Origin of the sequence: Ramlibacter sp. GCM10027632 (genome assembly GCF_042675325.1) — a bacterium.
Lineage (GTDB): Bacteria > Pseudomonadota > Gammaproteobacteria > Burkholderiales > Burkholderiaceae_C > Ramlibacter.
This window is the reverse complement of the sequence record NZ_JBHTGW010000016.1, coordinates 1-49641: the sequence shown is the minus strand read 5'-3', so window position 1 is coordinate 49641 and position 49641 is coordinate 1. Positions and strand designations below refer to the sequence as shown.

Below are 49641 nucleotides of genomic sequence, written 5' to 3'. Positions count from 1 at the left end.
GGGATTTTCATTTGCCGCCTAGCTGCATTTCTGCGGCGTATCGCTGCAAACCTGCCGCCGTTGCTGCCAGGCTTCGAGCGTATTCGTCCATCGCTGCAAGGTATCTGGCACATTCACCGGCGATTGAGGCAAAGGGGCCATTAGCTCCGCTGGCGGTGCCGGAATCCTCAGAGGCTCGACTTGCGGCGGCTTCGAAGTCGCGCAGCCGGTCAGACAGAGCGCGAGACAGAGCCACATTGCGGGCCTTTTGCTTTTGCAGTTCACGGTCTAGGGCCTCCACTTTTGCCGATAGGGTTTGCTCACGCTTGCGGGCCTCTTCGCTGGCTTTCAGCGCCTGCGCCGCTTGCTCGGCCAGGACAGCAGCGCCCCCCATGCGGTACACCTTCCAATGGCTTGCCATCAGCGCCACAAGGACAACCAGGGCGGCGACGGAGTAGGCGAATCGGCTCATGCTTCCCCCTTGCAAACTCGGCGCTCTGCCTCGCGCCGCTTGACCAGGCCAGGCAGCACCTTGCCGCCCGCACGATTCCACATCAGGAAGGCATCGCAGCCGCCCGCGTAGTCGCCCGCCTTCCAGCGCTTAACCACCGTAGAGCCGCAAAATGCGCCGGTCCCGATGTTGAAGGCCAGGGACACCGCCGCATCCCATTCGCGCTGTGCGAGGGGCACATCGGCCAGGCACCGACGAATCCCGGCCTCATGCTCCGCAACGTCATCACCCAGGCGGATCAAGGCGCGTTCAACAGTCGTCTTGTCGCCGCGCTTGACGCCAGAGGTAGACCCGAAGCCGATCGTTTGAACGCCGATGCCATCGTCGTAAGCCTCTGCACGAAAGCCCTCATGCACGGCCAGGCCGATCAAGGCAGAGGCCGACAGCGTGAGCGCCGCGACCGATCCCCGATTAATCGTCATACCGGCCTCGCGGCACCTTGCGGCCTAGCCAACGCTGCACCGTGCGGGTTTCGTAGATGCGGATGCAAAACCAAAAGATCGAAAGCAGGGTCGCAATGTGCGGGAGGATTTGCAGGAGTCCCGCGAGAGCCGTCCCAATGCTTACGGAGTCCATGACCGCCTTTGTTCCGTTACTCAAGTTGTCGAACCACTCTTTAAAGTGCGTCATGGTGAAAATGAAAAAGCCCGCACTAGGCGGGCTGTTGCAGGACTACAGGCCAGGATGGCGCTGCTAACGAACGCTCATCGGGCGCTACCGCGATATGTCTGCGGCAGTTGTAGACGCCGCTTTTCCGCGCAATACGCTGCGCGGCAATGATTCCTCTGCGCCCCTAGCGTGAGAACGAAGAAAAGCGCATCAATGACAGGCCGGAAGACCTGGCCGAAGATGCGCCCCTCTTGCTCGACGCGCCAGGCCGCAGAGGACAGGGTTTCATCCGGGAAGCCTGCGCCAAGCGTGACCACCACATAAGCCAACTGGTCAAGAGCAATCAGCAGGTTTAGGAAACGCTGGCCCAGGCTCATTACTGCAATGCCCCGGACAGGATGGCAGTGCGCCGCTCGGCAGTGACCAGGCCCTGCGCCACCAGATAGGAAAGCGCGTCTTGCGTCGATTGCAGGCCCAGGTCAACGTGGGTCAGGCGAGGGTCATCAACAATGTCGAAGAAATCATCAATGACCGGATCAGTAGCCCGCTCCAGTTTGATTGCCACGCGCTCTTGCGGAGTGAATAGCAATTTGAACTCGACCGGGGACACCTTCGCAAAGACAGGCGCAGCCGGAGGCTCGACCACAGGCGCGACAGGCGCGGGCTTCACAAGCTGGCCGTTAACCCAGCCGTCGCCGTTCTCGGCATCGTCGGGCACCTCAGTAGCGTAGTAAGCAGCAATGTCCGGGTGATAAAGCTCCGCAGGGTTGCCGGGGGCAATGTCGCGGATACGGTCGTTTTCAATCCATGCGAGTTTCATTTAGTAGCCCTCCGTCCACAGCAGAATAACGAGTCCACTTCCGCCAGGCCCGCTTGTGGAACCCGAGTAGGAAGGGGTGACACCACCACCGCCACCGCCGTAGCCACCTGCGCCGCCGCTGGAGCCAAGGGCCGATCCGCCACCGCCACCACCCACTCCGCCAGCGCCGCCAACGCCAGGGGCGGAGTTGCTGCCCGCGCCACCGCCGCCAGCGCCTGCGCCGCCATTGCCTGCGGCAGTAGCGCCGCCGGTGCAGTAGCAACCACCACCACCGCCGCCTGGAGCCCCTGATCCTGCGGAATAGCTACCCTGTGAAGCGCCGCCGCCACCGCCACCACTCAGAACAGACGGGTCAATAAAAACATCAGCAAGACTAAAACCCACAGTTGCAGAAGTTGACCCGTTACCGGCGGGTGCGGTCGAGGAACCCAGGCCACCGAAACCAAGGATTCCGTTTCCGCCGTTGCCCCCAGTTCCAGGCGCTGCCGCGCCGTTTTGAACGGTTGCGCCGCTGGCTGCGGTACCGCCGCCTCCCGTAACGCACTTGCCTGAGTTGATGTTGGTCGAGGCACCGCCTGGGTATCCGAATCCACCTCCACCCGTGTAGCCTCCGTCATTCGTGGTCGAGCTGGTGCAACTTCCGCCATGGCCGCTAGCCCATCCGCCGCCGCCAGTGATTTGCTGCCCAATGCCCGCCGCAGTCACTGCAACGTCGCCGCCATTGCCTCCAGCACCCGCAGGGCTGCCGGAAGCTCCGCCGCCAGTCACCATATAGCTGCCGTTGGAAGATCCGCTCTTGTTGCCACCGCGCCCGCCGGAATAGGACGTCGGATTTCGCAGGCTAGCCGAAACAGTCCCAGCGCCTCCCGCGCCGCCATTAAACGTCGAATTAGATGCTGCCGCCGAAGCGCCCCCGCCGCCGCCCGTCGCAGTAATCAGGGAGCCAATAGAAGAAGTACCGCCAGCATTACCCGCCGAAGCTGAGGAGACAGCCGCGCCGCCAGCGCCCACGGTAATTGTGGGCAGTAGCTGCCCAGGCACCACATCAATCGTCCCGGCAGCAAAGCCGCCCCCGCCGCCGCCAGTTGCGATTCCGCTTCCGTGATACGCGCCAGACCCGCCAGCGCCAACAACAATTGCGCGAATCTGAAAGACGTTTTGCGGGACTACGAAGTCGTTATAGGTTCCGGGCGTCGAGTAGACGCGGCGATTTGTCCATCGCGGAGGCTCAACGCGAGTCGGAGCGCTCGGAGGCAGCGGGTAGCCGTAAGCACCTTTATTCATCAGAAGTCACCCCCGAAAGCCGTCACGTTGAAAGTCTCCGCGTTATTCGTAGCAGCCCGCAGCGAGTAGCCAGTGGGGAGAATGATCGGGAGAACCTGGCTCATGCTGTTTGCGTTAAGCAGAGCCTCCCAGGCGGGAAGGGTTGCGCTCGGAGTGATAGCCACCACAGGAACCTCCGTCAGCAGATAGGCAGTGGTCCCGTTGTGAATGAACAGGCGCACCATGCCCGCAGTCGTCGTGCCGGTCGCCTTGAGGTCGATTGCATCAATACGCGAACCATTAGCGCCAGCCGTAAAGACCGTGCCAATCGTGCCGGTGCCATCGCGGGCAGTGTTCGCCGTGCTGATTTGCCCAATGCCGCATTTAGGCGTTGCGGCGTATGCCGGAGTAGAAGCCATTAGCTGTTTTCCTTTCGTTTAGACGATACCAAGAGCCAGCACCGGAAGATGGTTGCTGGGAGTGGTCAGGGCGGCGATTGCTTGCGCGATGTTTTGCGGACTCATGCCACGCAATGCGGTTTGAGAACCGGCCTCCATTTCGGCCTGCGAGGCTTGCGGGATTTCTTCAATTGCACCGCTGCCCGCCGTATTGCGGCCTAGCAGCTTGCCGGACCCCATCGTCAGGCCGGATCCGGTCGCAGGGCCTGCCGTAGCGCCACCGAAGCCGATGGCGACCCAGGCATCGGGCGAGGCGTCAACATCGGGGATTAGCGTCAGACCAGCAGGAACAGAAATCGACTTGCTGGCCGTGCCATCGTCGAAAACATCGGTGCCACCGCATACGACAGTGACGCCATTTGCATCGCTGGTCGTCTTCTTCACACCCACCACATAGGGCTTAGTCAGCGGGCCGAGGACAGGAAGATTGATCGTGATTGCGCCCGCCGAGGTATCGCAGGCAATCAGCTTGCCGGAAGTGGCCTGCGACACCGTGTAGGGGCTGGCTGCGGCGTTAATGAACACCACATCCGAATAACCCAGGCCAGCGACCGCAGCCGCAGCGGCGGCGGCGCTGCTAGCCGCTGCCGATTGGCTGGCGGCTGCATTCGATTCGCTTGTCGCTGCGGCATTCTTGCTAGCCAGGGCGGCGGCGGCGCTAGCTTCGGCCTCGCCTGCCTTCGTCGTGGCAATGCCTGCCTGAGTCGTGGCAATGCCCGCTTGCGTGGTCGCAGTACCCGCCTGAGTCGTAGCCGTTGCGGCCTGAGTCGTAGCCGTCGCCGCGTCAGTGTTCGCGCCAGCGGCGAGTGCATTCGCCTCAGTGACGAAGCCGTCAAGCGCAGCAACCAGGGCGAAGGCCTTCGTATTGAATTGCTCTTGCGTGTCGGTCGGCTGCGGCGCGGTAGGTAGCGTCGAAATGGTCACGTTAGTCCTTCAATTTCGAGGGTGCAATCTGCATATGTGGGATAACTTATAAGAATGTCGAAGCTCTTGTAAAAGCCGAACACCACAGCGGCCTCAAACTGTCCAGAGCCAATCCACAGGCAAGGCACAGCCCGGACCTCTGCAAGGTAGTTTTGAAGGTCGTCAACCTGCAAAGACTCCAACAGCAATTCAAACGAAGCCCTCTTAGCGAAGGCCCGGACAACCAGGGTCGTATCTCCGAAGTCGTTTGTTTGTCGGCGCGAGTAGTCCTGAATGCCGACCCGTGCCCCAGACCTCAACGTCAGGCCGAATCGCTGTTCCTGGCCGAAGACAATCACGCCGATTGCAAGCGCCGAGTTACCCACAAGATCAATCACAAGATCGGCATTCGGGTAGCTCGGAAGACCCGACACCACGAACTGAGTCCGGGCGCGTTTCTGCCCGAAGAACCAGGCCCACCAGGTACTCACCAAAGGTGCGCGGGTGAAGTCTTGGGTCTTGTCGAAGACGGTCCCGTAAACCGGGTCGATCAGACGGACACGCATCGACGTTGCATTGCTCACATTCAGCGCCGCGACGGTATTAATCGCCTGACCAGGCCGAAGCGTGTAACTAATGCTGTTCGCATTGGTCGTCTGAGTGCTGTTGCTGGTATCGAGTACCCGCCAGCGATTCGTGGGGCCGACCTCGATCCACCAGGCCGCAGCCGTTACCGGGTCGTGATTGAGGTTCGAAGCCTGGAGCGATTCGTAGACCTTATGGGTAGAGGTCAGGATGACCCGATCCCCTACCCCATAGGTCGCCGCGTTGCTCCAGGCCGCATAGTCCGTTTCCGGGACGTTGGACGAAACCAGCATGGCATCCGTCACCTGCACCGGGCGAACGATTAGAAGCGCGTCATTGTTCATGCAGTCACCACCCGGACTTCGGGCATACCGTCACCATCCCACCGCTCTAGCAGGCGCGTCATACGCGCTTGCAGTTCGGCCATTGCTCGGGCTTGCGCCCGGTTCTCTTCGCGCAGCCCGCGCACCTCGCCCGCGACCTCCTGGCCGCCATACAGCAGCGATGCCGTTTGGCTTGCGCTGTAGATGCGCGAGGGGCCGGTAACCTCAAGCTCCGGGCCGTTCTCGCCAACGATTCGCGCACCGCCAGCATGGAAACCGCCCGTTGCATAGCCTGGAGGCGTCCGCTGTTCGGCCTGGCCGTATAGCTGGAAATGCAGCGCGGCGAATTCGTCGGGCGAGAGGTTGACAGTCGAAGCTAGGTTCGGGTCCGTGAAGCGGTTTGCATATGCCTGCGCCACATCCGGGTAACGCTCGAAGTAGCTCTGTTTGTTCGCCACCGCCGCCGCCGCCGAACTCTCATTGCTCACTGCGAACTTGAGATTGCGAACTGCGTCCTCGACGGACAGGACGCTGTTATCAATCCCGCGCAGTGCGTCAAGCTGGCTTTGAGCCGTGGCAAGGACGTTATCAAGCGTAGTCAGTTGCTGCTCTGCCAAGGCAAGCTGAGAATTCGCGCTGTCCAGTTGATCGCCGGTCAGAAGCTGCAATTCCTCAAGGCTTCCAGCGAGGCGAAGCTGATCGCGGCGCATCTCAAGCGAACTGCCGTAGGCGTCCGCAGTCAGGCCGGATCGGGCCGCAGCGATGGCCTGCGATAGCTGCTCTTGTTCGGGCAGATAACCGGTCGTGCGGGCCGTGGCGATAGCCTGGTCAATGAAGGCGCGACCAGCGGCAGCAGTCATCCCGGCACCAGCAACGCCGCGAAGCTCTGCAATCTGTTGCTTCAACAGATCGAAGATGCTGGTAATGGTCTTGACGTTTTCGGCGGCGACCTCGCGGGCCGACTCTGCTAGCTTCTTCTGCGCGTCAACCGACCTCTTGAGCGTTTCGAAGGCCGCATCGGTCGCGGTCTTCGCTTGCTCTAGCAGTTGCTCGGGGGTCGGGCCGTATTGCGCCGCGATCCAAGACATTGCGCCAGTGGCCGAAGACTTCGCCGCAGTCTCGGCAGCAACAGCAGCAGCCCTAGCTGCTTCGTCTACCGAATCAGTCACCGAAGCGAACGCGGAAGACAGGCGAAGCAGCGAGGCCACAAGTTCCTCGTTGCCATCGGCCATCGCCGCCTCGACCTGTGCGCGATACGCCAGGCGATCCGCAGGCAGCGCCAGGCCCAGCGATTCGAATTCCTTCGTCAGTCGCTGCGTGACAAGCGCGGTCTTCTCCGTTTCGCTATAGAACGAGTCGTAATAGGTCGTCAGGCTGCTAGCCAGCGCCTCAAGACCACCGGCCAGGTCGATTAGGTTGCTAGTGGCATCGAAAGACCACTTAGCCATTTCCGCGAACGGCAGATCGGCAACAGCAGCCCGAAGCTGCCCCACCGCCGAGACTTGCGCCTCGATGCCGACCAGGAGCGCGGTCGTAGCTTCGTCGGTCAGGGATTCAACATCGACGCCCGCCAGCTTGTCCGAAATCGCCTTCGGGATGTCAGTCGCAGCCTGGAGCGCCTGCAAGGTCGCTTGCTTAAGGTCGGTCGTGAAGTTGGCAAAGGCAGTCTGAGAATCCGGGCTTTGGGTGCTGGTGGACTCAAAAAACGTCCCGTCATAGTTGCTGCCGGAACCGTCTTCGCCAAACTTCGCGCCGGTCGTCAGGGTGCCGCCCGCCAGGACGCCGCCGCGCCCCTTGCCGGAGGACTCTAGACCCGCCTGGAAGCCCGCAATTGCGGAGGTGCTACCCATGTCGGCCAACAGCCGATTAATGCCCAGGACGGTCCCGCTAATGGCCTGCTCGACCTGGCTACCGGCAATCTCGCCGCCGGAGGGACCACGGACAAACGAGGTCGTGCCGGACCCGTCAGCACGGTAGTAGCCGCCCGCCCGCGTTTCGCCCTTCGTCGCCTTTGAAATCGCCGCGATTGCGACGACTGCGGCAACGTATGGCACCGCCGCCGCGATAGAAGACCCAAGGCTAGCCGCCGTCGCCGTGCCAGCGGTAGCCGTGCCGCCAGCCTGCGCCGCAGCGATAGCCGCCGCCTGCGAAGACCCAGCGCCCAGGCCCAGCGAAGTGCCTAGCGCCGCATTGCCAGCCGCTTGACCCAGCAAAGCGCTAACACCCGACCCAACAGCGCCCGCGTAGCCGGTCGTCGCCAGGGTATACAGGTTGTTGAGGCTGGATGCGGTATTGAGCGATCCGAGTAGGCCGCCATTTGCCCCAGCGCCGGTAATGCCCATTGCGTTTGTGAGCGATCCGGCGATGGGCGAGACAATGGCCTGAATGACGGGCCGAAGCACCATCGTTCGGAACATATTCACCAGGGTCTTGCGGAAGTTCTCCGCAAAGCCGTTGCCGTTCTCAAAGCCGCGCATTAGCGCATCGGTCAAGGACTGCTCAATCGTCTGCGCGGTCTTTGCCCACTGTTCCTGTGCGTCCTTCGCGGCGTCAATGATCGCCTCTTTTGCCGCCCCCTCGCGGGTCAGTCCCGCCATCTTTCGCAGCTTGGCCGCGTAGGCTTCCGCATCGCTGGCGGCTTGCTTGTATGCCTCGCTGAATTCTCCGGCGTAGGCCGAGGCGTTACGCAGATTGGATGCGTATTCCTCCTGCGAGGCTGCGGCAACTTCCAACTTTGCGGCGGCAAGCTCTGCGGCAGCTTGCTTGCTCAAGCCCAGCGCCGCAATTTCCTCCTGCCGCTTTTCGATTTGCTTATCAATATCTGCGGCTTCTTTGGCGCGCTCCTGATACCACTTTTCCAGTGACTTCGCTGCCTCTTCTGCCGCCTTCGCCTGAACCTTCGCCGCCTCCGCGTCATTGCGGCGCATCTCCTTAACCATCGGCTGCTGCTCGATCAGCACGCCGACTAGCTCGATATATCGCTCCTCGGTCAGGTTGCCCGCTGCACGCATCGCTTGCAGGCGGGTCAGTTGCTCCATGTAATCCGCATTGACGCCACCCAGCTTCGCCATAAGGCGCTGCTCATGGTCAATGCCTGCGGTTCGGGTCTTCTGCGCGGCCTCGCGCACAGCCGAAACTCGCTTCTCAATCTCGGCCTGGTCGGCACCAGCGGCAGCGCCAGCGGCGCGAATCTTTGCAATTTCGGATTCGAGTTTTTCCTGTTTGGTCAGGTATTTCTCGCTATCTTTCATCCATTCAATTCGGGCCTTTTGCTGGTCGTTGTATGCCTCCTGCGCCTTCGCGCCTTCCTTCATTGCTTGAAGGACGCGCTCCAGATAGGCAACCTCGTTTTGCGCGGCGGTTTTGATTTGCTCACGCTCTGCCGCCGAAATGCCGAACGCCCATTTCTTATCCGGGGATTGCAGTTCAGCCAGGCGCGCTCGGGCAGCGGAAAGCCGCTCCTCGCCGGTTTCCTGCCGCCCAACGTTGAGCATCTTGTCCCATGCCCACTTGGCGGCATCGCCTACGCCCTTCCACGACTTTTCGAGGAAGCCGAGATTGGCCGAGGCGTTATTAATGACGGGTTGAAGCGCGTCCGCGTAAGCCTGTTGCGCCATCGCCGCCGCTTCGGACTTGCGCCCCACCTCTTCAAGCGACTTGATTTGCTCGTACTGTGCGGCGGTCAGGAAATTCAGGGACTCATTGAGGCGCAGGACCGCCCGCGCAGGCTCATTCCCAAGCTCTTTAAATGCCTTGACGGTTTCGGAAACGGGCGTTCCCACGAACCGCTCCATGTCAATCGCGGTCTTTGCGAACTTCTGAATGGATTCGCCAGCGACAGCGCCCGTTCGCGCAATCTCCGATAGAGCCGCAGCCGCAGCGCCCCGAGTGAAGCCCTCCGAACTGAGGGATTTCGACATTTCGGCAAGTTGGCCCGCCGTCACGCCGATGGAATTCCCAGACGCCACCATCGCCTGATCCAATGCGGCGAATTCACGCCGCCCGCGCTCATACGCGAAGAACAGGCCCGCAGCCGCTGCCGCCGCCACAGTAAAGGGATTGACCAGGCCCGCGATATAGCCGCCCATTGCGCGGGCCGCGTTACCCACACCGCCGAATGCGTCCTTCAACTGCCCGCCCTGTTGCAGTAGCACAGTCATAGGAGCCTGGCCCGCTTGCAGGGAAGTCACAATGTCCGTGAACTGCGCGGGCACCTGGCGCATTGCGGCGGCAGTCTGCGCGGCGGAAACCTGAATCTTTCCCAGGCCATTAGCAGCCGCAACCGATGCAGCGGCGGCGCGAGCCTCAAGCTCCCGCAGCTTGGCTAGGTCTTGCTCAAATTTGGCCGAGTCCAGACCTTGCGCTGCAATCTTGAATTCGAGTTTCTGGCTTGCGGACTTGCCCAGCAGTTCAAGCTGAGTCGTCGCCCGCTTAATCGAAGCCGTGATCTTCGCTTCGGCGCTGGTGATCTTGCGCTCGGAAACGCCGAAGCCTTCGCCCACGCCCTCGGCGGCGCGGGCTGCGCGATCCCCTTCGGACTTGACGCTCTGCGCCATCCTCCCGGCGGCTTGCTCGACGCGAGTAAGACCTTGCTCGGCCTTCGTCGTGTCGAACGAAACTTCGCCCTGAATCTTCAAATCAGACATGGAGGATTCCAAAAGGAAGACCCGCCGAAGCGGGCCGGTTAGTCTTTCTCGTTCATGGCCGACAGAGCCGAACGCTCCATCGCCTGAATGTCATCGAACAACATTTCCCAATGCTGTTCATCGGTGGCCGCTCGATCTAGCAGCGGGTAGACCGCCGAGTAATCAAGCCCGGTCGGCCCGCCCATGCCAATGCGCCATTGCGTCTGCAAGCGGGCAAAGAGAATGAAGGAAGGCCAGTTCTCGGGCCACACCTCGACGCCGCTTGATTCCTCTAGCGCAACGATCCCGGCCAGGAACGGATTTCCCGCCGCCTTTTCGTGATCGTTGCGCGTGTAGAGCGCATCGGCGGCCCTGGTCAGTTTCCCAGGCGGCCCTCAGTGATAGCGACCCGATAGGCCTCGATGATTTGCAGCGCAGCGCCGGGAAGCTCATCGCACAGTTGCGCGACGTTGGCGCGGGAAAAGTCTTCGTCAAGATTCCAGCCGTCCGCAATCTTGAGGATGTAGTCCGCATTGCTGTCGCGGGTCTTCGAAAGGGCATCCTCAAGCGAGAACTTGACCTCTTCGTCAGACTGCCCGGTTTGCTTGACGCCCGCCGAGTTCATCAGTTCATCAACGAACGCGCCGAATTCGGTTCGGGTGCGGTAGATGAACGAAACTTCAATGCCGCCCTTGCCACCTTCGGGGAGGTCAACGGTAATGCTGCGCTTGAAGTTCTTCGGGCGCTTGCCCAGGACGATTTTTGCCATGTGTTTCCTTAGCGAGGGATTGAAAAATGCCCTTGCCCGCCCGGCCTTCCCTCGCTAAAGAGAAGAACCGGGCGAGTAGGTGCAGGGGTGCCGATTAGGCGTAGGAGATAGAGCGACCCAGGACGGTCATGGCGGCTTGCACGGTGTTGACCTGGTTGTTATTCAGGCTCGGCACCTCGGAAACGCTCATGTAGCCGTAACCGTAGGTCGTAGAGCCGCCGCCCAGCACCTGCTTGAAGGCCACCTTCGACAGGGTGCGCGAAATGTCCACCATCGTCTGATAGTTGGCATTGCTGGCGTCATGGGCCAGGGACAGGGTGATCGAGGTAGCGTTAAAGCCGGTCGGGATGCGAAGGGCGTTGCGCTTCGCCAGCGGGGCCACATCGGTAAAACGGGCATCGCCGCCGCTAGACGAAATGGTCAGCACCTGCGGGATGGAAGTCCAGCCCGACAGCTTCTGAGCCGTACCGGTGCCAGTGCCAGCGGGGAAGAAGCTGGTATTCGTGGTGTTCAGGCCAAGAATCTTGAAGCTGTTGGCGTCGATAACTTCGATCTTGAAGACGCTATCGGTAGCGTCTTCCCAGCCGGAGGTAAGCAGGATTTCGTCGCCGGTCGTGTAGCCGTGCGCGGTGCTGGTGGCAACTGCCGGATTGGCGTTAGTGATCGCGGAGATGGTCTTAGCGGAGGCGAAAGTATTGGAGAAATACTGAACGCTACCCTCGGGGAATGCGTATGCCATTTAGGGCCTTTCTTGGGACGAAAAAAAACCGCATCGCTGCGGCTGGTCACGCCCACTAGGGGCAACAAAAAAGCCGCCTGGTTGCCCGAAGCGGCTTTGCTAGGTCGGCTTTCGCCGGGTCGGTTATCTGGTTGCCCAGATGCTGAATCGTTGGACAGAGCCGTACAGGCCCGCGTCCTCTTCGTAGGTCGATTGAGGCTCCCCCTCGGGGGTCGCCACGAATGCCGAAGAAGCGCAAAGCGCATCCTCGATTTGTCGAATCAAGGTCAGAGCCTCAAGGCGCGTCGATGCCCAGGCGTTGACCTGCAGAAGCGTGTTTCGCTTGTCGGCGGCGCTGTTATCGAGGAATCGCGCCGCCTTGCCACCCAGGCCCTGCCAGGTCACGTAAGGCGCTGCGGTGCCGCTCGGGGCCACATCGGGATAAGTGCGCGGGCAAATGCCTTGCAGCAGCGTTGCGAGGTCCGATTCCATCATTTCGCAAGCTCCGCAAATTTCGTCTTCATAGCGTCAGTGACCTGGCCGCGAGTCTCCGCGATGGCGCGACCGATGAACGAATGCGCCGTTGCCTTGCTGGTGCCGAACTCGACCATCCCGCCGTAAGGGGCCTTCTGCGGATTCCACGAAATGTGATATTCCGCATACGCGGCCGAACTCTTCGACCGCGCATAGGCTTGATAGATGCTTCGGCGCAGCGTGCCAGGCGCGAATGGGCCGTATTTGCGACCGCCTCGACCGTAGAACCAATGCGCGTTGCCCTCGGACACAGGCGCTAGCGCCCTCGCCCGCTCATACAGCACCTGTGCGCCCGCCTGTGCGACCGGACGCGCCATTTCCTCAAGCTCTCGCTTCTTTTGCTCGATGGCCTGGCCGAATGCCGCCGTGTCAATGCGAATCAACGCACCACCTCGCAAACGAGATCGAGCGCCTTGCGGTCTTGCTCCAGCACCGCCTTGATTTCGTAGACGGTCGCGCCCTCGACCACGCGCATAGCCTCAGTCACGCCAGGACGGTAGCGAATGCGAATGCTTGCCTTGATCGCCGCAATCTCTGCGCCGCCTCGGATCGCCTCTGCGCCGGTCGTGTGGCGCACATTCGCCCACACCTCGGCAACGGTCGCCCACGATTTGACAACCTGGCCGAGTGCATCGCGGGTTTCGCCAAGCTGTTGCAGCAGGACGCGACGATCAAGAGAGCCGCCGCGCATCAGATACCCATTTCCACGCGGTAAGGCTGCAACAGGTATTGCGAACCCATCGGCAGCGATGCAGCGACAGCATTCGAAACCACCACGTCCTCGCGGTTCTCGTACAGGTGGCCGAGAGTCAGCAGGATTGCGGCCCGGATCGAGTCATTAATCACGATGCCGGAGCGCGTCATGCGGGCGCTGGTTGCCGCCTTGGCAAGCTCATAGAGCGCCGCCGCAGCCGCTAGGTCTTGCTCGACCTGGCTGCCAAGCAATTTCGCCGCAGCGATTGCCGCGTCATAGGTCGCGGTCGCGGTAGCCAGCGCGTCGGCCACGCCAGCAACAGCGGCGCTCAGTGCGTCCGCGTCGGCGTAGACGTTGCGATTGAGGTACTGCACAGCGGCAGACTCCGCAGCGCCGACCCACAGCGGCAGGATTGCGTCTTCCGCGCTCCCGTCGATGCGAAGGTGCAGCTTCGCCGTGGTCAGATCAACCAGCATTGCGCTTGCGGCTCACGCGCTGCACAGCGGCGGGCGCTTCGGCGGCTTCGGGCGCGTCCTGGCCGTCGCCTTCGGCCTCGACCGGCTCGACCGGCGCGGACTGGGTGGCAGGCACCACGTATTCGGCCACGCCGACCTCGTTAACAAGGTGTTCGGCCAGGTCGTCCGGGCAAGTGAACAGATCGCCAGGCGCGAAACCGCCGAACGCCGAATTAGCGCCGAACTTCGTGAATTTGATTCGTTTAGGCATATGTGACTCCGTTAAAGGGGGCCACCGAAGTGACCCCCTTTGGCTGAGTGCCTACTTAAGCAGCGGGCGGGGTCAGGTCACCACCGCGAATAGCGGCAGGAACTTCGCTGGTCAGAGCAAGACGACGCTCGGCGCGGAGCGTAATCAGGTTCTTCGTGAAGTTGTCCGAATCGGATTCGGACATTTGCACCACCACGCCCTCGCGGTTGTAGATGTTGCCGTGCTGGCGGAACGAACCCACAGCGAAGGTGTCGGCGGTCATGCCGACAGACTTCACCACCGGCACACCGAACAGCAGAGGCATACCGGGGACGCTGTAGTCCACGCGAACGGCGTTAGCGGACGAAGCAGTCAGCAGTTCGGTTTCGATGGTGGCCCAATCGGCGGGGTTCAGGACGATGCCGTCCGGCTCATAGCCAGCGACTTCCAGATCGCCGATAGCCTTGCGGATCAGGACCAGCTTTGCCAGGACGGAACCCAGAGCGCCCGACAGGTAGCCGTGGGCGGTGTAGTTACCGGCCTTCATGAAACCGGCGATGTTCGGGGCCGAACCGTCACCAGAGACAAGCTGAGTCTCGACCTTGCGCTGCACACCGTAGCGCATACGGGCATCGACATACGCGGCAAGGGCGGCGTTATCCATAGCCAGTTGGCGCGAAATCTTGATCCAGTGGGCAACGGTCGAAACCGGCTGGTTCACCAGGGACCAAGTAAGGGCGGATTCGGCCTTAGCAGCACCTTCCGCAGCCTCGGCGGCGTTATTGGTGAAGCTGGCTTCCTTCGTGAACTCGATTGCGTTGCTGGTCGTCGGGATGGACGCATACAGCGATTCAATGGTCAGGCGAGGGGCAGCGCCAGGCACAACGCCGGGGCGACGGTCGGGGGCCACGTTGGCATCGGAGCCGGTCAGGGTGTTTTTGACCTCGATACGGACCTTTTGCTGTTCGCCACGGGCGAAGGCTTCGAAGCCAGCGGACTTGACCAGTTGATCGCCCCAGCCATCAGCCTTGGCCTCGCCTTCGGGACGCAGTGCGCCCTTTTGCTCCAGGCTGGTCAGGCGGTCGGCCAGTTCGCGCTGCGCGGTGCCGATGTTGTCAAGCGCCGTCTTCGTGTCGCTGGTCACTTTGCCCAGGGTCTTCAGTTCGCCATCGGCCTTTTCAGACATGGCGGTCAGGTTCGCCTCGACCTTTTCGAGCGATTTCATGATGACTTCGATAGTCATGGTCTTCCTTTCAGAAATGAAAAAGCCGCCCGAAGGCGGCGCGTTTTGCGGGATGTGCGCTTAGACGGAGAGCGAAGCCAAACGCGCCAGGCGTTGAGCAACTTCTTCCATCGCTTTCGCGTCGGGCGTCTGACCGGGTTCCCCCTCGGAAAAGACCACCTTTGCGCGGGCAACCAGCGCGATAGCCGCCCCTTTACTTACGCCGCCTGCATCCCGCAGGAAACGCTCGAAATCGCGGACAGTCTCGATTTCTGCAATCGCTGCCTCTAGGTCTTCGGACTTGACGCTTGCCAGGTCAATACGGGCCGCACCGTCCGCAGGGAAGACCACCGGGGAGACTTCCATCAGATTCGACCAGCGGCGAATGACGCGACCGCTATCGGTTTCTTCGTAGTCGCCTTTTTTCAACAGGCCACCAATCGAAAGACCGTCAAGGGTGCCGTGAGTCATCGCGGCGCGAACATCAGCCGACAGCGCCAGGCCGGGAGTGAGTTCGCCCTCGACATACAGGCCGTGGTCGTCTTCCTTCGCCACGGTCCATTTGCCGATCGGCATATCCCAGGCGTGGTTAAAGAACATCTTCGGCTTGCCGAACTTTTTCAGGCTGTACTCGAAAGCGCCCTTAACGATGGTGTCCCCGTAGGAGTCCACGCCACCGAACACAGAGGCATAACCGGCAAATTTGCCCGTGTCGCCTTCCATCTTGAGCGAAACGTCATGGATAGCCAGTGTCTTTTTGACCAGCATATTCCCCCCTTACTGATTGCTCTGCGCGGGCGCTGCGCCCGATGCAGTCATGCCGAGTTTCTTAAGCGGCAGTAGGTTAGATTGCGCCGTCAGGTCGTCCGCGCCATCAATGCGCGGAAGGTTCTCCAACTGGCGGCATTCATTGCGCGTGGCAATGCCGTTTTGGACTAGCTTCGAATACAGATCGGCGCGGGCCGTGGCATTGCCACGCAGCAGCGCGTCGATACTGAATTCGGCGCTCATGGTTGCGCGTTGGCGCGGGGTCATCACACGTTTACGAACCGCCTGCTCGATGCTGACCAGCATCGGGCGAATCGTGAACTTGTGGAAACCGTCGATGATTTGCTCGACGCCGCTGCCCCAGGTCGTGACGTTGGAGTGATAGACCATGACCGGGGGCACATCAAACCACCGGCAAATCTGCTCGACGCCGAAGCGGCGCGTTTCTAGCAATTGCTGATCCTGCGGCGACAGGCTCAATTGCTGGTATTTCATATTGGCCTCAAGCACAGCCAGGCGCGAAGTGCTGCCGGACTCAAGGCTCCCGTAATTGGCGCGGATCGCGTCACGCTGCGCGGGCGTTAGCACCTTGTCAATCATCAGCACGCCCGTAGGCTTACCCGCGTTGCCGAACACCTTCGACGCCGCGCCCTGCGCCTTCGCCTGTTCATCGGTCGTAGCCCGCATGAATTCCAGCTTTGCGAGGCCCACCGTGCCATTGCCCAGGTTCTTTAGGTGCAGGACGTTTTCCTCGGCCAGGACCGCGATGTCTCCATCAATTCGGTACTGATAGACCATCGACCCATCGGCCAGGACAAACGGGGTCACCTGGTCAGCAGGCATCGGCCACAGCGCCACCGCCTCGCCATTCAGCCGCTCGATTCGCGCATAGGCATTGCCGCGCAAATCGTGGTTCATGACCATAGCCCGCCAGAATTCGAACGGGGTCATGCGGGCATTAGGCGATTCGTGCAGCAGCCCATAGAGCCGCGAATCACGCGCTAGCGTCTTCTCGCCGTTGCGCTGTTCGTAAACGTGATACGGCAGCGAGGCAATCGTGGTCGCTCGGCGGTCGATGCAAGCCCAAACCGCATCAATTTGCAGCGCACCGTCCGCGCCAATGCTGGCCGTTCCTTCGGTCAGGGCATGGGACGGGAAAGGCGACTGCTCCCCGGATTTCTCGGCCAGGGCACCGCCCCAGCCAATCCACCGGCTAAAGGTTTGCAGAAGAGTCGCCATTGTTTGCGGTTAGAAAATTAGAGGGTTGCTCAATACGTCATCGACGCGCATTACAGGCTCGGGGTTGAGCGATAGCAGTTGCATCGCATTGAATGCCGCCATCAGCGGATCAATCTTTGCGAAGCCACTAGCCGCCTTCGTGATCGAAACAGCGTTCCCCACAGGGACCACCTTCGCATTGCTCACGCACCACGCCATCATTGCGCGGGCACCGTGAACAAGAGTGCGATTCGCTAGACGCCGCTCGACGCTCTTAATCGCGCCTTGCAGCTTCCAGCCTTGCGAAATGCCTACGATGGACTCATAAGCCACCGGGCCGGGTTCCTCTTCGGTCCCCACCAGGGCATCCAAGATGCCGCCCAGGCCATGCTGGTCAACGCCGACGCGGTGCAGCAGTCCCGACCGCTCCACCGTCGCCACGATGCCGACCAGCTCGTCTATGTCGTCGCCTGGCCGCTTGACGATGCTTAGATCGCCCGCCGCTTCGAAGTCGCGCAAGAGCGTTGCAATGTCCTTGCGGCGCTCCAATACGATTTCATGCGCCCAGGCTTTGCCCCAATGGAGCCAGCGCCCGGAATCGCGCTCTCGACCGACCACAGCCAGGCCCAAAAGGTCATCTAAGCCGCCGCCGTCGATGCCGACCTCGACTACATCGCTTCGCTCTAGAAGCGCCTCTAGCGTCAGGCCAGGCTCACCGGCAGATTCCCAGAAGTCCGCACCGGTCCAGCGGTCAGAGCGCAAATTTAGGCCGACCTCGACGTTAGCGTGCTTCGCCATGAACCCACGGAAGGTGTCCCCTCCCGCAAGCTGCGCCTTCGTGTACTCGCGTTCTAGGAACGCCCGATCAACGGAGAACCCGATATTCGGGTTCACCATCGCCATGTTTTCCAGCTTCAAGCAATCGCCGTTAGCAATCATCTCGGGCGGGTGTTCGAAGATGATCGGCAGAAACGCCGGGTCTACGATCTTCCCGTCGCGCACATTGCGGGCGTAATCGAGTTTCTGCTTGAACACTCCAGCCGGAGGCTCGTCCGATTGAGTCGTCAACCAGATAACGAAGCCCTCGGGCCGCGATGCAAGACCGCCCAGCGCCTCGCGGAACATATTTTCCGCCGCAGGCATCTTCCCGAACAGGTGAAGCTCATCGACCAGGGTGCCAACCGATTTCTTGCCGCCGACCGTGTTTTGATCGGCTGCAAGCACCTTCAAGACCGCCCCGCTCTCTCGGTTCGTGATGGTCTTTACGTGAGATTGAACGTGCATCAGAGCCGATAGCTCTTCGTCCACCCTCTCACTGCACATATCCCGCGCTGGTGCGAATGCGTTATTCGCAACCTCGACGGTCGGAGCCAGTACGGAGAACTCCGCAGACTGCCGCCAGTTCAGGATTAGCGCAGTCATCATGATCCCTGCGGCAATCGTGCTCTTCGAATTTTTCTTAGGCAAGCAAATAAACCATTCGGTAATCAGTCTGCGGCCCGACTGTTCATCGTAGGAGCCGAAGATTGAAGCAACCAAATCGAATACCCAAGGGGCGCACGATTCGCCAAATGTCGGAGAGCCTGGCGCATCGACGATACGCAATTGCGTAAAGATTGACAGCGCCGCTTCCGCTTGTGCCGGAAAGATCGGCGGCGGAATGATTGATCGACCAGCCTTCAGCCGCTCGGCCCAATCCAAGCAAGCAGTTGATGCTGGTGCGGTCATAGAAGAGTAGTAATCGAATCGCCCTTTGCGATGTTTTCTGAGGCCCACATGGGGCGCAAATTCGCCATTGCCCAGCAGGCCCGGAAATCATCGGACCCGATGCTGTCAGCCTTGAAGTGAGAAACCGGGATGATGTGATCTAGGTGAATCTCACCAGACATGAATTTTTCCCAGGTCATCCCGCGAGTGAACTGCCGCTCAATGTGCGACTTCAACTCGCTAAGGCTGTAGCCCAGAATTTCTTCCGTAGACTGCCGCGCTTTCGATCCGCCGCCAGCCTTTAGCATCGTGTAGATGCGCGAAGAAATCCGCGTTTTCAGGCTGTACCAGGGCAACGTCCTGCGCCACCTTGCCACTTTCTCCCGGTTAATCTGCTTCGACCGCTCGGGGTTTGCCGCCACCCATGCCCTAACATCGTCAGTAGAGCGATAGCCCGCAGCGCGATATGCCTCGTTGTACTGGCGAATCTTGTCCTTGTTCGCATCGCGCCAGGCTTTTTGTCTCGCCTGCTGATCGGGCCTAGCCCTTCGCTCTGCGTCCTTCGCTTTCTTGCAGGGCCTGCAATGCGTATACAACCCGAATTTCCCCATCTTGTGCGGCGGGAAATTCTCAAGGTTCGCGGCAAGCGCCTGGTTGCAACCCTTGCACACACGCAAGGGCGTAGAATCTTCGTTAGCTGTCATTCGAACTCTTTCTTCGTTTGATGGTTAGAAAGCCTCGTCGTCTGCCAGGACTTCGGGGCTTTCGCTTTTCTAAGCCGCTACTTGTTACTAACGACAAGTTTTGGCGGCGCAGAGGGAGCAAACCGGCCAGAAGATGCCTTCTTCGCCGCGTCTTGCTTCTGCGCCTTCTTTCCAGCCTCTGCGGCTCCGCGTAGCAGCGCCTTCGCTGCATCAACTCGCAGCTTTGCGTCCGCGCCGCCGTCATTCATTACGGCCTTGAGGAAGTCGGCGGGATCGTCGTAGCCATCAGACAGGCCCAGGAACTCCGGTTCCTTCTTAGGACGCCCAGCGCCAGGCCGCGCACCGCCACTATTGGCCCGCGCACCTCCGCTGTTAGCTCGGGCACCGCCGCTGTTCGGTCTTGCCCCTCCGCTTCGTCCTTTCACTCCTGCCATTTGCTGCTGCCGATTTCTTACCGGCCCGGTTTTTTGTCCGCATGGGAAACAGGCGGGTTCAGGGCCGCTTGACTCGGAGACTTGCGACCCGCCCTACCCCCTCGCCTCTTCCCGCTGCTTCGCGCTGTTGTGGTGGTGGCTGCATAGCGCCTGCCAGTTGGACCGACGCCAGAAAAGCGCCTGGTCGCCCCTGTGCGGCTCGATGTGGTCAACCACGTTTGCCGCCCCCACCCTTCCCTGTGCCTTGCACATCACACAAAGGGGATGCTCGGCCAGGTACTGAGCGCGGGCCTTCTGCCACTTGTAGCCGTAGCCTCGCTGCGTACTAGTCATGCCGCTGGTTCTCCAGCTTCCCGCTTGCATCGTTTCTGCGACTCGCTGCGTATTGAGCAAGCCGACCCTCGGCGCAAGCGTTGGAATCTTTGGCATGGTGTAGGGTGGCCCGGCGTAGCTCCCCGGAGACAGATCGAATCGAGGTGATGGAGCTAGCCGAGGCCGAAAAAGAAAAGCCGCCAGGTCTTTTGAACCTAGCGGCTTAAGGAGACAAGCAATCACAACAACCCGTAACCTTCAAAGACGCTGCCGCCTCCGCATGGATCGTTAGCCTTATGCGTCTTCGCTTGCTACGGGGCCGATTATGCGAATGCCGTTCGATTCGTCAAAACCGGCCCGTACTACAGATTAGACGCTGCGGTTAATCAGCATCAGCCGCCCGGTTAGAAGCACATGGAGCAAGGCATCAGCGGTCAGGCCCAGGCGCTTACGAATCTGAATCGGGCCATTGCGATGCACGTAAGCCCAGCGCAGCACCTCGCGCTGAATCATCGGAAGCTCACGGACTGCCCGCTCGATCTTCATGGCGTCGATGGCGTCAATGTCGGTCTTCGGCTCGGGCTGGTGCCATTGGCGGCTGTTGCTCTTGCCAAGCCTCCAGATCGGCGCTTGCGTGGGTGCCCAGCGCACAGCCACATATCGCGCCCAATTGGTCAGGCGCTCATGGACTGCCACCTGTTCGGCGGGGACGTAGTGGTAATCGGCGAAGTCCCGCTTCATGCCTTCCCCCAGATTTCCAGAAGCTCCAGAGAGAACGCCAGGAAGAAGCCAATAGCTAGCTTCGTCATCAGCGCAGCCAGGACGAACGGGGACATAACGACAACCCCTAGCGTCCGAATGATCTTTCCAAGCACCTTCACTGCATCCCCTCCATTGCTTTTCGAATCTGTTCGCGCAGCCAGGCCGCGCCGCCGTTTTTCTTGACCCACTCCCGCTGTTCGGGCGGAAGGCGAAACGAGGTAGGCCGCTCCCCGTATTGCTTCGCCTTTTGCTTCTGCGGCTTCGGGATCGAAACCGGCTCCTGCGTCAGGACTTGCAGCCAGGTCATTCCTCGGCCCCCTCGATCTTGTTAATGCAGACTTGGATGTAATTGGCCGCGTCTAGCAGTTCTTCCTGTAGGTGGGTCAGCCAATCGACCATGAAGAGGTCGGGCCTCTCCAGGGTCGTGCCGTACTTGAGGATTCCCGCCTGCGACCGCGACAGCAGTTTCTGCCGCACCTGTTCGACTACCGGGTCCGTCATCGCATCAGCCCCGCAAACGGGTTGCTCCCGCCAAGCTCTCGCCAACGCTGGCCGACGCGGATTTCGCGCAATGTCTCAAGGGCCACGCCGTATTCAGCCGCTAGCGCCTTGTTCGTCTTTTCAGAGGCCCGAATCTCGCGGACCTGTTCCATAGTCACCTTGCCGAACTTGGCCCGCATGATTGCGGCGGTCTTGGCGGTGCGGACAGCCAGGGAGGTGCCGGAGCTAGCCAGGCGCACGATTCGCGCATGGTGATCGGTCGGGGTGCGTTGGACGATGTGGTCCGGGCAAATGCACCGCTCATTTCCGCAGGAGGTGCCGAAGAAGATTCGGCCAGGCCGACGCTTACCCAGCGACTCCATGACCAGGGCGCGGACGGAAACGTAATCGTTGCCTCGCCAAATCCTCGGGGCGTTGCTGCGGAATTGACCCTGCCAGATCATGCAATCGCCGTCTTCTTTTGCCTGCGCCATCAGCGCCTCGAAACTGTATTTGTCCATCCCTTACACCCCCACGATTCGAACGTCATGCGGCCTGGTCTTGCCGCTCAGAATTTCCAGAATCCGCCGCTCTGTCAGCCGATGAACCCGGTACATGGTCCGGGCGGGCAGCAAGTCCAGAAGCTCGGAGTAGTCGGCCAGGACGGATCGAACCGCTTGGATGCCCTCCCCGTCTAAGCGAATCACGCCGGTAGCCCCGAATCGCTCACCAGCGCGGGCCATTGCCCCCACCGCGTCATCCAGCAGGCCGGATGCGTCCTCCGCGATGCCTTCCCGCACTACGGTTTCCATCAGATTCACGGCATCGGCCACCACTCGCCAATCGTCTTCGGTCGGTCGCTCCGCTTTCTCCAGCGCGGCGAGGCCCTGGTACATCCGGGTTAGCTGGTGGCGGCGAAAGCCTGCGGGCAGCGGTTCGGTCGGGCTAGCCGTGATTTCGGTTAGCAGCGTGTAGCGGGTGCGTTGTGTCTTGTGTTTCCTCATGCCATCAGCTTTCGATACGTTTCATTGATTGCCTTGATTGCGTCCATTCGCGCCAGGCTCCAGCGGTCGCGGGTGCCATGCCAACCCTTCGGGCCTCGATGGCAGGGGAAGCACAGGGGCACGGAGGCGAACCAGGCTCCCTGTTCGAATTCGTGAACCTCGCTGCCCTCTTCGCTACCGCACACCACACAGGGCAGCGATGCGACTCGCGCTACGTGCTGTTTCTCGGAAGCGGTTTGCTTCGGCTTGTTCTTGCTCCACATGGTCAGTTCACCTCTCGCAGGGCCAGGTCATAAAAGGTCACGCCAAGCTCGGAGGCCGCGAAAGCCTCGACCTGATCGCAGAATTCGGAGAACTCGCGGGTACTCAGTGCGGCGCTGCTCTTGCCGATAACCTGGCCGTTCGGCAGTTGCTCGACGCCGATAAATTGGCGCTTGAATTGCTCATGCCAAACCTCGGCAGAGAACATCCGGCCACCGACCACCGCCTGCGCCGCGATTTGCGCCAGGACGCCGCCGCCCCAATACCGGGCGTTTTGCTTCTTCGTGCGCTTCTGGCGGGCCACGGTCAGCACCCAGCGACCGCCGCCCTGCATGACGCCCTTTAGGAAGGGAAACAGGCGCTCTTGAATCACAAGCCAGGCTTGCGCCCGGTTGTGAAGCTCCAGGGTCAGGGACTCGCTCATGCGGCCCTCACGCTGTAAAGGCCATACAGGCGGGCCAGCTTGTCGCGCATTGCGTCCATTGCTGCCGTCCAATGCACATCGGCAAAGCCGCCCTGGCTTGTGACCAGCGCCCGCCACGGCTGGCGGTTGCGGCGGTAGAAGACGATTGGCTCGACGCCGTGAATCGCTGCCTGTTTGACAGCCTGGCTCCACCACGCATTGCGGCGCAGCACCTCCACGCGCTTGCACTCGACGGCGTAGCCAGGAATGCAAAGAATGTCGCCCGTCGTCTTCTTTGCCGGGTCGGTATTGCGCTTGACCTCGACGCCCAGCGCGTCGGCCAGGAGCGCCGAAAGCTCGCGCTCCGCAGCCGCTCCCTTGCGGTTGCCGTTAATGGTCACTCGCCCGCCTCCACCGGCACGGAGCCGAGTAGCTTCGCCTCGACTTGCGCCAGGACTCCAGCATTCAGGAGCCAGCCATACAGGCGCTGTGCGACTAGATCGGTAACGCTCAGAGCGTTAGCGGGCAGAGGCTCGGCGTGTTCAATTTCCACTAGGAGGGTCGTCTTGTTTTTCATGCTTCATCGCCGCAATCAGCGCGGCATCCATTCCTGAATAAAGTTCGGTCTTTGCTAGCTCTTGCGCCCTGTGCCAGGCATGGGCGCGGAATCCGGGGATGCGGGCCATTCGGACTAGGTGGGCCAGCATTTCGGCGTAGTGATCGGTCAATCGACCTCCCACAACCGGCGGTAGTCGGGCGGGGCCTCGGGGTCGTAGTCGCCGGTTAGCTCCAGCGCCTTTAGGACTTCGGCCTCGTCTATGTCTGCCCCTTTGCGGCGGCGATTCAGCAGGCGAACCGCGTCCGCATAGGACATAACTGGAGAGCGCCAAACAGTTGCCGGGTTGCTCATGCGGCCTGCCTGTACTCAAGCGCCAGGGCCTTGACCGCTACAAAGCTGATAGCAGCCTTGCCGCCGCCGCCGCCCTGGTAAACGAGGCGGGCCTTGGCGGTATCGCCAACCACGGCAGGGGCCGGGGCCGGGAGTCCGCGCTTCTCGTATTCCGCATCGGCAGAGCGGTCGCCCGGAAGCCTTTTCGGGTACTCAAAAGTCCCCCGGCCCGCATAGGCGCGATACGACTCGCAGAAGCGGTGCTGGAGGTAGGACAGTTCATCCACCGGCCAGCGGCACACCTTCGGCCAGCCGCCCAGGTCTTCAATCACGGCATGGATTGCCGGGTCATCGAAGACCACATCGGAATACGCGCCGACGCTGCCCATTGCGCTATGGGCCTTGCCCCAGGCCAGCATGGCGCGGTCGGTCGCGGTGCCCGCAAGCTGGCGCACCACATCGGCAGGCTTCGGCGCGAACTGGCCGCGCTCGGGGTCCATCGCGTGAGCCGTGATTGCCTTCGCAACCTGTTCGAAGGCGAACGGTTCGCAGGCTTGCCACCAAACCGACAGCGCGAAGGGCGATGCGTCTTTGCCGTAGAACGCCAGGGCGTCAGTCAGCAAACGGGCGAATTGAGCCTTTTCTTGAGGGGACACTATGCGACCCCTTCACTAGCCAGCCATTCCGCCGCCACGGCCCGATTTCGGGCCTCCACGGCCCCCTGGCGATTGACAGGCTTTGCCGCCGCCGCGCCCTTCGGGGCAAAAAGCCCTTGCCAGCCGTTAGCGATGGACTGCCGAACCGCCTCGGCCTGGCCCGCGCCAAACTCAAGCATTGCCTCTTGCGCTGCCGCCATCGAAGCGGGCTTAAGCGGCTTCTTGATTTGCTTGCGGTACGCCACCCATTGCTCCCAGGCCTCAACGTCGAGGCCAAGGGGGTAAGGGGGTATAGAACCGTTAGGTTCTATCTCTTCTCTTCTCTTCTCTTCTCTGCGGTTACGCGTTACGTCACTCGTTACGTCACGCGTTGCGTTACGCGTTACGTCACTCTCCGTAACGGATTCGCAGGAGGTTTGCGCCTCGGATTCGGCCTTCGCTTTTTGGCGTTCGCGGTACTCGCGTTGACGCTCTGCGGCGGTCTTTGCCCCAATGGAGCGGGCCTCTCCGCTGGTGTTGTATTCGGCGAAATTCGGGAGGGTTACGGACCCCTCTTCGGGGTCATAAATGGCCCAGCCGACAGCCTCCATTGCCTCGCCAAAACCGGGAATGCCGGTCATGTCATCGAGGTTTGAGAGGTCCGCGTGGTGGAAAACTCCGTCCTTCGTGTGCTCGTTTGCGGCACCCCATATAACGAGGAGTGACGCGACCGTAACGGAGCGCGTAACGCTCCGCGTAACGATGTCACGTAACGCACCGTTGAATCCCGTAGTCAGGACTCGCCCGACTTTGGGGTCGTCCTCAAGGATTCGGGCAATCTGCGTTACCCGTGGATTTGTCAGGAGCGAAGTCCGCATCTTGATCCAATCACCTGCCATTACGCGGCCTCGGCCTCGGCAATGTGATAGGCCTTGACGCGCTTTCCGTTCGGCAGATCGACCCAGCGATCCACCACGGGAAGGCCACGGCGGCGGAATTCGCCGCAGCGCTGCGACAGGGACAGGCACCCGGCTTGCTGCAAAGCCTCAAGCGGCGTCAGCCAGGAGGCCCGCAACAGTTCAATCAGGCGGTCTTGCATCGTCATGCGTCGATCCCCCGCGTCTTGAATTTCTTGTGATCCTCGGCACCAGCGCGAACCGGCCAGGCGCTCGGCACGTAGGCGGCGCGGCTGCTTGAATTGGTGATGCGCTGGGGAATGTCGAAGGCCACGCGCTCGGGCGTGAAGTGAGCGCCCTGTCCGCCCGCGCTCAGAGGGCCGAGAAGCAATTTCTTTTCGCTCATGCCATCCCCCGCTTGCGGAAGGGGACAACCTGGCCGCTGCCCGACACCGGGGGCAGGGTCTTAATCAGGCGCGTAACAAGCGCCTCCATCAGAAGCTGGTGCGCGGCCTGGTCAATCGTCACGCCGCGCTCTATGGCGATGGCGGCGACTAATGAATGCTCTTGGGTCGTCATTTCGATTTGCTCCACTTGTGATTCCGGTTACTCAAAAGTCCCTGAGCCGTGGACCGATGACGAAGGCGTCCCGGTCCTTTTTCGGTTACTTGTTAGTCAGTTGTTTTTCGAAAGGGCGGATAGCAAGATCGGACTCATGCAGCACCTCACGCGCCCTCTCAAGCAGCAACTCCCGAACGAGGACGGCTTTCTGCGAACCGGTCGCATCGCAAAGCCGGTCGAGGAGGTCCAACTCAATCAAGCTGAGACTCAGCTTGACCGTGTGTTTTCTGAGGTAGGCGGGGTCGGAGTACATGGCTTGTCTTCCTTTGCTTCCGGGTGGTTGTGGTTAGGCCGGCTCTGCGGCGGCTTCGTGCTTGTGGTCGTCGCCCCAATCGAATGCGGGGCAGAGGCGGGAGCGGGGGATGCCGGAGAGGCGCTCGATTGCCACGGCATGAGCGGAGGGCACGTAGCCCGCCCGCTTCCAGCCGCTAAGGGCCTGCTTGGAAATGCCCAGCGAATCAATCACCACTTGACGCCCACCGCAGGCGGTGAACACCGTTTCCATGAATTCGTTTGTCATGCCGAGTATTGTCTAGGTTGACTAACGGCGCGTCAACCCAGGCAATACAAACAAAACGTAATGAAGGCCTAACGGCTTATGCTGAATCCATGAACTTCGGCCAAAGACTCAAGACGCTACGCAAGGCAAAAGGCCTGACCCTGGAGCGCCTCGGCAAGGCTCTAGGTCCCGGCGGGGAGGATGTGAGCAAGCAAGCCGTGTCGAACTGGGAGAGTGGCCGCTACGTGCCGACGCTCGACCTAGTGCCCGAAATCTGCGCCCGCCTCGGCTGCTCGGCGGACTACCTGCTCATGGGGCGCGAAATGGCGGTGAATTTGTCGCCCGATGTAACAAGGGTCGCGCTCCTGGCGGAACAGCTTTCGCCGGAGATACGCGCAAAAATGCTGCCGATGTGGGAAGAAATGGTTGCGATGTTCAAATCGCAGACCGTCCCCAATCCGCGCACTAATAACAGCAATTCCAAGAAGACGCAAGCAGGAAATTAGCTATTTCGTTGCGCTACAGTAACCCTAATGACGCACCACAGAGGGGCGTCCCTTGGGGCTTACTGTGATTGACTTAGAGTTAGTGCGGGCCGTGAACGAGTTACGGGCCGCCGTCCTGTCTGGCCGCGTGACGCGGCTTGTAGCCGTTACCGATGACGGCGCGATTCTCACCGGTCGCTATGCGACCGACCACCAGGCCGCAAGCTCGGCCCTCATGGCTGCGGCTGTCAATCTGAGGCTTGGCAACGGCACCGCCAGCCGCTCCGAGAACCTGGTCATCCCCCTGCAGGCGAATTCGCGGCTTACCGTCGCCAGCGCCCGCGATTAGCGCCCCCAGCGGGGCCGCGCAACTCCCTTTCGGGATACCCGCCGCCCCTCGTTGCCGGTACGCAACTTTATAACCGCCGTATTGCCCGGCGATACATCTAATTACGATTCCGTCTAAAGCAAAGTACATTCGGGCTGTACTTGACGGTCAATCTCGGCAATACTTCTGCCTATCGGTTCACGGTGAACCGGCAGGAGTGAAGATTGTTCGAAGTCGAGTTACAGCGGGACGCGGATCGCGTTAGCGACCTCTGTGCCGCAGCATCCCGCGCCCATAACGCCCTGGCCGAATCGAAGGCCCGCACCAGCGTTGCAGTCGCAGCAATCAAAGCGATTCGCTACATCGCCCCCCGCGATGTGTGCCACCTGATCGAGGCCCTTCGCAGCCAGGTCGCAGCCGCATTGCACGGCAGCGAAGCCGATGCCGCCATCGAATGCCTCATGGATGCCCATTGCATCGCAGAGCGCCAGGCCGAAGCGGAGGCCGCGTAATGCAGACCCGCACCTACCCCCGCAATTCCGTTCTCGCGTTCCCGCGAACCGTCGAATACGCCGCAGCCGTCGAGCGCCCCTATGACCCCGAGGACCGGCTTGTCATGGTCGCTTGCCTGGTCGCAGCCGTCTTCCTGATTGGCGTCCTCGCCATTTGGGGCTAACCCGATTTCACCCGCGCCCGCTCCGCTGCGGGCCGCATCACTCACCCTCGCTAGAGAGACTCAATGAGCAACCTAATCGTTAGCCAGGCCGCGAAGCTCGGCGCTCTGTTCGGAATGGATTCGGAGGGGCAGGAGCTTGTCTCCGTTCTCAAGGCCACCGCGTTTAAGGGCCAGGTCACGGACGCGCAAATGGCGTCCCTGCTTGTCGTCGCCACCCAATACAAACTGAATCCGTGGACGAAGGAAATCTACGCATTCCCCGATAAGAACGGCGGCATCGTGCCCGTTGTCGGCGTCGATGGATGGGCGCGAATCATCAATGAGCACCCGGCATTCGACGGGATGGATTTCGAGCAAGACGCCGAAAGCTGTACTTGCATCATCTACCGCAAGGACCGATCGCACCCGATCAAGGTCACCGAATGGCTAGACGAATGCAAGCGCGGGACGCAGCCCTGGCAGTCTCACCCGCGCCGGATGCTTCGCCACAAGGCAATGATTCAATGCGCCCGCCTCGCATTCGGCTATGCAGGCATCTTCGATCAGGACGAAGCCGAGCGCATCGCGGACGCGGGTAAGACCATCGACGCGCAGACCGGCGAAATCATCACCTTCGACACTGGCGCAGCCCTGCGCGAAGTCGAAGAGGCGCAGACGCTAGACGACTTGCAGCGCGTGTGGAAGGCGCGAGGCGCGGACGCCGTGACCGCGAAAGACACATCAGGCCACGCAGCACTGAAGGCCGCAGTCCTGGCCCGCAAGACCGCCCTCGAAAAGGCCGCTGTCACGGATGCCGAGGTGGTGGGATGACCACTACGGTAGTTCAAGGCTCCCCGGAGTGGTTCGAAGCGCGTCTAGGCCGAGTCACGGCTTCGCGTGTGGCCGATGTGATCGCCAAGACGAAGACCGGCTACAGCACCAGCCGCGAAAACTACATGGTCGAACTGGCGCTAGAGCGCCTGACCGGCCAGCGCCAGGAGTTCTATACGAATGACGCGATGCGCTGGGGCACCGACACCGAACCCCTCGCCAGGGCCGCATACGAGGCCCATACGGGCGCGATTGTCGAAGAGGTGGGGCTGATCCCCCACCCCACTATCGAAATGGCTGGCGCGTCCCCGGATGGCCTGGTCGGGCGCGACGGGCAAATCGAAATCAAGTGCCCGAACAGCGCGACCCACCTTAAGACCCTTCGCAGCAAGTCTCCGGATTCGAAGTACGTCACTCAAATGCAGTGGCAGCTAGCTTGCACGGGCCGCGCCTGGTGCGACTTCGTTTCCTTCGATCCGCGTATGCCTGCGGGCTTACAGCTTTTCGTGACGCGCATCGAGCGCGACCCGAAGACCATCGCCCAGCTAGAGGGCGAAGTGATTTCCTTCCTTGAAGAAGTTGCGGCGACCGTCCTGCAACTCATGACCATCAAAGAGGCAGCATGACCGAACAGCACACCGAAGCGCAGCGCCTGGCGGCGCTCATGGACGCGATGGACTACGACGACACCAGGCAAGCCGCCGCCGAACTTCGCCGCCTGGAATTCGAACTGTCCGTCACGGAAATGGCGCGTGGGATTCTCATGACGGCGCTTGTTGCACAGGCCCGCGATGTGCAGGCGCTCGATTCCCTGGTGGCCGACCTCTCGGCGGTGCTGCGCCTGTACGCAGACGCGAACAGTTGGACAGAAGACGCAAACGGAGTCCTTCGCGTGTGGCTTGAGCCTGGCAGCGAGACGCCGGAGCAATACAACGGCTTCGAATTCGCCCGAACCGCCCTGGCCGCGTCGGAGGCCCACGCATGAAGGCCCTCTTCTATGCCGCCGTCTTCGTCGTCTTCTTCTTCCTCGGCGTGTGCGTCAAGGTGTGGCAGTGCGGCGAACTGTTCCCCCAGGCCGACACCCTGGCCTGTGTCTTGTGGAAGTGACGCCGCCATGACCGACCAAAAAAACAGGACAACAAGCAAAGCGAGATATGAATGAGTTGGCTCTTTTCGCGGGCGCTGGCGGTGGAATTCTTGGGGGTCACCTCCTTGGATGGCGAACCGTCTGCGCCGTCGAGTGGGAACCCTACGCAGCTAGCGTTCTTGTCGCACGGCAAAACGACGGCCTTCTCCCGCCTTTCCCGATTTGGGATGACGTGCAAACCTTTGACGGAAAACCGTGGCGAGGAATTGTTGACGTCGTATCGGGCGGCTTTCCCTGCCAGGACATTTCCATCGCAGGAAAAGGCGCAGGACTCGATGGAGAGCGAAGCGGCATGTGGAAGCACATGGCGCGGGTGGTTGGCGAAGTACGACCCCGATACGTCTTCGTGGAAAACAGCCCAATGCTCATTCATCGAGGACTCGACCGAGTCCTTGGAGACCTGGCCGCGCTCGGGTATGACGCGAAATGGACTGTTATGGGAGCTGCCGACGTTGGAGCGCCGCACCAGCGCGACAGGCTCTGGGTTGTGGCCCACGCCCACAGTGTGCGGCAACTACAACCGCAAGGGAGCCAGCAAGACCAGCGGGGACGGTCTGGCGACTGCTGTGATGAAACGCATGTGGCCGACTCCCAACGCGGGATCGTCCAGGTGGGGCGGGAGTATGCAGGAATGGGGCGGCTCAAAGAATTGGGTTCGCAAGGAATTGCCGGAGATGGCTACTGGTCCGCTGAACCCGATGTGGGTCGAATGGCTGATGGGATTCCCGCTCGGCTGGACCGACTTAAAGCCCTTGGAAACGGCCAGGTTCCCTTGTGTGCTGCCACAGCATTCGAACTGCTTGCCGCTTGAGGAGGCCGCATTGACGCCATCAACGCCCTGCGCGAACAACTAAAGGAAAAGCAATGACGATTTGGATTGTCCGCAAGCACCCGCCGTATCCGTTCGACGCCAGATACGCAACCGAGGCATTCACCATTCACAGCACCCACCCGACCCGCGCCGCCGCGCAAGTCGAGGCGCATCGCAAGATGCAGTGCAAGCCGAAATATTTCTACAGCGTTGGACGGGTTCAACTTCGGGAGGCCAAGCAATGACCATCACCCGAGAGCAAATCGTCGCGTGGGCGAGGGAGGCGGGTTTTGATTTCAAAGATCGCGCAGAGCCTCGCCTTGAAGCATTCGCCGCCCTCATCGAGCAGGCTGTTCGCCAGGACGAGAACAAGCAGTGTGCGTACAGAGCAGGCATTGCGCTGCTTGGCGCTGATCGAGGTCTTGCTAATCGTGTCAATCAAGCCATCCGCGCACGAGGAGAGAAGCAATGAGCCGAGAAGCGATGCAGATGGCGCTGGAGGCGCTGGAGCGTGTTACGGCAGTGTGCCGTCTTGAAGCGGATGACGACTACTGCGAAGGCGCATGGGATTTGCACAACAAGGCCATCACCGCCCTGCGCGAGGCGCTGGAGCAGCCGCCCTGCAAGACCGGGGCGCAGTGTGTCGGCAACAAGTGCCAGCGATGCGAGGCGGTGCAGCAATCGGACAACGGCGGCAAGACCGGATGGCCTCCTGGCCTGTTGCAAGACGACGACCGCAAGCTATCGAAGTGGCTTGCCAGCAAGCCCGATGCGCGTAAGTGCGTTCGGGAGGCGCTGCCCGAGCAGGCGCAGATACAGGTCGGGTGCGAAGGCGAGGACGGATTTCTTCGCATTCACCCTGAGTCTGAGTTTTGCGATGTGTGCAAGCCAGCCGAGCCGCAGCCGGTGGCTGTCCATCAGTTCCGCAAACAGCATTGCGCTGATTGGTACGACGGCCACCCAGACCACGAAGACGGCAGAGGGCCTTACGAAGTCCGGACCCTCTACACCTACCCGCAGCGCCGGGAGTGGCAGGGGCTGACTGCGGAAGAAATTGGCAATGAAGCCAAAGACATTTACGGAAGTTCGCACTGGGACGACATCAAATTCGCCCGCGCCATCGAGGCCGCGCTTCGGGAGCGCAACGAATGAGCCGCGCCCTGGTTGTGCTTCTGGTCTTCGTCGCGGTCTTCTCGCTGACATTCCTTGCGACCGATTTGCCCCAGGAACAGCGAGGGACTTCGTTTGTCTTCGCGCTGGCCTGGAGCCTGATTCTGTCCCTGGTCATTTGGGATGACCTATGACCCAGGAGCCGAACAACCTGGCCGCGACGGTATTCGTATTCCGCAACCAGGCCGGGGAAATCCGCTGCACCTACGCCGAAGCGTTCTATTGCGTCGATGGGCGCGACGGCTGGCAGCACATCGCCACGCTAGAGCCGAGGCTTTGGATTCAGGCGCATTACGCGACCGTCGAGAAAGCCGAGCAAGCAAAGCCGAAGCGGCCTAGCGAATTCACGGACGAACAGATCGACCCCGACCACATGGATTTATTCGACGTAAGCAACATCTTGGAAGGGATGGCATGAGCATTATTCTTTCGAGCGACGAAATCCACGCCCTTACCGGCTACAAAGTTGCGTCGAAGCAATTGCAGGCGCTTCAAAAGATGGGCTTCTACCGCGCCCGCGTTTCGCCTATTGGCAATGTCGTCCTAGAGCGAGAGCATTACCAGGCGGTCGCGGCTGGCTATCAACCTGCGGCGGCGAATTCTGCGGCATACAGGCCGCGAGTGAGGGGCTAATGAAAAAGGACCGGGAGCTTCCCCCTGGCGTCTTCCTGCGAGGGCGCTGGTACTGCCGCGCCAAGAGGGAAGGTAAAAAAATCGTGTGGATCAAGCTAACGCAGGCCCGCGACGGGCTGGCGGTGCTTTACGCGAAGATGGCCGAGCTACACAAGGACGGAGCCGGTAACGACCGAATCCCGGCGCTTGCGGCTCACTGGCTGCGCGAAATCAGCACGACCCACAAGCCGAAGACCCAGGCGAATGACAAATGGGTCATGGCAGCGATTAGCGAAGCGTTCGCGGAATTTCGAGCCTGCCAGGTCACGCCGCCTGACGTTGTGACCTGGCTAAAGCGATACCGCGAGAAGCCGCGCACCCATAACGAAATGCGGGCGGGGATGCGAGAGCTAATGCGATTCGCAGAAGCCGAGGGCTATCGTGATGCAGGGACGAATCCGGTTGACAGCGTGAAGACCGCCAAAGTCCAGAAGCGGGACCGCTACCCCACGGATAGCGAGATTCGCCGTATCAAGGCCGCAGCCTGCCGGGGCGCGGATGGCAAGAGAACCCGCATGGGGACCACGCTTGCCGGGTTGATCGACCTGGCCTACCTGACCGGCCAGCGCATCGGGGACTTGCTGGAATTGCGCTGGTCGAAAAAGGCCGCGACCGAGGACGGCCAGGTCATCGCCCCTTTCGTCGCAGAGGATGGGCTTTACTTCAAGCCGTCGAAGACCTCCGGCAGCACGGGCGCGAAGGTCCGCATTGAATGGACGCCGCGCCTACAGGCAACGATTGAGCGATTCCGCAGCATCGGGAGGCGGAATCTAACCTTCGTTGTGACCAATCAGGAGGCCCAGCGGTACGACTACGAAGCGTTCAAGTCCGCATGGGCGCGGGCGCTGGAGCGGTCGGGGGTGAAGGACTTGCATTTCCACGACCTACGCGCAAAAGCCCTGACCGACACGGACGCGGAGGGGGGCATCAAAGCGGCTCAGACGATGGGCGCTCACTCGACCCAGACGCAGACCGCCAGCTACATTCGGCACCGCAAAGCGCAGAGCGCGAAGGCCACGAAATGACCCGGCGTGTTTACAAGAATGCCGTTTGTTTACAAGGGCGAGGAATCAATCGGAACCGGCAAGCCTCCGTAAGTTGCTGATTCCATTGTGTTTTCTGGTCGGAGCGGAGGGATTCGAACCCCCGACCCTCTGGTCCCAAACCAGATGCGCTACCAGACTGCGCTACGCTCCGAAGCGGCCGATTCTACCGGGCGCCCCCTGCACACCCGCAACATGAAACTCAAGATCCTCGTCGGCACGACCGGCGGTACCGCCGAGGGCGTCGCCCAGGCCATCGCCCTGGACTGCGCCGACCTCCTGCCCGCCATCGAAGTCCAGCGCATGGACGGCCTGGACACCGCCACCTTCGACGACACCGAGGCCCTGTACCTCGTGTGCACCGCCACCCACGGCTCGGGCGACGTGCCGGACAACGCCTGGGGCCTGTATGACGCGCTGGACAGCCAGCCGAAGTTCCTGGGCCATGTCCGTTACGGCATCGTCGCCCTCGGCGACAGCAGCTACGACACCTTCTGCCAGGGCGGCGAACGCTTCGACGAGCGCCTGCAGGGGCTGGGCGCCCGGCGCGTGGGCGAGGTGCTGCGCCTCGATGCCTGCGCCGACACCCTGCCCGAGGCCGAGGCCGTGGCCTGGGCGCGCGACTGGCTTCAGCGCCTGGTGTAGATCTGGTCGAAGGTGGCGCCGTCGGCGAAGTGCTCCTTCGCCGCCTGCGCCCAGCCGCCGAAGGCCTGGTCGATGGTGAACAGGTTCAGCTTGGGAAACTGCTTGGCGTACTTGGCCTGCGCCTTGGCCGAGACCGGCCGGTAGAAGTGCTTGCCGATGATGTCCTGGCCTTCCTCCGAGTACAGGTACTCCAGGTAAGCCTGGGCCACGGAGCGCGTGCCCTTCTTGTCGACGTTCTTGTCCACCAGCGTCACGGCCGGCTCGGCCAGGATGCTGGCCGAGGGGTAGACCACGTCGACCTTGCTGCCGAACTCCTTTTCCAGCAGGTAGGCCTCGTTCTCCCACGAGATGAAGACATCGCCGATGTTGCGCTGCGCGAAGCTGATCGACGAGCCGCGCGCGCCGGTATCGAGCACCGGCACGTTCTCGTACAGCTTCGTGACGAACTCCCGGGCCTTGGCCGGCGAGCCGTACTTGCGCCGGGCGAACTCCCACGCGGCCAGGTAGTTCCAGCGCGCGCCGCCCGAGGTCTTGGGGTTGGGCGTGACCACCTTGATCCCGGGCTTGACCAGGTCGTCCCAGTCCCTGATGCCCTTGGGGTTGCCCTGGCGCACCACCAGCACGATGGTCGACTGGTAGGGCGCGGCGTTGTGCGGCAGGCGCTTCTGCCAGTCCTTCGGCACCAGGTGGCCCTGGGTGTGCAGGGCGTCGGTGTCCCAGCCCAAGGCCAGCGTGGCGACGTCGGCCTCGAGCCCGTCGATGATGGAGCGGGCCTGCTTGCCCGAGCCGCCGTGCGACTGGCGCACGCTCACGTCCTGGCCAGACTTGGCCTTCCAGTACTTCGCGAACGCGGCGTTGTACTCGACATAGAACTCGCGCGTCGGGTCGTACGAGACATTGAGCAGGGTCACGGCCTGCGCGTGCGCCGGCAGGGACAAGGCCGACGCGAGGGCGGCGGCCAGGGGAATCTTGATAAAGTCGCGGCGTTTGTGCATGGCGGCGAATTCTCGGGAGACGCCGCCGCAACTGGAACCAATAAGATTTCAGTTGCATATCCGAATAAGCAAATCAGGAGGCGCCATGCCCCGTACCGTCAATTGCATCAAGCTCGGCCACGAAGCCGAGGGCCTCGACTTCCCCCCCTACCCTGGTGAACTCGGCAAGCGCATCTTTGAGAGCGTGAGCAAGGAAGCCTGGGCCGGCTGGCTGAAGCACCAGACCATGCTGGTGAACGAGAACCGCCTGAACCTCGCCGACCAGCGCGCCCGCGAGTACCTCAAGCGCCAGATGGAGAACCACTTCTTCGGTTCCGGCGCCGACCAGGCCGCCGGCTACGTGCCTCCCACGGCCTGAGGCCCGCGGGCCACGCCCGCCTCATCCCCCGATGGCATCCGCCGCCCCCCTCGAGCACGCCTGGACCGGGCGGGCCCAGTGGCGCCTGCTCGAAACCGGCTGGCGCCACGGGCAGGGCTTCCTCGCGGCCTGGCAGGCCTGGCGCGATGACCCGCAGCGGCCCGGGCTGCTGCATGTCGCCTGCGCCCTGCCCTGCCCGCCACGGGCCGAGGCGATGGTGGCCCAGGCGCCCGGGCCGCTGCGGGCGCTCGCAGCCGAACTCGCGGCCCACTGGTGGGGCCTGCTGCCGGGCCTGCACCGCCTCTCCCTCGAGGGCGGGCGGGTCCTGCTCACCCTGCATGTCGGGCCTGCCGGCGATGCGTTGCGCGAGCTGGCCTTCGCCGCCGACGCCATCGCCCTGGACGAGGCCGTCGGCCACGACCGCGCGCTGCTCAAGGCCCTCGCGCGCCTGAGCCGCCCCGGCACCACGCTCGCCGCCGCCCGCGCCGACGACACCCTGCGCGCCGACCTGCGCACCTGCGGCTTCCGCATCGACACCGACGCGCCCGGCGCCCTGCGCGCCACCTACGCCCCCGGCTGGACGCCCAAGACCCGCCACGCCAGCCCGCCCGCGCCGTCCGAGGCGCTGGTGGTCGGCGCCGGCCTCGCGGGCGCCGCCGCGGCCGCCTCGCTGGCCCGGCGCGGCTGGCGCGTCACCGTCCTCGACGCCGCGCCCGCGCCGGCCAGTGGCGCCTCCGGCCTGCCAGCAGGCCTGATGGCCCCGCACCTCACGCCCGACGACAACCTGCTCTCGCGCCTCGCCCGCAGCGGCATCCGCCTCACCCAGGCCCAGGCCCGCGCCCGGCTGCGCGAAGGCACGGACTGGCAGGGCGGCGGCACCCTGGAGCACCGGCTCAAGGCCAAGGCCGCTGAGCGCCACGGCCTCGCGGCCGAGGGCTTCGCCGCCGACTGGAGCCGCCCGGCCAGCCCGGACCAGCGCGCGGCCGCCGGACTGCCCCCGGACGCGCCGGCCGTGTGGCACCCGCCGGGCGGCTGGATCAAGCCCGCCGCCCTGGTGCGCGCCTGGCTGGACGACCCCGCCATCACTTGGCGGGGCGGGGCCCGCGTGGAGCGCCTGGAGCGCCGCGACGGCCTGTGGCACGCCCTCGACGCCGCCGGCCGCACGCTCCACGCCGCGCCGCTGGCCGTGGTCGCGGCCGCCCTGGGCTCCGCGGCCCTGGCCGGCGACCGGCTGTGGCTGCACCCGGTGCGCGGGCAGGTCTCGCTCGGCCCGCGCGAAGGCCTGGACGCCCTGCCCGCCTTCCCCCTCAACGGCAACGGCCACCTCCTGCCCGACGTGCCGCTGGAAACCGTGCCCGGCGGGCGCGCCTGGATGTCCGGCGCCACCTACGGCCGCGGCGAGACCGACACCCGCGAGCGCCCCGCCGACCACGCCGCGAACCTGGCGCGGCTGGAGACCCTGGTGCCTGGCACCGCAGCGGCCCTGGCGCCCGCCTTCGCCCGCGGCGAGGTCAGCGGCTGGTGCGGCGTACGCTGCGCCAGCACCGACCGGCGCCCCCTGGTCGGCCCGCTGGAGGACGGCCTGTGGGTCTCCACCGCCATGGGCTCGCGCGGCCTGACCTTCGCCGCCCTGTGCGGCGAACTGCTCGCCGCCCGCCTGCATGGCGAGCCGCTGCCCCTGGCCGCCTCGCTGGCCGGCGCCCTCGACGCAGGCCGCCAGATGCGCCGGACGCCCTTATCCGGACCTGCCTGAAAAACCGCCGGAAACCCGCGCCGATCCTCGCGAATATGCTTATCCGCATAAGGCGAGCAAAAAAAATTAGTTTGGATCCATAAGGGGCACCGCTACAGTCCCGCCCCTATGTACAAGTACACCGAGTTCGACCGCCAGTTCGTCCACGCGCGTGCCGCCCAGTACCGCGACCAGCTGGAACGCAACCTCCAAGGCCAACTGAGCGACGACGAGTTCCGTCCGCTGCGCCTGCAAAACGGCTGGTACATCCAGCGCTTCGCGCCCATGCTGCGCATCGCCGTGCCCTATGGCGAAATCTCCAGCCCCCAGCTGCGCGCGCTCGCCAAGATCGCCCGCGACTACGACCAGCCCAGCGCCGAGCTCCTCGCCGAGGCCCGCGCCCGCCAGGACGCCCTGGGCCCGGTGGCCCTGCGCAATGGCAGCTCGGTGCACTCGCGCATGGTCACCGGCTGCGGCCACTTCACCACCCGCCAGAACGTCCAGTTCAACTGGATCCCCCTGGACAAGAGCGCCGACGTGATGGACCTGCTCGCCAGCGTCGACATGCACGGCATCCAGACCAGCGGCAACTGCATCCGCAACATCACCACCGACGAACTCGCCGGCATCGCGCCCGACGAGATCGTCGACCCGCGCCCCTACTGCGAAGTCCTGCGCCAGTGGAGCACGCTGCACCCCGAGTTCGCCTTCCTGCCCCGCAAGTTCAAGATCGCCGTCTCCGGCGCCAGCGAAGACCGCGCCGCCACCTACTGGCATGACGTCGGCCTGCACCTGGTGAAGAACGAGGCCGGCGAGATCGGCTTCCGCGTGCTGGTGGGTGGCGGCATGGGCCGCACCCCCATCACCGCCACCGTGATCCGCGAGTACCTGCCCTGGAACCAGGTCGTGAACTACCTGGAGGCCGTGGTCCGCGTCTACAACCGCTGGGGCCGCCGCGACAACCTGTACAAGGCCCGCATCAAGATCCTGGTGAAGGCCGAGGGCCAGCGCTACATCGACGAGGTCGAGGCCGAGTACAAGGCCATCGTCGAGGTCGACGGCGCGCCGCACACCATTCCCCAGGCCGAACTCGATCGCGTGGCCGCCTGCTTCGTCGCGCCGCAGCTGCCCCCCGCCACGGCCACCGAACTGCCCGTCACCGACACCGCCCCGGCCTACCAGCGCTGGCTGCAGCAGAACGTCGTCGCGCACAAGAACCCCGCGCTGCGCGCCGTCACGCTGTCCTTCAAGCGCGTGGGCCAGGCCCCCGGCGATGCCACCGGCGACCAGCTGGCGCTCGCCGCCGACCTGGTGGACCGCTTCTCCGCCGGCGAGGCCCGCGTGACCCACGAGCAGAACCTGCTGCTGCCCTGGGTGCGCGTCGAAGACCTGCCCGCGCTGTGGGAGGCCGCGCGCAAGGCCGGCCTGGCCACCGCCAACATCGGCCTGCTGACCGACATGATCGCCTGCCCCGGCGGCGACTTCTGCGCGCTGGCCAACGCCCGCTCGCTGCCCATCGCCGAGGCCATCACCGAGCGCTACCAGGACCTGGACGAACTGCACGACATCGGCGAGATCGACCTGCACATCTCCGGCTGCATCAACAGCTGCGGCCACCACCACAGCGGCCACATCGGGATCCTGGGCGTCGACAAGGACGGCAAGGAGTGGTACCAGGTCACCCTGGGCGGCTCCGACGGCTCCCTCGCCTCGGGCGACGCCCAGGCCGGCAAGGTCGTGGGTCCGTCCTTCTCCGCCTCGGAAGTGCCGGACGTGATCGAGGCCGTCCTCGACACCTACCGCCGCGAGCGCCAGCACGCCGGCGACCAGTACGAAACCTTCATCCAGACCCTGCGCCGCGTGGGCCTCGAGCCGTTCAAGGCCGCCGCCAACGCCGCCCGCACCACCGTCAAGGAAGTGGCGTAATGCAATTCACGCTCCAGCTCCTGTCCGCCGAGGCCCATGCCGCCGAGGCCGCCGCCGCCAACGTCCTGGTCCTGGCCAATGATGCCGACCCGCTCGAGCCCTCGCTCGAAGGCATCACCCGCATCGACCTGAACTTCCCCAAGTTCACCGACGGTCGCGCCTACAGCCAGGCCTTCCTGCTGCGCCGCCGCCGCGGCTTCACCGGCGAGATCCGCGCCACCGGCGACGTGCTGGTCGACCAGCTCGTGCAGATGCAGCGCACCGGCTTCTCCAGCGCCGTCCTGCGCGCCGACCAGGACGCCGGCTTCGCCCAGCGCCAGTTCGACCGCTACCCCCGCTACTACCAGGGCGACGCGGTGGCCGTGCAGCCGCTGTTCAAGGAAGCGGCCTGAATGGGCGCCATCGACCTGAACGCGCGCCCCAGCGCCGACTTCGAGGCCAAGCTGGCCGAGACGAAGGCCCTGCTGCAGCGCGCCGCCACCGAGTACGCCCCGATCACCCAGGCCTCCAGCCTCGGCGCCGAGGACGTGGTGGTCACGCACCTGATCAACGCGCTGGGCCTGGACATCGAGGTCTTCGTGCTCGACACCGGCGCCCTGCATGCCGAGACGCTGGCCCTGCTGGAGCGCACGCAGGCCACCTCCAGGGCTCCTGTCAAGGTGTACCGCCCGGTGCAGGAGGCGGTGGTCCAGTTCGTCGATCGCGAAGGCAAGGACGCCATGTACCGCAGCATCGAGCTGCGCAAGGCCTGCTGCGGCATCCGCAAGATGGAGCCGCTGGCCCGCGCCCTCGAGGGCAAGAAGGCCTGGATCACCGGCCTGCGCCGCGAGCAGTCCGCCGCCCGCGCCGAGGTGCCCCTGGTCGACACCTCCGAGACGCGCGCCAAGCTCAACCCCCTGGCCAACTGGACCTGGGGCGACGTGTGGCACTACATCGCCACGCAGGGCGTGGACTACAACGCCCTGCACGACCAGTTCTATCCCAGCATCGGCTGCGCGCCCTGCACGCGCGCCATCAGCCTCGGCGAGGACTTCCGCGCCGGCCGCTGGTGGTGGGAGGACGAGGCCGCCAAGGAATGCGGCCTGCATGTGAAGCAACAAGAGAACTCCGAGGAAAGCGCCGCATGAACGCCCGCGTCGAATCCCAGGTGCTGGCCCACGGCACCCCCCTGAGCAACCAGCACCTGAACTCCCTCGAGGAAGAGGCCATCTTCGTCCTGCGCGAAGTCGCCGCCGCCTTCGAGCGCCCGACCCTGCTGTTCTCCGGCGGCAAGGACTCGCTGGTCCTGCTGCGATGCGCCGAGAAGGCCTTCGGCCGCGGCCGAATCCCCTACCCGCTGCTGATGATCGACACGGGCCACAACTTCCACGAGGTCACCGACTTCCGCGACTTCCGCGCCAAGGAACTGGGCGCCGAGCTGATCGTGCGCAGCGTCGAGGACTCGATGAAGCGCGGCACCGTGCGCCTGGCCCACCCGGGCGAGTCGCGCAACGTGCACCAGTCGGTCACGCTGCTGGAGGCGATCGAGGAATTCCGCTTCGACGCCCTCATCGGCGGCGCCCGCCGCGACGAGGAGAAGGCGCGCGCCAAGGAGCGCATCTTCTCCCACCGCGACAGCTTCGGCCAATGGCAGCCCAAGGCCCAGCGCCCCGAGCTGTGGACCCTGTTCAACACCCGCCTGCACCCGGGCGAGCATTTCCGCGTGTTCCCCATCTCCAACTGGACCGAGCTGGACGTGTGGCAGTACATCGAGCGCGAGAACATCGCCCTGCCCTCGCTGTACTACGCCCACCAGCGCCAGGTGGTCGAGCGCAAGGGCCTGCTGGTCCCCGTGACCGAGCTGACCCCGGCCCGCGAGGGCGAGACGGTGGAGACGCGCACGGTGCGTTTCCGCACCGTGGGTGACATCACCTGCACCTGCCCGGTGGAAAGCCCGGCGGCCAATGCCGCCGACGTGGTGCTCGAGACGATCTCCGCCGAGGTCTCCGAGCGCGGCGCCACCCGCATGGACGACAAGACGTCCGAAGCCTCGATGGAAAAACGCAAGAAGGACGGCTACTTCTGATGACGACCCCGACCCTGGACCCCGTGACCCGAACCGCCGCACCGGCTCCTGCCGGCGACCACGCCACCGCCCTGCGCTTCATCACCTGCGGCAGCGTCGACGACGGCAAGAGCACCCTGATCGGCCGCCTGCTGGTGGACTCCCGCGCGGTGCTGCAGGACCAGCTCGCCTCCGTCTCGCGCTCCGGCGAGACCGACCTGGCGCTGCTCACCGACGGCCTGTCCGCCGAGCGCGAGCAGGGCATCACCATCGACGTGGCCTACCGCTACTTCGCCACGCCCGCGCGCAAGTTCATCATCGGCGACGCGCCCGGCCACGAGCAGTACACCCGCAACATGGTCACCGCCGCCTCCAGCGCCGATGCCGCCGTGGTGCTGGTCGACGCCACCAAGCTCAAGTGGCAGGACGCCGGCCTGGCCCTGCTGCCGCAGACCCGCCGCCACACCCTGCTGGCCAACCTGCTGCGCGTGCCCTCCATCGTCTTCGCGATCAACAAGCTCGACGCGGTGGAAGACCCGGCCCTGGCCTTCACCCACATCCGCGGCGCGCTCGAGCGCTTCGCGCAGGACGCCGGCGTGGCCGTCGCCGCCATCATCCCGATCTCCGCGCTCAAGGGCCACAACGTGGCCTCCGCGCAACCCGGCTGGTGCGGCTACGAGGGTCCCTCGCTGCTGCAGCTGCTGGAGACCCTGGACGTCACCGCCGCCGAGAGCGACGAGGCCTTCGCCTTCCCGGTGCAGTGGGTCGAGAAGTTCCACGACAGCGCCGACACCTCCAAGGGCCGTCGCGTCTTCTGGGGCCGCGTGGCCGCCGGCCGCGTCAAGCCCGGCCAGGCGATCAAGATCCTTCCCAGCGGCCAGACCGCCACCGTCGCCCAGGTCCTGAACCACGTGCGCGAGGAGAAGGACGTGCCCGCCGGCCACAGCGCCGGCATCGTCCTGGACCGCGAGGTCGACGTCTCCCGCGGCGACTGGCTGCTGGCGCCCGAGTCGCCGGAGCCCTCGCGCGAGGTCTCGGCCACCATCGCGTGGCTCGACGACGAGCCCCTGGTCGCCGGCCGCGTCTACTGGGCGCTGCATGGCCACCGCTGGGTGAAGGCCAAGGTCAAGCGCGTGGTGCACCGCCTCGACGTGAACACGCTCGAGGAGGCCGACGCCACGCAGCTCGAGCCCAACGCCATCGGCCACGTCGAACTGGCCCTGCAGGAGCCCCTGGCCACCCTGCCCTACGCCCGCTCGCGCATCCTCGGTTCGCTGGTCCTGGTGGACACCGCCAGCCACAAGACCTCGGGCGCCGTGCTGGTGCGCTGATCGGCCCCTACGAGCCGTCTTAGAATTCCGGGTTTCCCCCGGTCCTGAAAAGAAAATGACCCACGTCGTCACCGAATCCTGTATCCGCTGCAAGTACACCGACTGTGTGGACGTCTGCCCCGTGGACTGCTTCCGCGAGGGCCCCAACTTCCTGGTGATCGACCCCGACGAGTGCATCGACTGCGCCGTGTGCATCCCCGAGTGCCCGGTCAACGCGATCTACGCCGAGGAAGACGTGCCCGCCAACCAGCAGGCCTTCATCAAGATCAACGCCGACCTGTCGCAGGACGCCAACTGGAAGAGCATCACCAAGCGCAAGGCCGCCCTCCCCGACGCCGAGGAGTGGAAGGACAAGACGGGCAAGCTGTCCGAGTTGATCCGCTGACCGCCTGATGCATGCCGCACCGGGCCAGGCCCTGATCGAGACCGGCGCCGTCGTCATCGGCGCCGGGCCGGTCGGCCTGTTCCAGGTGTTCGAGCTGGGCCTGCTCGACATCCAGGCCCACGTGGTCGATGCGCTGCCCTTCGCGGGCGGCCAGCCCGTCGAGCTCTACGCCGACAAGCCGATCTACGACATCCCCGCCGTGCCCGTGTGCACCGGCCGCGAACTCGCCGATGCCCTGCTCACGCAGGTACGGCCCTTCGCACCCACCTTCCACCTCGACCAGACCGTCACGTCCCTGCAGCGCCAGGACGACGGCCGCTGGCTGCTCGCCACCCGCACCGGCACCCGCTTCCTCACGAGGACCGTCTTCATCGCCGCCGGCGTGGGCGCCTTCGAGCCGCGCCGCCTCAAGCTCGAGGGCCTCGACGCCTTCGAGGGCTCGCAGCTGTTCTTCCGCCTGCCGGACCCGGCGGCCTTCTCCGGCGAGCGCGTGGTCATCGTCGGCGACGGCGACGCCGCGCTCGACGCCGCCCTGGCCCTGGCCGAAGGCCCGCAGCGGGCCGCCAGCGTCACCCTCATGCACCGGCGCGACGCCTTCCAGGCCGATCCCGCCCGGGTCGAGCGCATGCGCGCCCTGTGCGCCGCGGGCGCGATGCGCTTCGTCGTCGCCCAGGCCACCGGCCTCGAGGCCGACGGCGGGCGCCTGCAGGCGCTGCAGGTCACCGGCCCCGACGCCGTGGTGCAGTCCCTGCCGCTCGACCGCCTGCTCGTGTGCCAGGGCGTGTCGCCGCGCCTGGGCCCCGTCACCGAGTGGGGCCTGGACCTGGAGCGCAAGCTGGTCAAGGTGGACACCGCCACCTTCGCAACCAGCGCGCCCGGCATCTTCGCGGTGGGCGACGTCGTCACCTACCCTGGCAAGAAGAAGCTGATCGCCTCGGGCTTCCACGAGTGCGTGATGGCCGCCTTCGGCGCGGCCGCCTACCTCACGCCCGGTCACGAGCAGCGCCCGCTCGAATACACCACCAGCTCCAGCCGGCTGCACCGCCTGCTCGGCGTGGACGGACAGGACGCGCCAGGCGGCGCGGGCCCTGCCTGATCCCCGGTTAGAATCCGCCGCGCGCTCCTTCCGGGGAGCCGCACACCGCTAGGGGTGTTGCCGCGATGCCGTGGCGACTGAGAGAGTCCCTTTGAACCTGATTGAGGTAATCCTCGCGCAGGGAAGCAAGCTTCCTGTGGGCGTCCCGTCTTCTCGCGGGGCCACCGTGCCCACCAGCATGCCGACCTGCCACCAACGTTGGAGAAAAACGTCGTGGCATCCCATTCGCCCAAGCAACGTCCTTCCTGGCCCCTGGCCACCCTGCCCCGCGCCTGCCTGCTGCTCGCCCTGTCGGCCGCCGCGCACGCGCAGGACACCACGCTCAAGACCGTCACCATCACCACCAGCCGCAACGGCGCGGCGCAGGCCGACGTCACCGGCTTCGGCGACGTGCCGCTGCGCGAGCTGCCGCTGTCGGCCACCGTCATCGACCGCCGCACGCTCGAAGCCAGCGGCGCCCGCCGCCTGGCCGATCTCACCGGCTTCGACGCCTCGGTGACCGACGCCTACAACGCGCCCGGCTACTGGGACTTCCTCAGCATCCGCGGCTTCACGCTCGACAACCGCTTCAACTACCGCCGCGAGGGCCTGCCGATCTCGGCCGAGACCTCGATCCCCCTGGACAACAAGGAGCGCATCGAGTTCCTGCGCGGCACCAGCGGCATCCAGGCCGGCACCAGCGCACCCGGCGGCCTGGTGAACTACGTCGTCAAGCGCCCGACCCAGCAGCCCCTGCGCCAGGTGCGCCTGGAGACCGGCAGCGGCGGCGGCGTGCTCGCCGGCGCGGACATCAGCCAGCGCTTCGGCGAGGGCCAGGCCTTCGGTCTGCGCGTGAACGCGGTGCACGAGCGCCTGCGCCCGCGCGTGAACCACCTCGACGGCGAGCGCAGCCTGCTGGCCGCCGCGGCCGACTGGCGCATCAGCCGCGACTCGGTGCTCGAGGCCGAGATCGAGACCAGCCGCAAGTCGCAGCCGAGCCAGGTCGGCTTCAGCCTGCTGGGCCCGCGCCTGCCCGCGCCGGTGAACCCCAACCTGAACCTGAACAACCAGCCCTGGGCCCAGCCCTCGGTGTTCGACGCCGCCACCGGCACGGTGCGCTTCTCGCAGGCGATCAACGCCCAATGGAGCTGGATGGCCCAGGCCGGCCGGCAGTACCTGCGCACCGACGACCGCACCGCCTTCCCCTTCGGCTGCAGCGCCGAGGGCAACTACGACCGCTACTGCAGCGACGGCAGCTTCGACTACTACGACTTCCGCAGCGAGAACGAGCGCCGCGCCCAGGATGCCGCGCAACTGCAGCTGCGCGGCCAGCTGTCCGCCGGCGGCGTGCGCCACGACCTCACCTTCGCCGCGCTGCATTCGCGCGTGAAGCAGCGCTTCGACCTGCAGGCCTACAACTGGGTCGGCACCGGCAACGTGCAGGGCACGGCCGTCGTGCCCGCCGACCCGACGCTGGGCGACCAGAACACGAACCGCGGCGAGCGCTCGATGGAGTTCTCGGTGCAGGACGCGATGCGCCTGAACGAGCGCCTCACCGTGTGGGCCGGCCTGCGCCACACGCAGCTCGATCGCTCCAGCGTGCGCACCAACGGCACGCGCCCCACCGCGTACGAGCAGTCGATCAACACGCCCTGGGCGGCGGTGAGCTACAAGCTCTCGCCGGTGCTCATGGCCTATGCCAGCTGGGGCCAGGGCATCGAGTCGCAGGTCGTGCCCAATCGCGGCTCGCAGTACACCAACGCCGGCCAGGCGCTGCCCGCGCTGAAGTCGCGCCAGGTGGAGGCCGGCCTCAAGGGCGGCGACGAGGCCCTGGGCTGGCAGGTCGCCGCCTTCCAGATCCATCGGCCGGTGAGCAACCTCGACGCCTGCAGCCGGCTGGGCCTGTCGCCCTGCACCGGCGCCTACGACGGCGAGGCGGTGCACCGCGGCCTCGAGACCTCGGCGCAGTGGGCCAAGGGCCCGTGGCGCGTGGGCGGCGGCGTGACGCTGCTGGATGCCAAGCGCAGCGGCAGCAGCGCCGAACCGGCCGTGAACGGCCAGCGCCCGACCAACGTCCCCGCCGTCACCGCGCGCCTGCAGGCCGCCTGGCGCGCGGCCGCGGTGCAGGGCCTGGAGCTGCAGGGCCGCCTCTCGCACGAGGGCGACCGCAACGTGCTGCCCGATGGCTCGATCCGCCTGCCCTCGTGGACCACGGTCGGCGCCGCGGTGCGCTACGACACGAAGCTCGCCGGTGCGAACACCACCTGGACGCTGGGCATCGACAACCTGTTCGACCGCCGCTACTGGCGTGAATCGCCCTACCAGTTCGGCCACGTGTACCTGTACCCCGGCGCGGCACGCACGGCGCGCCTGACTTTTGCGGCCGCCCTTTAAAACCGGCCGAAAATCTGCCTATAATCTTGGTTCTGTTCCCCGATAGCTCAGTCGGTAGAGCGCCGGACTGTTAATCCGTAGGTCCCTGGTTCGAGCCCAGGTCGGGGAGCCAAAAAACTCGAAAGGCCCTTGCAGCGATGCAAGGGCCTTTTTCATTGCCGCTCGCGATCGATCTTTCGGCGGGAGTACTTCGCCAGGAATATTTCGTCGAAGCGCGCGCCCGGCGCAGGAGCGCTTTTGAAACAAGCTATAATCTAAGGCTTGTTCCCCGATAGCTCAGTCGGTAGAGCGCCGGACTGTTAATCCGTAGGTCCCTGGTTCGAGCCCAGGTCGGGGAGCCAAAAAACTCGAAAAGCCCTGCACTCGCGTGCAGGGCTTTTTTCTTGCCTCAGCGCGGCGCCTCGCCGCCCACGCCGTGGCGCGCGAGCAGGAAGTCGATGCAGGTGCGCACCGCGCGCGTCTGGTAGCGATTGGGCAGGTACATCAGGTACATCCGCGGCCCGAACATGCGCAGCGTATGGTCCTCCAGCGCACGCACGATGTCGCCGCTGGCCAGCCCCTCGCGCACCACGTAATCGGGCACCAGACCCCAACCCAGGCCCGCCCGGATCGCCTGCTCCAGGAACGGGTAGTGCTCCGAGGTCAGGGCCGGCTCCAGCACCACCTCCTCGGAAGCCGCCTCGCGTGTCGACCGCAGGCGCAGCTCGCGCTGCCCCCCGGGCGACGTGATGAGCGGCACCTGCCGCAGGTCGCCCAGGGCCTGCGGGCGCCCATGCGCCTGCGCATAGGCCCGCGCCGCGCACAGGACGTAACGCACCGGGCCCAGCTCCCGGGCGATCAGGTTCTGCGGCGGCTCGTGCAGGATGCGGATGGCGATGTCGACATCATCCCGGATCAGATCGTCCACCCGGTTCTCGAAGCGGGCCTCCAGCACGATGCGGGGGTACGCGCGCTTGAACTCGATCAGCCAGGGGGACATCACCATCTGGCCATAGCCGCTGGGCATGCTCAGGCCCACCCGCCCCCCCAGGCCGGTGCCCAGCGTGCTGATGGTTTCCTGGGCGGCGCGGATCTCGTCGCGCATCACGCGGCCGTGCTCGTAGAGCCGCCGGCCCAGCTCGGTCGGCTCCACCTGCCGCGAGGTCCGCCGCAGCAGCTGCGCCCCCACCCGCTTCTCCAGCTGCGCCAGGTGGTAGCTCACGTTGGCACGGGTCATCTTCAGCCGGCGCGCGGCCTCGCTCAGGTTGCCGGCGTCGAGGATTTCCACCAGGAGGGTCAGGGAGGAGGCGTCCATCTCATTCGTCAAATATGGCTTGACATTCCGTCAATAATTTTCCGTATTGTCAAGCAAACCTTCCTCAACAAGAATCCCGCCCACTGAACACACGCCCCGCTTCCCGACATGGCAGAACCCCGACTCCCCCTCGCCGGCATTCGCGTGCTGGACCTCTCCCGCGTGCTGGCGGGGCCCTGGTGCGGCATGGTGCTGGGCGACATGGGGGCCGAGGTGATCAAGGTCGAGGCGCCGGGCCGCGGCGACGACACGCGCGACTGGGGCCTGCGAGTCGGCAGCACGCAGACGGCCTACTTCAACAGCGTCAACCGCAACAAGCGCTCGGTGACGCTGGACCTGCAGACCGACGACGGCCAGCAGCTCGCACGGGCCCTGGCGCGCGAGTGCGATGTCGTGATCCAGAACTTCAAGTTCGGCGGCGCCGAGAAGCTGGGGCTGGGGTTCGAGCAGCTGAAGGCCGTGCGCCCCGACATCGTCTACTGCTCCATCTCCGGCTACGACCGCACGGGGCCCGACGCGTCCCGCCCCGGCTACGACCTGCTGGTCCAGGGTGAGGCGGGCTTGATGGCGCTCAACGGCGAGTCTGCGCAGCCCCCCCTCAAGTTCGGCGTGGCGGTGGTGGACATGTTCACCGGCATGTATGCCGCGCAGGCGGTGCTGGCGGCGCTGTTCGAGCGCCAGCGCACCGGCCAGGGCCGCCACATCGAGATGGCGCTGTATGACTGCGGGATGATGGTCACGGCCTACTACGGCCTCGAGGCGCTGCTGATGGAGAAGGACCCGCCGCGTTACGGCAACGCCCATCCCTCGATCGTCCCCTATGGCGTGTTCGACGCGGCGGACGGCCCCCTCATCGTCACGGTGGGCAACAACGCCCAGTTCGAGCGCTTCTGCCGGGACGTGATCGAGCGCCCCGACCTGGCTGACGACGAACGCTTCAAGACCAACGTGCTGCGCACCGCGAACCGCGACGCCCTGATGCCGCAGGTGCTCGAAGCCCTGCGGCAACGACCCAGGACCTGGCTGCTGGAGCGCCTGGCGGCCGCGGGAATCCCCTGCGGCGAGGTGCTCGGCGTGCACGAGGCCCTCACCGGCGAGCGCGCCACCCGCGGCGGCCTGGTGACGCGGCATCCGCATCCCGAGGCGGGCAGCGTCGACGTGCTCGCGCCCCCCTACCGCTTCGACGGCCAGCGCCTGCCGGTGCGCCGCCCGCCCCCGGCGCTGGGCGAAGGCACCCGCGAGGTACTGTCCGGCCTGCTGGGGCTCGACGACGCCGAGCTCCAGCACCTGCATTCGGCGGGCGTGACCTGAAGCGCACCGCCGCCCCTCCCATCCTTCCCTACTCCCTTGCGACACCATGGCCCTCGATCCCGAGTCCTTTGACCTCCTGTTGTCCGCCGTCGAGCGCTTCGTCCGTGAGCGCCTGGTGCCTGCCGAGAACCACGTCGAGGAGCACGACGAGGTGCCCGCCGACATCGTCGAGGACATGAAGGCGATGGGCCTGTTCGGCCTGTCGATCCCCGAGGAGTACGGCGGCATCGGCCTGTCGATGGCGCAGGAGTGCCAGGTGGCCTACGAGCTGGGTCGCACCGCGCTGGCCTTCCGCTCGGTCTTCGGCACCAACGTGGGCATCGGCTCGCAGGGCATCCTCATGGACGGCACGCCCGAGCAGAAGCAGGCCTACCTGCCGCGCGTGGCCAGCGGCGAGCTGATCATGTCGTTCGCGCTGACCGAGCCCGACGCCGGCTCCGACGCCGCCTCGCTCAAGACCCGCGCCGAGCTCGACGGCGACCACTACGTGCTCACGGGCACGAAGCGCTACATCACCAACGCGCCGCGCGCCGGCGCCTTCACCCTGATGGCCCGCACCGGCGGGCCGGGGGCGGGCGGCATCAGCGCCTTCATCGTGCCGGCCGACGCGCCGGGCCTGCGCCTGGGCAAGGTGGACAAGAAGATGGGCCAGCGCGGCACCAAGACCTGCGACGTGATCCTGGAGAACGTGCGCGTGC

General features: G+C 64.2%; 71 protein-coding genes, 3 tRNA genes and 1 riboswitch (1 of these 75 only partly in view). Of the genes, 30 read left to right on the top strand and 44 right to left on the bottom strand.

Features of this window, described 5'->3' with window-relative positions; translation table 11 throughout:
- The 41 genes from ACFQZY_RS18585 to ACFQZY_RS18385 all read right to left on the bottom strand — a co-directional run.
- On the bottom strand, positions 1-11 hold the beginning of the coding sequence (locus ACFQZY_RS18585) for a DUF6782 family putative metallopeptidase (protein ID WP_377418840.1). Its footprint begins 262 nt before the window's first position; only the first 11 of its 273 coding nucleotides appear in the window; the start codon lies at positions 9-11; the stop codon falls past the left edge of the window.
- Positions 8-451 (bottom strand): hypothetical protein, encoded by a 444-nt coding sequence (locus tag ACFQZY_RS18580; RefSeq protein WP_377418837.1) that lies wholly within the window; start codon positions 449-451, stop codon positions 8-10. The genes ACFQZY_RS18585 and ACFQZY_RS18580 overlap by 4 nt, the downstream gene beginning before the upstream one ends.
- Complete coding sequence (locus ACFQZY_RS18575) at positions 448-912, bottom strand: lysozyme (protein ID WP_377418834.1); 465 nt, start codon at positions 910-912, stop codon at positions 448-450. Before ACFQZY_RS18575 ends, ACFQZY_RS18580 begins: the two co-directional genes overlap by 4 nt.
- Positions 913-1194: 282 nt before the next feature.
- Positions 1195-1476, bottom strand: a complete 282-nt coding sequence (locus ACFQZY_RS18570; RefSeq protein ID WP_377418831.1) for a hypothetical protein — start codon at positions 1474-1476, stop codon at positions 1195-1197.
- Positions 1476-1919, bottom strand: coding sequence for a hypothetical protein (locus ACFQZY_RS18565; protein ID WP_377418828.1), 444 nt, complete (start codon positions 1917-1919; stop codon positions 1476-1478). Before ACFQZY_RS18565 ends, ACFQZY_RS18570 begins: the two co-directional genes overlap by 1 nt.
- Positions 1920-3203 (bottom strand): glycine-rich domain-containing protein, encoded by a 1284-nt coding sequence (locus tag ACFQZY_RS18560; protein ID WP_377418826.1) that lies wholly within the window; start codon positions 3201-3203, stop codon positions 1920-1922.
- A complete protein-coding gene (locus ACFQZY_RS18555) occupies positions 3203-3601 on the bottom strand; it encodes a hypothetical protein (RefSeq protein WP_377418823.1) in 399 nt (132 codons plus the stop codon). Before ACFQZY_RS18555 ends, ACFQZY_RS18560 begins: the two co-directional genes overlap by 1 nt.
- A gap of 18 nt (positions 3602-3619) precedes the next feature.
- Entirely contained in the window at positions 3620-4564 is a 945-nt protein-coding gene (locus tag ACFQZY_RS18550; RefSeq protein WP_377418820.1) for a hypothetical protein, read from the bottom strand.
- Positions 4561-5472, bottom strand: a complete 912-nt coding sequence (locus ACFQZY_RS18545) for a carbohydrate-binding protein (protein WP_377418817.1) — start codon at positions 5470-5472, stop codon at positions 4561-4563. Before ACFQZY_RS18545 ends, ACFQZY_RS18550 begins: the two co-directional genes overlap by 4 nt.
- On the bottom strand, positions 5469-10097 hold the full coding sequence (locus ACFQZY_RS18540; protein ID WP_377418814.1) for a phage tail length tape measure family protein: 4629 nt from the start codon (positions 10095-10097) through the stop codon (positions 5469-5471). The genes ACFQZY_RS18545 and ACFQZY_RS18540 overlap by 4 nt, the downstream gene beginning before the upstream one ends.
- Positions 10098-10135: 38 nt before the next feature.
- Entirely contained in the window at positions 10136-10348 is a 213-nt protein-coding gene (locus ACFQZY_RS18535) for a DUF1799 domain-containing protein (protein WP_377418811.1), read from the bottom strand.
- A gap of 104 nt (positions 10349-10452) precedes the next feature.
- Positions 10453-10845: a phage tail assembly chaperone gene (locus ACFQZY_RS18530; RefSeq protein WP_377418808.1), complete on the bottom strand. Its 393-nt coding sequence runs from the start codon at positions 10843-10845 to the stop codon at positions 10453-10455.
- 94 nt (positions 10846-10939) lie between these two features.
- A complete protein-coding gene (locus ACFQZY_RS18525; RefSeq protein WP_377418805.1) occupies positions 10940-11584 on the bottom strand; it encodes a phage tail tube protein in 645 nt (214 codons plus the stop codon).
- A gap of 123 nt (positions 11585-11707) precedes the next feature.
- The gene (locus ACFQZY_RS18520; RefSeq protein ID WP_377418802.1) at positions 11708-12055 is read right to left on the bottom strand and encodes a DUF3168 domain-containing protein; all 348 of its coding nucleotides are present in this window, start codon (positions 12053-12055) and stop codon (positions 11708-11710) included.
- The gene (locus ACFQZY_RS18515) at positions 12055-12480 is read right to left on the bottom strand and encodes an HK97-gp10 family putative phage morphogenesis protein (protein ID WP_377418799.1); all 426 of its coding nucleotides are present in this window, start codon (positions 12478-12480) and stop codon (positions 12055-12057) included. Before ACFQZY_RS18515 ends, ACFQZY_RS18520 begins: the two co-directional genes overlap by 1 nt.
- Positions 12477-12788, bottom strand: a complete 312-nt coding sequence (locus tag ACFQZY_RS18510) for a phage head closure protein (RefSeq protein ID WP_377418796.1) — start codon at positions 12786-12788, stop codon at positions 12477-12479. The genes ACFQZY_RS18515 and ACFQZY_RS18510 overlap by 4 nt, the downstream gene beginning before the upstream one ends.
- A complete protein-coding gene (locus ACFQZY_RS18505; RefSeq protein WP_377418793.1) occupies positions 12788-13267 on the bottom strand; it encodes a head-tail connector protein in 480 nt (159 codons plus the stop codon). The genes ACFQZY_RS18510 and ACFQZY_RS18505 overlap by 1 nt, the downstream gene beginning before the upstream one ends.
- Entirely contained in the window at positions 13257-13517 is a 261-nt protein-coding gene (locus ACFQZY_RS18500; RefSeq protein ID WP_377418790.1) for a hypothetical protein, read from the bottom strand. Before ACFQZY_RS18500 ends, ACFQZY_RS18505 begins: the two co-directional genes overlap by 11 nt.
- A gap of 55 nt (positions 13518-13572) precedes the next feature.
- A complete protein-coding gene (locus tag ACFQZY_RS18495; RefSeq protein WP_377418787.1) occupies positions 13573-14739 on the bottom strand; it encodes a phage major capsid protein in 1167 nt (388 codons plus the stop codon).
- Positions 14740-14799: 60 nt separating this feature from the next.
- The gene (locus tag ACFQZY_RS18490; protein ID WP_377418784.1) at positions 14800-15486 is read right to left on the bottom strand and encodes an HK97 family phage prohead protease; all 687 of its coding nucleotides are present in this window, start codon (positions 15484-15486) and stop codon (positions 14800-14802) included.
- 9 nt (positions 15487-15495) lie between these two features.
- On the bottom strand, positions 15496-16725 hold the full coding sequence (locus ACFQZY_RS18485) for a phage portal protein (protein ID WP_377418781.1): 1230 nt from the start codon (positions 16723-16725) through the stop codon (positions 15496-15498).
- A gap of 9 nt (positions 16726-16734) precedes the next feature.
- On the bottom strand, positions 16735-18432 hold the full coding sequence (locus tag ACFQZY_RS18480; RefSeq protein ID WP_377418778.1) for a terminase large subunit: 1698 nt from the start codon (positions 18430-18432) through the stop codon (positions 16735-16737).
- Positions 18429-19115, bottom strand: coding sequence for a hypothetical protein (locus ACFQZY_RS18475; protein ID WP_377418775.1), 687 nt, complete (start codon positions 19113-19115; stop codon positions 18429-18431). The genes ACFQZY_RS18480 and ACFQZY_RS18475 overlap by 4 nt, the downstream gene beginning before the upstream one ends.
- Positions 19116-19642: 527 nt before the next feature.
- The gene (locus tag ACFQZY_RS18470) at positions 19643-19801 is read right to left on the bottom strand and encodes an HNH endonuclease (protein ID WP_377418924.1); all 159 of its coding nucleotides are present in this window, start codon (positions 19799-19801) and stop codon (positions 19643-19645) included.
- Positions 19802-20230: 429 nt separating this feature from the next.
- Complete coding sequence (locus ACFQZY_RS18465; RefSeq protein ID WP_377418772.1) at positions 20231-20602, bottom strand: hypothetical protein; 372 nt, start codon at positions 20600-20602, stop codon at positions 20231-20233.
- Positions 20603-20738: 136 nt separating this feature from the next.
- Entirely contained in the window at positions 20739-20930 is a 192-nt protein-coding gene (locus ACFQZY_RS18460) for a hypothetical protein (protein ID WP_377418769.1), read from the bottom strand.
- The gene (locus tag ACFQZY_RS18455; RefSeq protein ID WP_377418766.1) at positions 20927-21124 is read right to left on the bottom strand and encodes a hypothetical protein; all 198 of its coding nucleotides are present in this window, start codon (positions 21122-21124) and stop codon (positions 20927-20929) included. The genes ACFQZY_RS18460 and ACFQZY_RS18455 overlap by 4 nt, the downstream gene beginning before the upstream one ends.
- Positions 21121-21624, bottom strand: a complete 504-nt coding sequence (locus tag ACFQZY_RS18450) for a hypothetical protein (protein WP_377418763.1) — start codon at positions 21622-21624, stop codon at positions 21121-21123. Before ACFQZY_RS18450 ends, ACFQZY_RS18455 begins: the two co-directional genes overlap by 4 nt.
- A 3-nt stretch (positions 21625-21627) precedes the next feature.
- Entirely contained in the window at positions 21628-22107 is a 480-nt protein-coding gene (locus ACFQZY_RS18445; protein ID WP_377418760.1) for a hypothetical protein, read from the bottom strand.
- Positions 22104-22370 carry a hypothetical protein gene (locus ACFQZY_RS18440; protein ID WP_377418757.1) on the bottom strand — a complete coding sequence of 89 codons (267 nt, stop codon included), beginning with the start codon at positions 22368-22370 and terminating at the stop codon, positions 22104-22106. The genes ACFQZY_RS18445 and ACFQZY_RS18440 overlap by 4 nt, the downstream gene beginning before the upstream one ends.
- Positions 22371-22372: 2 nt before the next feature.
- Complete coding sequence (locus ACFQZY_RS18435; RefSeq protein WP_377418754.1) at positions 22373-22792, bottom strand: recombination protein NinB; 420 nt, start codon at positions 22790-22792, stop codon at positions 22373-22375.
- The gene (locus ACFQZY_RS18430) at positions 22789-23172 is read right to left on the bottom strand and encodes a hypothetical protein (protein WP_377418752.1); all 384 of its coding nucleotides are present in this window, start codon (positions 23170-23172) and stop codon (positions 22789-22791) included. The genes ACFQZY_RS18435 and ACFQZY_RS18430 overlap by 4 nt, the downstream gene beginning before the upstream one ends.
- Positions 23169-23348, bottom strand: coding sequence for a hypothetical protein (locus ACFQZY_RS18425; protein ID WP_377418749.1), 180 nt, complete (start codon positions 23346-23348; stop codon positions 23169-23171). The genes ACFQZY_RS18430 and ACFQZY_RS18425 overlap by 4 nt, the downstream gene beginning before the upstream one ends.
- A gap of 147 nt (positions 23349-23495) precedes the next feature.
- Positions 23496-23681, bottom strand: coding sequence for a hypothetical protein (locus ACFQZY_RS18420; RefSeq protein WP_377418746.1), 186 nt, complete (start codon positions 23679-23681; stop codon positions 23496-23498).
- A complete protein-coding gene (locus ACFQZY_RS18415; RefSeq protein ID WP_377418743.1) occupies positions 23678-24283 on the bottom strand; it encodes a DUF6475 domain-containing protein in 606 nt (201 codons plus the stop codon). Before ACFQZY_RS18415 ends, ACFQZY_RS18420 begins: the two co-directional genes overlap by 4 nt.
- A 32-nt stretch (positions 24284-24315) precedes the next feature.
- Positions 24316-24936, bottom strand: coding sequence for a hypothetical protein (locus ACFQZY_RS18410; RefSeq protein WP_377418740.1), 621 nt, complete (start codon positions 24934-24936; stop codon positions 24316-24318).
- A gap of 257 nt (positions 24937-25193) precedes the next feature.
- Positions 25194-25400, bottom strand: coding sequence for a helix-turn-helix domain-containing protein (locus ACFQZY_RS18405; protein ID WP_377418737.1), 207 nt, complete (start codon positions 25398-25400; stop codon positions 25194-25196).
- Positions 25397-25597, bottom strand: a complete 201-nt coding sequence (locus ACFQZY_RS18400) for a hypothetical protein (protein WP_377418734.1) — start codon at positions 25595-25597, stop codon at positions 25397-25399. The genes ACFQZY_RS18405 and ACFQZY_RS18400 overlap by 4 nt, the downstream gene beginning before the upstream one ends.
- A complete protein-coding gene (locus ACFQZY_RS18395) occupies positions 25594-25770 on the bottom strand; it encodes a hypothetical protein (protein WP_377418731.1) in 177 nt (58 codons plus the stop codon). Before ACFQZY_RS18395 ends, ACFQZY_RS18400 begins: the two co-directional genes overlap by 4 nt.
- A gap of 85 nt (positions 25771-25855) precedes the next feature.
- Positions 25856-26065: a hypothetical protein gene (locus tag ACFQZY_RS18390; protein WP_377418728.1), complete on the bottom strand. Its 210-nt coding sequence runs from the start codon at positions 26063-26065 to the stop codon at positions 25856-25858.
- A 33-nt stretch (positions 26066-26098) separates the two neighbouring features.
- Positions 26099-26332, bottom strand: coding sequence for a hypothetical protein (locus ACFQZY_RS18385; protein WP_377418725.1), 234 nt, complete (start codon positions 26330-26332; stop codon positions 26099-26101).
- 89 nt (positions 26333-26421) lie between these two features.
- Here ACFQZY_RS18385 and ACFQZY_RS18380 point away from each other — a divergent pair, with 89 nt between their 5' ends.
- From ACFQZY_RS18380 to ACFQZY_RS18310, 15 genes are all read left to right on the top strand, one after another.
- A complete protein-coding gene (locus ACFQZY_RS18380) occupies positions 26422-26817 on the top strand; it encodes a helix-turn-helix domain-containing protein (RefSeq protein ID WP_377418722.1) in 396 nt (131 codons plus the stop codon).
- A 531-nt stretch (positions 26818-27348) separates the two neighbouring features.
- Positions 27349-27636: a hypothetical protein gene (locus ACFQZY_RS18375; protein ID WP_377418719.1), complete on the top strand. Its 288-nt coding sequence runs from the start codon at positions 27349-27351 to the stop codon at positions 27634-27636.
- Positions 27636-27800, top strand: coding sequence for a hypothetical protein (locus tag ACFQZY_RS18370; RefSeq protein WP_377418716.1), 165 nt, complete (start codon positions 27636-27638; stop codon positions 27798-27800). Before ACFQZY_RS18375 ends, ACFQZY_RS18370 begins: the two co-directional genes overlap by 1 nt.
- A 114-nt stretch (positions 27801-27914) precedes the next feature.
- Positions 27915-28610 carry a phage recombination protein Bet gene (bet, locus tag ACFQZY_RS18365; RefSeq protein WP_377418921.1) on the top strand — a complete coding sequence of 232 codons (696 nt, stop codon included), beginning with the start codon at positions 27915-27917 and terminating at the stop codon, positions 28608-28610.
- The gene (locus ACFQZY_RS18360; RefSeq protein ID WP_377418713.1) at positions 28607-29236 is read left to right on the top strand and encodes a lambda exonuclease family protein; all 630 of its coding nucleotides are present in this window, start codon (positions 28607-28609) and stop codon (positions 29234-29236) included. The genes bet and ACFQZY_RS18360 overlap by 4 nt, the downstream gene beginning before the upstream one ends.
- Positions 29233-29595: a hypothetical protein gene (locus tag ACFQZY_RS18355; RefSeq protein ID WP_377418710.1), complete on the top strand. Its 363-nt coding sequence runs from the start codon at positions 29233-29235 to the stop codon at positions 29593-29595. The genes ACFQZY_RS18360 and ACFQZY_RS18355 overlap by 4 nt, the downstream gene beginning before the upstream one ends.
- On the top strand, positions 29592-29717 hold the full coding sequence (locus tag ACFQZY_RS18350) for a hypothetical protein (protein WP_377418708.1): 126 nt from the start codon (positions 29592-29594) through the stop codon (positions 29715-29717). Before ACFQZY_RS18355 ends, ACFQZY_RS18350 begins: the two co-directional genes overlap by 4 nt.
- A gap of 47 nt (positions 29718-29764) precedes the next feature.
- A complete protein-coding gene (locus ACFQZY_RS18345) occupies positions 29765-30568 on the top strand; it encodes a DNA cytosine methyltransferase (RefSeq protein WP_377418705.1) in 804 nt (267 codons plus the stop codon).
- A 53-nt stretch (positions 30569-30621) separates the two neighbouring features.
- Positions 30622-30813 carry a hypothetical protein gene (locus ACFQZY_RS18340; RefSeq protein ID WP_377418702.1) on the top strand — a complete coding sequence of 64 codons (192 nt, stop codon included), beginning with the start codon at positions 30622-30624 and terminating at the stop codon, positions 30811-30813.
- Complete coding sequence (locus ACFQZY_RS18335) at positions 30810-31040, top strand: hypothetical protein (RefSeq protein WP_377418699.1); 231 nt, start codon at positions 30810-30812, stop codon at positions 31038-31040. Before ACFQZY_RS18340 ends, ACFQZY_RS18335 begins: the two co-directional genes overlap by 4 nt.
- Positions 31037-31720, top strand: a complete 684-nt coding sequence (locus ACFQZY_RS18330) for a hypothetical protein (RefSeq protein WP_377418696.1) — start codon at positions 31037-31039, stop codon at positions 31718-31720. Before ACFQZY_RS18335 ends, ACFQZY_RS18330 begins: the two co-directional genes overlap by 4 nt.
- Positions 31717-31872, top strand: a complete 156-nt coding sequence (locus ACFQZY_RS18325) for a hypothetical protein (RefSeq protein WP_377418693.1) — start codon at positions 31717-31719, stop codon at positions 31870-31872. The genes ACFQZY_RS18330 and ACFQZY_RS18325 overlap by 4 nt, the downstream gene beginning before the upstream one ends.
- Positions 31869-32156: a hypothetical protein gene (locus tag ACFQZY_RS18320; protein ID WP_377418690.1), complete on the top strand. Its 288-nt coding sequence runs from the start codon at positions 31869-31871 to the stop codon at positions 32154-32156. The genes ACFQZY_RS18325 and ACFQZY_RS18320 overlap by 4 nt, the downstream gene beginning before the upstream one ends.
- The gene (locus ACFQZY_RS18315; RefSeq protein ID WP_377418687.1) at positions 32153-32371 is read left to right on the top strand and encodes a DUF4224 domain-containing protein; all 219 of its coding nucleotides are present in this window, start codon (positions 32153-32155) and stop codon (positions 32369-32371) included. Before ACFQZY_RS18320 ends, ACFQZY_RS18315 begins: the two co-directional genes overlap by 4 nt.
- A complete protein-coding gene (locus ACFQZY_RS18310; RefSeq protein WP_377418684.1) occupies positions 32371-33435 on the top strand; it encodes a tyrosine-type recombinase/integrase in 1065 nt (354 codons plus the stop codon). The genes ACFQZY_RS18315 and ACFQZY_RS18310 overlap by 1 nt, the downstream gene beginning before the upstream one ends.
- A gap of 95 nt (positions 33436-33530) precedes the next feature.
- Here the strand turns inward: ACFQZY_RS18310 and ACFQZY_RS18305 are convergent.
- Positions 33531-33607 (bottom strand) — tRNA-Pro (locus tag ACFQZY_RS18305).
- A gap of 41 nt (positions 33608-33648) precedes the next feature.
- Between ACFQZY_RS18305 and ACFQZY_RS18300 the strand changes: the two genes are divergently transcribed.
- Positions 33649-34098: a flavodoxin domain-containing protein gene (locus ACFQZY_RS18300; RefSeq protein WP_377418681.1), complete on the top strand. Its 450-nt coding sequence runs from the start codon at positions 33649-33651 to the stop codon at positions 34096-34098.
- On the opposite strand, the gene ACFQZY_RS18295 is transcribed toward ACFQZY_RS18300, so the two are convergent.
- The gene (locus ACFQZY_RS18295; RefSeq protein WP_377418678.1) at positions 34083-35093 is read right to left on the bottom strand and encodes a sulfate ABC transporter substrate-binding protein; all 1011 of its coding nucleotides are present in this window, start codon (positions 35091-35093) and stop codon (positions 34083-34085) included. The genes ACFQZY_RS18300 and ACFQZY_RS18295 overlap by 16 nt on opposite strands.
- An 85-nt stretch (positions 35094-35178) precedes the next feature.
- On the opposite strand from ACFQZY_RS18295, the gene ACFQZY_RS18290 reads away from it, so the two are divergent.
- The 12 genes from ACFQZY_RS18290 (at position 35179) to ACFQZY_RS18235 (ending at position 46679) form a co-directional block, all read left to right on the top strand.
- Positions 35179-35451, top strand: coding sequence for an oxidative damage protection protein (locus ACFQZY_RS18290; RefSeq protein WP_377418674.1), 273 nt, complete (start codon positions 35179-35181; stop codon positions 35449-35451).
- A gap of 31 nt (positions 35452-35482) precedes the next feature.
- The gene (mnmC, locus tag ACFQZY_RS18285; RefSeq protein ID WP_377418671.1) at positions 35483-37204 is read left to right on the top strand and encodes an FAD-dependent 5-carboxymethylaminomethyl-2-thiouridine(34) oxidoreductase MnmC; all 1722 of its coding nucleotides are present in this window, start codon (positions 35483-35485) and stop codon (positions 37202-37204) included.
- Between the two features lie 108 nt (positions 37205-37312).
- The gene (locus tag ACFQZY_RS18280; protein ID WP_377418668.1) at positions 37313-39109 is read left to right on the top strand and encodes a nitrite/sulfite reductase; all 1797 of its coding nucleotides are present in this window, start codon (positions 37313-37315) and stop codon (positions 39107-39109) included.
- Positions 39109-39501: a DUF934 domain-containing protein gene (locus ACFQZY_RS18275; protein ID WP_377418665.1), complete on the top strand. Its 393-nt coding sequence runs from the start codon at positions 39109-39111 to the stop codon at positions 39499-39501. Before ACFQZY_RS18280 ends, ACFQZY_RS18275 begins: the two co-directional genes overlap by 1 nt.
- A complete protein-coding gene (locus ACFQZY_RS18270; RefSeq protein ID WP_377418662.1) occupies positions 39502-40236 on the top strand; it encodes a phosphoadenylyl-sulfate reductase in 735 nt (244 codons plus the stop codon). It begins immediately after the preceding gene.
- Positions 40233-41174 carry a sulfate adenylyltransferase subunit CysD gene (cysD, locus tag ACFQZY_RS18265; protein ID WP_377418659.1) on the top strand — a complete coding sequence of 314 codons (942 nt, stop codon included), beginning with the start codon at positions 40233-40235 and terminating at the stop codon, positions 41172-41174. The genes ACFQZY_RS18270 and cysD overlap by 4 nt, the downstream gene beginning before the upstream one ends.
- Positions 41174-42484, top strand: coding sequence for a sulfate adenylyltransferase subunit 1 (locus ACFQZY_RS18260; protein WP_377418657.1), 1311 nt, complete (start codon positions 41174-41176; stop codon positions 42482-42484). The genes cysD and ACFQZY_RS18260 overlap by 1 nt, the downstream gene beginning before the upstream one ends.
- Positions 42485-42539: 55 nt before the next feature.
- The gene (fdxA, locus tag ACFQZY_RS18255) at positions 42540-42869 is read left to right on the top strand and encodes a ferredoxin FdxA (protein ID WP_377418654.1); all 330 of its coding nucleotides are present in this window, start codon (positions 42540-42542) and stop codon (positions 42867-42869) included.
- A gap of 7 nt (positions 42870-42876) precedes the next feature.
- On the top strand, positions 42877-43965 hold the full coding sequence (locus ACFQZY_RS18250; protein WP_377418651.1) for an NAD(P)/FAD-dependent oxidoreductase: 1089 nt from the start codon (positions 42877-42879) through the stop codon (positions 43963-43965).
- A 40-nt stretch (positions 43966-44005) separates the two neighbouring features.
- Positions 44006-44106: riboswitch (TPP riboswitch) on the top strand.
- Between the two features lie 72 nt (positions 44107-44178).
- A complete protein-coding gene (locus ACFQZY_RS18245; protein ID WP_377418648.1) occupies positions 44179-46338 on the top strand; it encodes a TonB-dependent siderophore receptor in 2160 nt (719 codons plus the stop codon).
- 36 nt (positions 46339-46374) lie between these two features.
- Positions 46375-46450 (top strand) — tRNA-Asn (locus ACFQZY_RS18240).
- A gap of 153 nt (positions 46451-46603) precedes the next feature.
- Positions 46604-46679, top strand: a tRNA-Asn gene (locus ACFQZY_RS18235).
- Between the two features lie 47 nt (positions 46680-46726).
- On the opposite strand, the gene ACFQZY_RS18230 is transcribed toward ACFQZY_RS18235, so the two are convergent.
- Positions 46727-47632, bottom strand: coding sequence for a LysR family transcriptional regulator (locus ACFQZY_RS18230; protein ID WP_377418645.1), 906 nt, complete (start codon positions 47630-47632; stop codon positions 46727-46729).
- A gap of 108 nt (positions 47633-47740) precedes the next feature.
- Here ACFQZY_RS18230 and ACFQZY_RS18225 point away from each other — a divergent pair, with 108 nt between their 5' ends.
- Both ACFQZY_RS18225 and ACFQZY_RS18220 read left to right on the top strand, forming a co-directional pair.
- Positions 47741-48943: a CaiB/BaiF CoA transferase family protein gene (locus ACFQZY_RS18225; RefSeq protein ID WP_377418642.1), complete on the top strand. Its 1203-nt coding sequence runs from the start codon at positions 47741-47743 to the stop codon at positions 48941-48943.
- Positions 48944-48989: 46 nt separating this feature from the next.
- Positions 48990-49641, top strand: a 652-nt coding sequence (locus ACFQZY_RS18220) for an acyl-CoA dehydrogenase family protein (RefSeq protein WP_377418639.1), incomplete at its 3' end; no start/stop codon positions are given.

What these genes read in the sequence shown, in the direction of transcription:
- ACFQZY_RS18580 (WP_377418837.1), bottom strand. Translation starts at nt 451, where the DNA reads ATGAGCCGATTCGCCTACTCCGTCGCCGCCCTGGTTGTCCTTGTGGCG.
- ACFQZY_RS18575 (WP_377418834.1), bottom strand. Translation starts at nt 912, where the DNA reads ATGACGATTAATCGGGGATCGGTCGCGGCGCTCACGCTGTCGGCCTCT.
- ACFQZY_RS18570 (WP_377418831.1), bottom strand. Translation starts at nt 1,476, where the DNA reads ATGAGCCTGGGCCAGCGTTTCCTAAACCTGCTGATTGCTCTTGACCAG.
- ACFQZY_RS18565 (WP_377418828.1), bottom strand. Translation starts at nt 1,919, where the DNA reads ATGAAACTCGCATGGATTGAAAACGACCGTATCCGCGACATTGCCCCC.
- ACFQZY_RS18560 (WP_377418826.1), bottom strand. Translation starts at nt 3,203, where the DNA reads ATGAATAAAGGTGCTTACGGCTACCCGCTGCCTCCGAGCGCTCCGACT.
- ACFQZY_RS18555 (WP_377418823.1), bottom strand. Translation starts at nt 3,601, where the DNA reads ATGGCTTCTACTCCGGCATACGCCGCAACGCCTAAATGCGGCATTGGG.
- ACFQZY_RS18545 (WP_377418817.1), bottom strand. Translation starts at nt 5,472, where the DNA reads ATGAACAATGACGCGCTTCTAATCGTTCGCCCGGTGCAGGTGACGGAT.
- ACFQZY_RS18540 (WP_377418814.1), bottom strand. Translation starts at nt 10,097, where the DNA reads ATGTCTGATTTGAAGATTCAGGGCGAAGTTTCGTTCGACACGACGAAG.
- ACFQZY_RS18530 (WP_377418808.1), bottom strand. Translation starts at nt 10,845, where the DNA reads ATGGCAAAAATCGTCCTGGGCAAGCGCCCGAAGAACTTCAAGCGCAGC.
- ACFQZY_RS18525 (WP_377418805.1), bottom strand. Translation starts at nt 11,584, where the DNA reads ATGGCATACGCATTCCCCGAGGGTAGCGTTCAGTATTTCTCCAATACT.
- ACFQZY_RS18520 (WP_377418802.1), bottom strand. Translation starts at nt 12,055, where the DNA reads ATGGAATCGGACCTCGCAACGCTGCTGCAAGGCATTTGCCCGCGCACT.
- ACFQZY_RS18510 (WP_377418796.1), bottom strand. Translation starts at nt 12,788, where the DNA reads ATGCGCGGCGGCTCTCTTGATCGTCGCGTCCTGCTGCAACAGCTTGGC.
- ACFQZY_RS18505 (WP_377418793.1), bottom strand. Translation starts at nt 13,267, where the DNA reads ATGCTGGTTGATCTGACCACGGCGAAGCTGCACCTTCGCATCGACGGG.
- ACFQZY_RS18500 (WP_377418790.1), bottom strand. Translation starts at nt 13,517, where the DNA reads ATGCCTAAACGAATCAAATTCACGAAGTTCGGCGCTAATTCGGCGTTC.
- ACFQZY_RS18495 (WP_377418787.1), bottom strand. Translation starts at nt 14,739, where the DNA reads ATGACTATCGAAGTCATCATGAAATCGCTCGAAAAGGTCGAGGCGAAC.
- ACFQZY_RS18490 (WP_377418784.1), bottom strand. Translation starts at nt 15,486, where the DNA reads ATGCTGGTCAAAAAGACACTGGCTATCCATGACGTTTCGCTCAAGATG.
- ACFQZY_RS18485 (WP_377418781.1), bottom strand. Translation starts at nt 16,725, where the DNA reads ATGGCGACTCTTCTGCAAACCTTTAGCCGGTGGATTGGCTGGGGCGGT.
- ACFQZY_RS18480 (WP_377418778.1), bottom strand. Translation starts at nt 18,432, where the DNA reads ATGACCGCACCAGCATCAACTGCTTGCTTGGATTGGGCCGAGCGGCTG.
- ACFQZY_RS18475 (WP_377418775.1), bottom strand. Translation starts at nt 19,115, where the DNA reads ATGACAGCTAACGAAGATTCTACGCCCTTGCGTGTGTGCAAGGGTTGC.
- ACFQZY_RS18470 (WP_377418924.1), bottom strand. Translation starts at nt 19,801, where the DNA reads ATGTGCAAGGCACAGGGAAGGGTGGGGGCGGCAAACGTGGTTGACCAC.
- ACFQZY_RS18465 (WP_377418772.1), bottom strand. Translation starts at nt 20,602, where the DNA reads ATGAAGCGGGACTTCGCCGATTACCACTACGTCCCCGCCGAACAGGTG.
- ACFQZY_RS18460 (WP_377418769.1), bottom strand. Translation starts at nt 20,930, where the DNA reads ATGACCTGGCTGCAAGTCCTGACGCAGGAGCCGGTTTCGATCCCGAAG.
- ACFQZY_RS18455 (WP_377418766.1), bottom strand. Translation starts at nt 21,124, where the DNA reads ATGACGGACCCGGTAGTCGAACAGGTGCGGCAGAAACTGCTGTCGCGG.
- ACFQZY_RS18450 (WP_377418763.1), bottom strand. Translation starts at nt 21,624, where the DNA reads ATGGACAAATACAGTTTCGAGGCGCTGATGGCGCAGGCAAAAGAAGAC.
- ACFQZY_RS18445 (WP_377418760.1), bottom strand. Translation starts at nt 22,107, where the DNA reads ATGAGGAAACACAAGACACAACGCACCCGCTACACGCTGCTAACCGAA.
- ACFQZY_RS18440 (WP_377418757.1), bottom strand. Translation starts at nt 22,370, where the DNA reads ATGTGGAGCAAGAACAAGCCGAAGCAAACCGCTTCCGAGAAACAGCAC.
- ACFQZY_RS18435 (WP_377418754.1), bottom strand. Translation starts at nt 22,792, where the DNA reads ATGAGCGAGTCCCTGACCCTGGAGCTTCACAACCGGGCGCAAGCCTGG.
- ACFQZY_RS18425 (WP_377418749.1), bottom strand. Translation starts at nt 23,348, where the DNA reads ATGAAAAACAAGACGACCCTCCTAGTGGAAATTGAACACGCCGAGCCT.
- ACFQZY_RS18420 (WP_377418746.1), bottom strand. Translation starts at nt 23,681, where the DNA reads ATGAGCAACCCGGCAACTGTTTGGCGCTCTCCAGTTATGTCCTATGCG.
- ACFQZY_RS18410 (WP_377418740.1), bottom strand. Translation starts at nt 24,936, where the DNA reads ATGACCGGCATTCCCGGTTTTGGCGAGGCAATGGAGGCTGTCGGCTGG.
- ACFQZY_RS18405 (WP_377418737.1), bottom strand. Translation starts at nt 25,400, where the DNA reads ATGACGATGCAAGACCGCCTGATTGAACTGTTGCGGGCCTCCTGGCTG.
- ACFQZY_RS18400 (WP_377418734.1), bottom strand. Translation starts at nt 25,597, where the DNA reads ATGAGCGAAAAGAAATTGCTTCTCGGCCCTCTGAGCGCGGGCGGACAG.
- ACFQZY_RS18395 (WP_377418731.1), bottom strand. Translation starts at nt 25,770, where the DNA reads ATGACGACCCAAGAGCATTCATTAGTCGCCGCCATCGCCATAGAGCGC.
- ACFQZY_RS18390 (WP_377418728.1), bottom strand. Translation starts at nt 26,065, where the DNA reads ATGTACTCCGACCCCGCCTACCTCAGAAAACACACGGTCAAGCTGAGT.
- ACFQZY_RS18385 (WP_377418725.1), bottom strand. Translation starts at nt 26,332, where the DNA reads ATGACAAACGAATTCATGGAAACGGTGTTCACCGCCTGCGGTGGGCGT.
- ACFQZY_RS18380 (WP_377418722.1), top strand. Translation starts at nt 26,422, where the DNA reads ATGAACTTCGGCCAAAGACTCAAGACGCTACGCAAGGCAAAAGGCCTG.
- ACFQZY_RS18370 (WP_377418716.1), top strand. Translation starts at nt 27,636, where the DNA reads ATGCAGACCCGCACCTACCCCCGCAATTCCGTTCTCGCGTTCCCGCGA.
- bet (WP_377418921.1), top strand. Translation starts at nt 27,915, where the DNA reads ATGGATTCGGAGGGGCAGGAGCTTGTCTCCGTTCTCAAGGCCACCGCG.
- ACFQZY_RS18360 (WP_377418713.1), top strand. Translation starts at nt 28,607, where the DNA reads ATGACCACTACGGTAGTTCAAGGCTCCCCGGAGTGGTTCGAAGCGCGT.
- ACFQZY_RS18355 (WP_377418710.1), top strand. Translation starts at nt 29,233, where the DNA reads ATGACCGAACAGCACACCGAAGCGCAGCGCCTGGCGGCGCTCATGGAC.
- ACFQZY_RS18350 (WP_377418708.1), top strand. Translation starts at nt 29,592, where the DNA reads ATGAAGGCCCTCTTCTATGCCGCCGTCTTCGTCGTCTTCTTCTTCCTC.
- ACFQZY_RS18345 (WP_377418705.1), top strand. Translation starts at nt 29,765, where the DNA reads ATGAATGAGTTGGCTCTTTTCGCGGGCGCTGGCGGTGGAATTCTTGGG.
- ACFQZY_RS18340 (WP_377418702.1), top strand. Translation starts at nt 30,622, where the DNA reads ATGACGATTTGGATTGTCCGCAAGCACCCGCCGTATCCGTTCGACGCC.
- ACFQZY_RS18335 (WP_377418699.1), top strand. Translation starts at nt 30,810, where the DNA reads ATGACCATCACCCGAGAGCAAATCGTCGCGTGGGCGAGGGAGGCGGGT.
- ACFQZY_RS18330 (WP_377418696.1), top strand. Translation starts at nt 31,037, where the DNA reads ATGAGCCGAGAAGCGATGCAGATGGCGCTGGAGGCGCTGGAGCGTGTT.
- ACFQZY_RS18325 (WP_377418693.1), top strand. Translation starts at nt 31,717, where the DNA reads ATGAGCCGCGCCCTGGTTGTGCTTCTGGTCTTCGTCGCGGTCTTCTCG.
- ACFQZY_RS18320 (WP_377418690.1), top strand. Translation starts at nt 31,869, where the DNA reads ATGACCCAGGAGCCGAACAACCTGGCCGCGACGGTATTCGTATTCCGC.
- ACFQZY_RS18315 (WP_377418687.1), top strand. Translation starts at nt 32,153, where the DNA reads ATGAGCATTATTCTTTCGAGCGACGAAATCCACGCCCTTACCGGCTAC.
- ACFQZY_RS18310 (WP_377418684.1), top strand. Translation starts at nt 32,371, where the DNA reads ATGAAAAAGGACCGGGAGCTTCCCCCTGGCGTCTTCCTGCGAGGGCGC.
- ACFQZY_RS18300 (WP_377418681.1), top strand. Translation starts at nt 33,649, where the DNA reads ATGAAACTCAAGATCCTCGTCGGCACGACCGGCGGTACCGCCGAGGGC.
- ACFQZY_RS18295 (WP_377418678.1), bottom strand. Translation starts at nt 35,093, where the DNA reads ATGCACAAACGCCGCGACTTTATCAAGATTCCCCTGGCCGCCGCCCTC.
- ACFQZY_RS18290 (WP_377418674.1), top strand. Translation starts at nt 35,179, where the DNA reads ATGCCCCGTACCGTCAATTGCATCAAGCTCGGCCACGAAGCCGAGGGC.
- mnmC (WP_377418671.1), top strand. Translation starts at nt 35,483, where the DNA reads ATGGCATCCGCCGCCCCCCTCGAGCACGCCTGGACCGGGCGGGCCCAG.
- ACFQZY_RS18280 (WP_377418668.1), top strand. Translation starts at nt 37,313, where the DNA reads ATGTACAAGTACACCGAGTTCGACCGCCAGTTCGTCCACGCGCGTGCC.
- ACFQZY_RS18275 (WP_377418665.1), top strand. Translation starts at nt 39,109, where the DNA reads ATGCAATTCACGCTCCAGCTCCTGTCCGCCGAGGCCCATGCCGCCGAG.
- ACFQZY_RS18270 (WP_377418662.1), top strand. Translation starts at nt 39,502, where the DNA reads ATGGGCGCCATCGACCTGAACGCGCGCCCCAGCGCCGACTTCGAGGCC.
- cysD (WP_377418659.1), top strand. Translation starts at nt 40,233, where the DNA reads ATGAACGCCCGCGTCGAATCCCAGGTGCTGGCCCACGGCACCCCCCTG.
- ACFQZY_RS18260 (WP_377418657.1), top strand. Translation starts at nt 41,174, where the DNA reads ATGACGACCCCGACCCTGGACCCCGTGACCCGAACCGCCGCACCGGCT.
- fdxA (WP_377418654.1), top strand. Translation starts at nt 42,540, where the DNA reads ATGACCCACGTCGTCACCGAATCCTGTATCCGCTGCAAGTACACCGAC.
- ACFQZY_RS18250 (WP_377418651.1), top strand. Translation starts at nt 42,877, where the DNA reads ATGCATGCCGCACCGGGCCAGGCCCTGATCGAGACCGGCGCCGTCGTC.
- ACFQZY_RS18230 (WP_377418645.1), bottom strand. Translation starts at nt 47,632, where the DNA reads ATGGACGCCTCCTCCCTGACCCTCCTGGTGGAAATCCTCGACGCCGGC.
- ACFQZY_RS18225 (WP_377418642.1), top strand. Translation starts at nt 47,741, where the DNA reads ATGGCAGAACCCCGACTCCCCCTCGCCGGCATTCGCGTGCTGGACCTC.